Here is a 57,671-nt window from a genome sequence, read left to right on the forward strand (position 1 = left end):
GCCGCCATCATCACGATCACCGCAAGCCCCAGGCCCGACAGGCCGAACACCCAGTGAGCCACCACCAGCACCAGCGCGGGCAGCAGCACCAGCTTGATGGCGATCAGGCCCAACATCTCCCGCCATTCCTTCGGCCAGCCGTAATAGGACAGCGACATGCCGATCAGCACCAGGCATAGCGGCACCACCGCGCTCCCCAGCATCTGCAGCACTTCGTCCAACACCCGGGGCAGTTCGATGCCGGTGAGGTTCCACGCAAAACCGGCCAGCACGGGCAGCACCACCGGATGGATGATGGTGTTGCGCACGGTGATGAACAGGGTGGATGCGAGGCTGGCGCCGGTGGCGTGATGGCGGGCCAGATCGGACTCGACCAGCACGGTGGCCAGGGTCAGCAGTGTCAGCGAATGCAGGCTGACGATGGTGATGTGTACGGCCAACCCATCTTCTCCAAACACCCCCGCCACCAGCGGCACCCCTACCTGCAGCGTGTTGCCGAAGCAGGCGGTGATGCTGCGCACCGCAGGCACGGCCGGGTTGGCGGGACGGCGCCAGCGCTGCCAGGCATACACCCCCAGCAACGCCACCACCACCGGCGCAAAAAAGGCGGCAATGGTCAGCCAGGGCAGGGTGTTGAAGTCCACCCGCGCGGTGGTGCGGAACATCAGCGCGGGGACAAACAGATAAAAGGCCAGGTTGGACAGCACACGGGCGGGATCGGTGTCGCCGCCAGCCTTGCCCAGCCAGCGCATGTGTCCGACAAACCAGCCCATCGCCGAGGCGATGAAGATCGCCAGCAGCTTGGAAAACAAGATGGCCGTCATTCGCGAAAGTATGCCGGGTTGCCTGCTGCCCTGGTGCGGGCGCCGCACAGCCCGTCCGGCGGCGTGCGCCCAAGGCCGCGCCGGGGGATCAGGACGCCAGCGGCAATTCCAGCGCGAAACTGAACCGGCTGCCGCGGCTCGGCACGGTTTCCACATCGATCATGCCGCCCATCAGCTTCACCAACTGCTGGCTGATGGCCAGGCCCAGGCCGGTGCCGCCGGCCCGCCGGTTCTGGTCCGCCACCTGCTCGAAGGGCTGGAACAACCGGCGCATCTGCTGCGGCTCCATGCCGATGCCGGTGTCGGTGACGGTGAAACGCAGCACGATGCTGCTGGGGCCGCGCGCCACCAGGTCCACCGTCAGGCCCACACGGCCGTTGTCGGTGAACTTCACCGCATTGGAGAGCAGGTTGAGCAGCACCTGACGCAGCCGCTGGCCATCGGCCCGCACCCGGGCAGGCAGCTCGGGGTCCAGCTCGACATCAAACGCCAGGCCCTTCTCCGCCGCGCGCGGACGCATCGATTCACTGCACATCTCCAGCAGTGCCCGCAGGTCCAGCGGGTTGAGCTGCAGGGTCAGCTTGCCGGCCTCGATGCTGGCCACATCCAGCAGGTCGGTGATGAGCACCAGCAGGTGTTCGCCCGATTCGCGCATCAGCCGGATCTTGGACTGCTGGCTGTTGGTGAGCGATTTGTCCATCTGCAGCAGCTGCGCAAAACCAAGGATGGCATTGAGCGGTGTGCGGAACTCGTGGCTCATGGTGGCCAGGAAGCGGCTCTTGGCCTGATTGGCGGTTTCCGCCCGCTGCTTGGCCTGGGAGAGTTCCACCGTGCGGTCGGTCACCAGTTCTTCCAGGTGATCCCGGTGCTGAGTCAGTTCCTGCTCCGCCAGGCGGCGCTGGGTGATGTCGCTCACCAGGCCTTCCACCCGAGGGGCGCCGCCGTCCTGCACCAGATGCAGGCTGAGTTCCATCCAGAGGTCCCGGCCGTCCCGCGTGGTGACCAGCAGCGGCACCTGCTGCAGCAGCCGGTGGCGCTCCAGGGCCCGCGCCAGACGGCGGTATTCCTCCGGTTCGATGCGGACCACGCGGCGCAGGGTCAGGCCCTGGGCCTGCTCCGGATGGGCCAGCCCCAGCATATGGGCCAGCGCCTTGTTGATGCGCAGCAGCCGACCATGGCCGTCCGCCTGAAAGATGCCTTCGGCGGCATTCTCGAACAGGCTGCGGTAGCGTTGCTCGCTGTTGCGCACGCCTTCGGCAAAGTCCTGCAGCTTGGTGCTCATGGCATTGAGCTGCTCGGTCAGGTCGCCAATTTCGTCGGCATGTTCGGGGGTGATCTGCGCGCCCAACTCACCACTCGCCACCCGCTGGGCCAGGCCCCGCAGGCGGGACACCGGCCGCTCCACCAGCCGACGCACCAGCACATAGCTGGTCAGGCCAATGGCCAACAGCACCGTGGCCAGCAGGCTGGCTACCAGCCGGCGCGTCTCCCCCACACGCTGGTCGATGTAGGCGCGGGTGTAGACGATGCTGGCGCGGCCCAGGGCCCCGGCGGCGCCGTTGTCGGCACCGGAGCGATGGCTCAGTTCAAATTCGATGGTTTGAGGGCGCACGGCCGTGTCGGGCCGTTCCCGGCGCAGGGGCTCCAGACCTGGGGCGGTCAGCGTGATGGCATGCACCTCGGGGTCGGCCATGACGGCATCGAGCAGTTCCGACAGTGCCGCACTGTCCAGGTTCCAGACGGGCTCCGCAAAACCGCGCGCCACCAGTTGGGCCATGCGGCGCTGGCGTTCCAGCAGCTCGGCATCCAGCTCGCGCTCATGGCGATTGACCCAGTACAGGCCGATCAGGCCCACCAGGATGGTCGCGCTCAGGCTCAGCGCAGCCACCAGCCGCGTCTGGATGCTCAGCGTCGATCGACCCATGCACTCTCCCTATGCCTGGGGGCGAGTGTCGCAAAAAATGCGGGGGTTCCGCAGATGCCGAAACCCTCAGGAGTGAGGACGTCTGATGGCACTCAGCGCGGCCGCGGTGGCGACACCAGAAGCGGGGGCCGGTGAACCCGGGGATTCGGAGGTCGGGCTCCGGGACGGCCACGCCCCGGACGCCGCCAGAAGGCCCAGGATGCGATTCAGAAAGCCACTCCAACTCTGCAGCCGCTGATCGAGCACCGCCAGCGAACGAGCCTCATAGGCCGATGAACACAGCTCGGGGAGGTGGCGGATGGCGTCCATGGGGGGCGGGTCGGACAGCTGCTCCAAAAACAGTTGCGTGGTGGCCAGCCGCTCGGAACGGTGCAGCAGCGTGGCCAGTTCGGGCGACCATCCATTGGACAGCAACGCGTCCAACGATCCGACCTGATGCGACTGCTCCATCAACGAAATGCCGAGGCGCCGGATATCGTCTGCGCTGCGCGGTCGGGTGTTGATGAGCGCGTCGATCTCGCTTTGGCGCTCATTCAGCGTCCTGAGACGCAGCGACACCAGCAAACGCTTGTCAGCCGGAAGCGCTTCTACGGTCTGACGCAGGTGGGAGAAAGCTTGCAGGGTCTGGGCGTAGTGTTCGGCCCATTCCGCATCGCTGACCCTCAGCAGATTGGCGACGGGTTGCACGGGTGCAGCCGGCGCCGGGGCCCCAGGTGTGGGCCGTGCAGGCCGGGGCGGTTCGGTGTCGTGCGGCGGGATGCCGGAGGTCACGTAGAACGTTGGGGCACCAGGGCCGTAGGCAAGGTTCATGTTGAAGGGTCGACTGTGAGGGGGAAGCCCTTAGTTGGGCCGCTGCCCAATCGGATTCCGCCCCTCGGCTTCTCCCCTTGGATTTGGCCCCAGTAGTTCCCGGTCCTTCGGGTGAATGGCTGCGCAGTTGCTGGGCAACGTTGGAATTCAGCCGTCGGACCTACAGTGGCCTCGGCACCGGATCAGGCGACCGCGCGAGGGGCTGGGTGGGCGTTGACTGCAGGGCGGCAAGGGGCGCTGTTGTTTTTGGCGCCGACGTGGAGGCCAACGGTGCGGTGGCGCCCATCGCCTGGGACTTGGGCTGTGATGGCCCAGCGGGAGGCTCGACGTGAACCCTTTTCCTTGCGGCCAGGTGCGGCTGCTGGACCGCAGGCCTGTCACTGCTGGCACCGGGTTTTGACGACAACAGGGCCGATGGCGTGGAAGGCGAGTTGTCTTGCTTCAGCGCCTTGGCGGCTCCGGCCACACATCCATAGAGCTCAGTCAACTCGGTGTGGCAGTCCTCCACAGTGTCTGCCTGATCAAACTGGCACAGCAGATCATTGAACTGTTCGTTATACCGCTGCGCGGTTTCGGACCGGTTGCTGCTGAACAGCTGATTGCCCTGCTGCAGAATTGTCAGCCATCGGTTCAAGACGTGACCAAGCGCCTTGGGATTGGACTCCCCGACCAAGCGATGCAGCGCCGTCGTGGCCAGGAGGTGCATCTCAAGCGATTGCCGCGCCGTTTCCCGGGATGTTGCATCGAACACCGGTTGTTCCAGCAGGCTTTCTATGGCGGCCTTCAGGCAATCGTTGCGTTCCAGTCGCTTGTTAAGCGGAAGCCCGAGGCTGGGCTGAAGACTGGCTGCTTCCGCGCCCACCTGCAGGTGGGCATCGTTGGCAAGTGTGAGCAGTTCCCGGCACCGTTGCAGGTTGGGCGCAGCTTTCAGTGGGGAGAGGGAAAAGAGGGCTTCGATGAGCTGATGCGTGCAAACTTTGCGAGAAGGCGTCGATGGGGGGTGCGCTTGCGAAGCGGCGGAGGACTGGAGCGGGTCCAGATCCGGCATGCGGACGGAAGCGGTGAGTTGGTAAAAGCTCATGGGACGATGTGACGATGACAACGCCCGTGAGTCCGCTCCGGACCCGGATTGGATCGCCCAGGACATGCGGGCCTGCTGACGATGACCTGTCAAGGCCACCCACACGTCCTGTGGAAGATCCCCGGCCGCCCCGAAAAGTCCGTCAGGACTTGGCGGCGGCCTTCTTGGCTGCGACCTTGCGGACGACGGTCTTCTTGGCCGGTGCCTTGACCGCTGCTTCGGGCGCCTCGTCCGCCCCCTTCGCGGGCTTCTCCGCCGCCGAGGCCTTGACCGCCGACGCGGTCTTCCTGGCTGGTGCCCCCTTGGCGGGCCGCGGCTCGAATTCAAAGACCACCTTGCCTTCCTTGCGGTCGTAGGTCAGGAAGGCCTTGAATTTGCGGCGCGTCTTGTTGGAGACGAAGTTCTCCAGCAGGTCGGTCTTGCCGTTCTCCAGCAGCTTGCTCATCTGGTTCGGTTCGATCGGCTGTTGCAGGATGATCTTGCCGCTCTTGAAGTCGCAGGTGATGGGGGTGCCGACGGCGTGCTCGCACACATAGTTGGAGCCGTGGTCGAACACGCGGCCATTGCACTTGGGGCAATGGCCCAGGGCGGTGTGGCCGCTGAAATCCACCGGCTCGCCGGATTCCTCCGCCTTGCGGGCGTCCTCACCGAAGTCGAATTCCAGCTTCCAGTTGTTGATTTCGTCGTCGTACACCAGTGCCAGTTCGGCGGTGAATGGCCAACCGGCCTTGGAGCGGAATCCCTCCAGCGGGCCCACCTTCTTGTCGCGCAGGAAGGCCTCGACTTCCGGCAGCTCAAAGCTGCGGCCGCCTGGGATCTTGGGCATGGAGAAGCCACATTCGTCGCCCTGGCCGGTCTTGCCGACGCAGGTGAAGCGGCGATAGTTCTCCTTCACCACGCCGCCGCATTTGGGGCAGGGTGTCTTGAGGGTGGCGTAATCGCCGGGGATGGTGTCGCGGTCGTATTCCTTGGCCTTTTGCACCACCCGCTGGGTCATGGCGGCAATCTCGGCCATGAAGGCTTCGCGCTTGAGGCGACCCTTCTCCATTTCCGAGAGCTGGAATTCCCAGTTGCCGGTGAGTTCGGGTTTGGTCAGTTCCTCCACGCCCAGGCCACGCAGCAGCGTCATCAGCTGGAAGGCCTTGGCGGTGGGAATCAGCTCGCGACCTTCGCGCAGCATGTACTTTTCCGCCAGCAGGCCTTCGATGATGGCCGCCCGCGTGGCGGGAGTGCCCAGGCCCTTTTCAGCCATGGCTTCGCGCAGTTCATCGTCGTCCACCAGCTTGCCGGCGCCTTCCATGGCGGACAGCAGCGTGGCTTCGGTATAGCGGGCCGGTGGCTTGGTCTGCAGCGCCTTCACGTCGGCGCTTTCGGTGCGCACTTGCTCGCCAGGCGCCACAGGCACCAGCATCGCGCCGCTGGTCCCGGGTTCGGCGTTTTCGTCGGTGGCTTCCTTCCCATACACGGCCTGCCAACCCGGCTTGACCAGCACCTTGCCGTTGGTCTGGAAATTGAACGACTTGCCGGCCGCCTTCACCGTGGAGATACGGGTCGTGACCTGGAATTCCGCTGGCGGGAAGAACACCGCCAGGAAGCGCTTGACCACCATGTCATAAAGCTTGGCTTCGGCTTCGGTGAGGCTGGATGGCGCCTGCAGCGTGGGGATGATGGCAAAGTGGTCCGACACCTTGCTGTTGTCAAAGACCTTCTTGGTGGGCTTGATGTAGCCGTTGGCCAGGGCTGTCTGCGCATGCGGCGCCAGCGCGCGCAGCGGGCCGGGCATGTCGGACGTGGCAATCATCTGGGCGGTCTGGCGGGCGACGTTGAGATAGTCCTCCGGCAGATAACGCGAGTCGGTCCGGGGATAGGTCAGGACCTTGTGCTTTTCATACAGCGCCTGGGCCAGCGACAGCGTGGTCTTGGCGGAGAAGCCGAAGCGCGAGTTGGCCTCCCGCTGCAGCGTGGTCAGGTCATACAGGCCGGGGCTGGCCTGGGTGCTGGGCTTGGACTCTTCCGTCACCGTCGCGGGCTGACCGCGCACGGCGGCGGCAATCGCATCGGCCTCGGCCTGGGTCCAGACGCGGTCGGCCCGCTGTTCAGGGTCCTGCTCGTTCTTTTTCCAGGCCGGGTCGAACCACTTGCCTTCGTACTGTCCAGCCACGGCATCGAAGGTGCCGCGGATTTCCCAATAGTCGCGATAGACGTGCTTGCGGATCTTTTCCTCGCGCTCCACCACGATGGACAGGGTCGGCGTCTGCACCCGGCCCACGGTGGTGAGAAAGAAGCCGCCGTCGCGTGAATTGAAGGCGGTCATGGCGCGGGTGCCATTGATGCCCACCAGCCAGTCGGCTTCGGACCGACAGCGGGCGGCGTCGGCCAGGGGCAGCATCTGCTGGTCCGAGCGCAGCGCGTCGAAGCCATCGCGGATGGCCTGGGGCGTCATCGACTGCAGCCACAGCCGCGACACCGGCTTCTGGATCGGCGTCTTGGCCGAGCCGGCATATTGCAGGATGAGGCGGAAGATCAGCTCCCCTTCACGGCCCGCGTCACAGGCATTGATCAGCGAAGTCACATCCTTGCGCTTGATCAACTTCACCAGCGCATTCAGCCGGCCCTTGCTCTTGTCGATCGGGTTGAGATCGAAGTGGGGCGGGATGACCGGCAGATGGGCAAAGCTCCACTTGCCGCGCTTGACGTCAAATTCCTCCGGTGCCTTGATCTCCACCAGATGGCCCACGGCCGAGCTGACGATGTACTGATCGTTCTCAAAGTACTCGTCATGTTTCTCGAACTTGCCCGATTGCGGGGTCAGGGCACGGACGATGTCCTGCGCCACCGAGGGCTTCTCCGCGATCACCAATGCCTTGCTCATTTGCTTTTGCTTCTTTCCTGTCGAAGGCTGCGTCCGAAGGGTCGAAACGCCTGCCTACAATCCGGCCTCGCGCGTACACGCGCGCGCACCCATGATTTCAATGTAACGGACTCGCTCCATGCCGCAACAAAGCCCCGATTCGCGTCCCCCTACCCCGAAGGCGGGCGAGATCTCCCGGAAGGGTAACCGGGCTTCGACCGCGCCGGCCCGCCAGGCCCGCATCCAGGTCCGCGCCTCGGGCGTGCATGGCCGAGGGGTGTATGCCGTGGCGGACATCAAGGCCGGGGCGCGCATCATCGAATACAAGGGCGAGCGGATCGACTGGGACGAAGCCTTGCGCCGCCATCCGCACGACCCCAGCCAGCCCGACCACACCTTCTATTTCCATCTCGACGCGGGCGGTGTGATTGATGCAGCGGTGGATGGCAACAGTGCCCGCTGGATCAATCATGCCTGCGCCCCCAATTGCGAGGCCCGGGAAGTCGAGGGGCGGGTTTTCATCCATGCCCTGACGGATATTTCACCGGGCGAAGAACTCTTTTACGACTATGGTCTGATCATTGACGAACGCTACACGGCCAAAGTGAAAAAGCGGTTCGAGTGCCGTTGCGGCAGCCCGAGCTGTCGTGGCACGATGCTGTCGCCCAAGCGTTGAGGGGCGGACACCCGCCCTGCGATCTTCCCTTTCAATTCCCCTTCAAGCACCGGTGTTTCGTTCAGCGTTTTGTTCAACCACGCGGACCTGAATTCAGGCGCTGTACCGCAACACCGGGACGACCAAGATTCTTTCTCGAGGCGATGCAAGAACATCAACAGTGGGGCGTTGAAGCCCTGTGGCAAGACCTGGAGCCGCTGCTGCCCGGCCTGAGCATTGAGGTGCTGGCCCGGGTGGAGTCGACCAATGCCATCCTGGTGGACCGCGTCCGTCGGGAGAATGCAGCGCCGACGCTTCAGCAGGGCGATGCTCGCACAGTCGAGGGGCGCGGGGAAGGCCGCTGGGAGGGGCGCGAAGGTCGAGGCGAGGGGCGCCCGGACAGCCGTGCGGGCGACCCCCGTCCCTATGGACGTCGCCAGCATGACCTGCACCCCTGCCTGCTGGTGGCTGAACACCAGACACACGGCCGAGGCCGTCAGGGCCGCAGCTGGCACAGCACGGCCGGCGCTTCGCTGACCTTCTCCATTTCGCTGCCGCTGGACGTGTCCGATTGGTCGGGTCTGTCACTGGTGGTGGGGACGGCCATTGCGGAAGCCCTGGACCCGCAAGGCCAGCGGCTCAAGCTGAAATGGCCCAACGACCTTTGGCTGGACCAGCGCAAGCTGGGCGGCATTCTGATCGAGACCGTGCCGGCGGGCAGTTCCCGCATGGCGGTGATCGGCGTGGGGCTGAACATCTCGGACCGCGCACGTGTGGCCGATTCCCAGCTGAGCACCGGTTTTGCCGCGCTGCAGGAGCTGCATGCGGACATCACGCCGCCCAAGGCCCTGGCGCTGCTGGCGCCCACCTTGCTGCGCGCACTGTCCGGTTTCCCCAGCCATGGCTTTGGCGCCTGGCGTGAACGCTTTGTGAGGCGCGACCTGCTGCTGGGTCAGCCGGTGACGGCGGGTCTGCTGGAAGGCACCGCCATGGGCGTGAGCGAGCGCGGGGAACTGCTGGTGCAGACCCCGCAGGGCACGCAGTCGGTCACGGGCGGCGAGGTCAGCGTGCGGCTGGGCGGCGTCTCCACATCGGGCGGCCCAGCGGCCCCCCAGGGATGAGGTGCTGATGCTGCGCGCCCTGGTTGTTGTCCTTCTTCTCGCCAATCTGCTGATCCTGGCCTGGCGCCAGGGCTGGATCAATACCGGCAACCCAGCGCCGTCGCGGCTGGAGCAGCAGGTCCGCCCGGAGCAGCTCAAGCTGCTGGGCCAGCAGGCCGCCAGCCAACTGAACCAGCTGGCCTGCGTGGAGCTGGGTCCGCTGGAAGGCGATGAGGCGTTGCGCCAGACCACCGCCGTGCTCAACCGCGTCGGGCTGACGGCAGGCTCCTGGCAGGCCCAATCCAGCGCGTCCGGCGGCCTCTGGGCGTTGGCCACCATCAAGATGCCCAACAAGGAGTTCCAGGCCCGCAAGGAAGACACCTATCGCAGCGCCCGGATTCCGTTCGAGCCGCTGCAGGGCTTCCCGGAAGAACAGCCGACGCTGGTCCTGAGCCGCCATGACAGCGAAGCCGCCGCCCAGGCCGCGCTGGAGGCCATGAGCAAGCGCAACTACAAGGGGATCCGTGTGCTGCGTCTGCAGGCTCCCAGCCAGCAGACGGTGGTGCGGGTGCCTCGCCTCGATGGCTTGCAGCTGTCCCGTCTGGACGCTGTGGCGAATCCGCCCTGGGGGGAGCACCGCAAGACCTGTGAGGTGACGGCGGCGGCCGTGGCCGCGCCGGCCTCGGCGGCGTCCGCTGCGGTCAGCGGCGCGGCTTCCGGCGCGGTAGGCCGGCCCGCCACCCCTGAAGACGGCTCCGCGCGCCAGCGCGTCGCGCAGCGGCCTCTCCCGCACGGCCAGCAGGGCTGCCGCCAGCCCCAGGGCCAGCAGCCATCCAGCGCTCATGGCTCCACCGCCACCATCGCCCCCCCCGGAATCGGTCGCGGGTGGCGTGGGGGGCGGTGTGCCGCTTGTCTTGGACGCCAACACGGCCCGTACCGCGCTGTTGGCGTCCAGCATGCCGGCACCGCAGGTGCTGATGGTGCAGTAGCACTCCAGTTGGGCGGTGGTGCCCAGGCTGGCCGGGTCCCGGCATTGCAGGGCGCCGACCGTCCGTGCACCCGTGGTGGGGAAGGGCCGGGCGGTGCTCATCAGCAGGCTCTTGACCTGGGCCGGCGTGAGGCTGCTGTCGGTCGCCAGCATCAGGGCTGCGGTCGCACTCACCAGCGGAGTGGAGAAGCTGGTGCCGGTGCCGGTGTAGTTGTAGGCGTTGTCCGCAGCCACCGGCGTGGTGGTGCCGCTGTTGGAGGTGGACAGGATCGGATAGAGGCAGCCCACCTCGTTGACGCAGTTGCCGCCGGGGGCGCTGAGGGTCACTTCGGGCCCGAGATTGGAGAAGCCCACCTTGGTGCCGGAATGCCGCACCGCGCTCACGGCGACCACATTGCGGCAGTTGGCGGGTGCGCCGACGGCGATGCCGCCGCTGTCGTTGCCATTGCCGGCGGCAGCCACCACCACGGCCCCCTGGGCCACCACCGCGTTGACGGCGGATTGGTAGCTGGCGGAGCAGTTGCCATCACTGCCCAGGCTGAGGTTGATCACCCGGGCCGGATTCGAATTGGTGGGCAGCCCCGGCACCAGAAGGCCAGCCGCCCAGCGCATGCCGGCTTCGATGTCCGATTGCCAGCCGCCGCATTTGCCCAGGGCACGGACGGGCAGCACCTTGGCGCCATAGGCCAGGCCGGCCATGCCCAGACCGTTGTGGGTGCTGGCCGCCACCAGGCCGCTGACCCGTGTGCCATGCCAGGAGCTGGCACCAATGTCGTCGCTGGTGCAGGAACTGCCCAATCGGCCGCTGGTGATGTCGGACTGATCCACCCAGTCACCGGGATCACTGGCGTCACTGTCAGCGCCGTCGCCGTCATTGGCGGTCGCGGTGGCCGTGGCGCCAGCGCTGGCGAAGCCAATCAGGTCGTAGCCAGGGAGGATCTGGCCGCTGAGGTCCGGATGGTCAAAACGAACGCCGGTGTCGATCACTGCCACCACCACGCCGGAGCCGGTGCTCACGTCCCAGGCTGCAGGTGCATGGACGGGGGAGATCAGGGTGCTGTCCGGGGCCTTGAGGTACCACTGCCCGGCGTCCACCCCGGCTGCGGCGGCGGAGGCATAGAGCGGGTCGTTGGGAACGGCATAAGGACGCCACCAGCGGTCCACTTCCACGGATTCCACTTCGCTGTCGCCGGCCAACTGGCGGGCCAGGGCGGCGGAACTGAGTCCGGAGGCGGTGAGCACATGGGTGTGGCGGTCCAGACTGCGCCGGGCGGTCAGGCGCTGGCCCAGGCGCAGGCCGAGGGCCGTGGCGCGTTCCTGGCTCACGTCCTGCGCTTCCAGGGCGGAGGAGCGGGCGGCCAGAGGCCGGGCACGGACGGAGCTTGCCTCCGATCGAAAGCGGACGATGACGCGGGCATAGTCGCTGCGCTGGTCCGGAGCCGCCTGGGCGCGGGCCGCCGTGTTGACGCCCATCGGGCGCGCCTGGGGCCCGCTGCCGATGGAAGAGTCGGAGGCGGGCGCGGAGACCACCACGGTGGTGGCGCAGAGCGCTGCGCCCGCCAGCATCATGGTCAACGCAGCGGAGCGGGCCCTTGGCGCGGGTGCGTCGGTCCGGTGAGATCTCCTGAGGGACATGTCGGCTCCATGGGAGGAAGGGGCTGAGCGCCACGACGTCCGCGACCCACCGATGGTTGGCCGCGCCGCGTGGAACTCACTCCGAACGCTTCTGGATTAAACCGCTGTAGTGGGGAAATTGGGAAGCGGGCCACACTTGCCAGAGGCGTTGGCGCAAAAAAAGAAAAACCCCGCACAAGGCGGGGTTCAGACTGAACAAGGCCAGGCAAGGCCTGGCACAGGTCTTTTTGGGTGGCGCTGATTGGGCAGCGCTTATTTGGCAGCAATGACGCGCACCATCTCCAGCACCTTGTTGCTGTAGCCCCATTCGTTGTCATACCAGGAGATCAGCTTGACGAAGGTGCCATCCAGCGCAATGCCGGCATCGGCGTCGAAGATCGAGGTGCGAGCGTCACCGCGGAAGTCGGTCGCCACCACCTTGTCTTCGGTGTAGCCCAGCACGCCCTTCAGCGCACCTTCGCTCTGGGCCTTCATTTCGGCGCAGATCTCAGCGTAGGTGGCGTTGTTGTTCAGCTCCACCGTCAGGTCCACCACCGAGACGTCGGAGGTGGGCACGCGGAACGACATGCCGGTCAGCTTCTTGTTCAACTCGGGAATCACCACGCCCACGGCCTTGGCTGCGCCCGTGCTGCTGGGGATGATGTTTTCCAGGATGCCACGGCCACCGCGCCAGTCCTTGTTGGACGGGCCGTCCACCGTCTTCTGGGTGGCGGTGGTGGCGTGCACCGTGGTCATGAGGCCGCGCTTGATGCCCCACTTGTCGTTCAGCACCTTGGCCAGCGGGGCCAGGCAGTTGGTGGTGCAGCTGGCGTTGGAGATGATGGCCTGGCCGTTGTAGGTCTTGTCGTTCACGCCGAACACGAACATGGGCGTGTCGTCCTTCGACGGGGCCGACAGGATCACCTTCTTGGCGCCAGCCGCCAGATGCTTCTCGGCGGTGTCCTTGGTCAGGAACAGGCCAGTCGATTCCACGACGATGTCTGCACCCACCTCACCCCACTTCAGCTCCGACGGGTCCTTCACGGCCGTCAGGCGGATGCGCTTGCCATTGACGATCAGTGTGTTGCCGTCGACGGAGATGTCGCCGTCGAACTTGCCATGCACGCTGTCGTACTTGAGCATGTAGGCGAGGTAGTCAGGCTCCAGCAGATCGTTGATGCCCACGATCTCGACGTCCTTGAAGTTCGCCACGGCGGCGCGGAACACCATGCGGCCGATGCGGCCAAAGCCGTTGATACCGATCTTGATCGTCATGAAAAGTCTCCGTGATGAAGTGAAAAATGCAGATGCCTGGCAGCGAGCCGGCCTGATGCCGATTTGAACAGATCAGCAGCACCCGCCATGCAGAAGGGGTGCCTGCGCACCCCTTCGTTGGACCTTACTTCAGACGCGCTTCGCCAATGGCCACCTTGACGGTGTCGGCGACGTTCTCGGCCGTGAAGCCGAAGTACTTGAACAGCACGTTGGCCGGGGCCGACTCGCCGTAGGTGTCCAGGCCCACCACCGCCGAGACGCCGTACTTCCACCAGAAGTCGGTGACACCGGCTTCCACCGCCACGCGGGGCAGGCCGTCCGGCAGCACGGACTTCTTGTACTTGACGTCCTGGCGGTCAAACACGTTGGTGCTGGGCATGGACACCACACGCACCGCAATGCCGGCCACCGCCAGTTGCTGCTGGGCCTGCAGGGCCAGCTGCACTTCAGAGCCGGTGGCGATGATGACGGCCTGCGCCTTCTTCTTCAGGCCGACGGCGGACGGCTCGGACAGCACATAACCGCCCTTGGTGATGTCGTCCACTGCCTGGCCGGTCTTGGCGGCGTACGGCAGGTTCTGGCGGCTCAGGGCCAGCACGCTGGGGCGGTTGTGGTGGGCAATGGCCATGGTCCAGGCCACGGCGGTTTCGGCCGTGTCGGCCGGACGCCAGACATCCAGGCCAGGGATCAGACGAAGGCTGGAGACATGCTCGACCGACTGGTGGGTCGGGCCGTCTTCACCCAGGCCGATGGAGTCGTGGGTGAACACGTGGATGACCCGTTGCTTCATCAGCGCGGCCATGCGGATGGCGTTGCGGCTGTAGTCGCTGAAGGTGAGGAAGGTGCCGCCGTAGGGGATGAAACCGCCGTGCAGCGCCAGGCCATTCATGATGGCTGCCATGCCGAACTCACGCACACCATAGTTGATGTGGCGGCCACCATTGCTGCTGCCGTCTTCTTCCAGGCGGAAGGCGGGCGTGCTCTTGGTGTTGGTGAGGTTGGAACCGGTCAGGTCGGCCGAGCCGCCGATCAGTTCAGGCAGCGCCGCAGTGAAGGCTTCCAGAGCGATCTGGCTGGCCTTGCGGGTGGCGACGGTTTCCGCCTTGTCGTGCGCACTGATGGCGGCCTGGGCCGCCACATCGGCGAAGTTGGCCGGCAGTACGCCCGCGATGCGGCGGGAGAACTCGGCGGCCAGTTCGGGGAAGGCGGTGGCGTAGGCGTCGAAGCGCTCGTCCCAGGCTTTTTCGGCGGCCTCGCCGGCAGCCTTGGCGTCCCAGGCTGCATAGACTTCGGCCGGCAGGACGAAGGGTTCGTGGGTCCAGCCCAGCGCTTCACGTGTCAGCTTGATTTCTTCGGCCCCGAGCGGCTCGCCGTGGGCCTTGGCGGTGTTGGCGCGGTTGGGGCTGCCCTTGCCGATGTGGGTCTTGGTGATGATCAGGGTGGGCTTGTCGGTGCTGGTCTTGGCCAGGCCGATGGCGGCGTCCACGGCCTCCACGTCATGGCCGTCCACCGGGCCCACCACGCGCCAGCCATAGGCTTCGAAGCGGCGGGCGGTGTCGTCAGCAAACCAGGGCGCGACCTGGCCGTCGATCGAGATGCCGTTGTCGTCGTAGAGGGCCACGAGCTTGTTGAGCTTCCAGGCGCCGGCCAGGGAGCAGGCTTCGTGGCTGATGCCTTCCATCAGGCAGCCATCGCCCAGGAACACATAGGTGTGATGGTCGACGATGCTGTGGCCGTCGCGGTTGAATTCCTTGGCCAGCAGCTTTTCAGCCAGGGCCAGGCCCACGGCATTGGTGATGCCCTGGCCGAGCGGGCCGGTGGTGGTTTCCACGCCCGGGGTGATGCCCACTTCCGGGTGGCCTGGCGTCTTGCTGTGCAGTTGGCGGAAGGCCTTGAGCTGCTCGATCGGCAGGTCGTAGCCGGTCAGGTGCAGCAGGGCATAGATCAGCATCGAGCCATGGCCGTTGGACAGCACGAAGCGGTCGCGGTCCGCCCACAGGGGGTTGGCCGGGTTGTGGCGCAGGTGGCGGTTCCACAGTGCCACGGCAATGTCCGCCATGCCCATGGGCGCGCCGGGGTGGCCGGAATTGGCCTGCTGGACAGCATCCATGGCCAGGGCGCGGATGGCATTGGCCATCAGGGTGGAGGTGGGGGTGACGGCGACAGCGCTGGAGGACTCAGCCATGGCAGGAAGGGGGGCAGTTGGCGAAAACCCCGAATTCTAAAGCCGGGTTGTCAATCGCGGTTTTGGGGAGCTTGGGGTGGGGTTCGCTGCCGGCTCAGGGCTGGTTGTTCAATGCGGCGATCTGCGCAGGCGTGCCGACATTCGCCCACGGCCCGGTATAGAGCTCGGCTGTCACCGCATGTGCCTGGATGGCGCGGTCCAGGCTGAAACGGATGCGCTGGTGCTGGCCAGGCGAGACGCCGTCAAAAAAGGCGCGGCGGTACAGGCCAATGTTGCTGTACACCTGCAGGTCGCCGTCCAGCGTGGCGTAACCGTCGCGGGCGATGCCGAAATCCCCGGTGGGATGGAGCGGCTGCTTCGGCACGAACCAGAGGTGGGCCAGCAACGGGCTGGCGGCAAAGGCAGCGGCGCGGGCGGCGTCGAAACGGAAATCGGGAATGAAGATGTCGGCGGACACGGCCCAGAAGGCCTCGTCGCCGTCGGCGCACAAGAGGTCCAGGGCCGTGGCAATGCCGCCGCCCGTCTCCAGCGCTCCACCAAACCGCTGCCCCTCATGGCTGTAGTGCAGATGGATGCCCCAACGGCTGCCATCACCCAGCACCGCTTCGAACTGCTCGTCCAGCCAGGCGGTGTTGATGACGATGTCCCGGATGCCCGCCGCCACAAACGCCGCAATGTGCCACTCAATCAGCGGCTTGCCACGCACCATCAACAGCGGCTTGGGCGTGTGGTCAGTCAACGGCCGCATGCGCTCGCCGCGCCCGGCCGCGAGAATCATGGCTCGCATCAGGTGAATCCAGGGTCAAAAATGAACTGCGACGGAGTGTAGAGGGCGGGCGCTTCGCCCGCTCAATCAATGCCCCGACTCAATGCCCCGACGCCCGCCCCGCCCAGCGCTCACACTGCTGCCTCACCAACTCATTGAGCAATTGCTCGCGCTCCACCACGCCCCGGGCCCAGGTGGCATCGTTGCCCTGCCAGCGCATTTCCTCGCGGATGAAGCGCAGCGCCGGCTCCGCGCGCAGGGCGGCGGCATGTGGCTCCAGCGCATGCAGCGTGACGTTGAGATCTTCCCGCAGGCTGCGGTGCTCACCCGTCTTGGGATCAACAAACGTGCCGTCCAGACCAAAACGACAGGCCTGGAAGCGGTTGAAGGTGTAGGGCAGATAGTCGTCTTCGGCCAGCGCAAAAGGCTGGTCGTGGCTGATCCAGCGTGCCAGGCATTGAATGAGCGCGGCCAGCGCCGATGCCTTTTCAATCGTCAGCGGGGTGTCCAACACCCGGACTTCAATCGTCCCATACTCCGGCTTGGGGCGAATGTCCCAATAAAAGTCCTTCATGCTCTTGACCACGCCGGTGCGGGTCATCTTTTCGAAGAACACCAGGAAGTCGTCCCAGGTGAGCACAAAGGGCGCACGACCGGACAGCGGAAACGCAAACACCGAATTCAGCCGCGCCGAATGGAAGCCGGTGTCATTGCCCTGCACATAAGGGGAAGACGCCGACAGCGCAATCAGATGCGGAATGAACCGCGAGAGCCCATGCAGCAGCCGCAGGGCCTGGTCCGGCCCTTCGCAGCCGATGTGCACATGCTGGCCAAACACGGTGAACTGCTTGCTCAGATAACCATACAGGCCGGAGATCTCCTGGAAGCGCGGCTTGTCGAAGATGCGCTGCTTGCTCCAGTGCTGATAGGGGTGGGTGCCCCCGCCCGAGAGGCCCAGGTTGAGCTTGTCGGCGGCGCGCACCAGTGCATCACGGGTGATGGTGAGCTGTTGCAGCACCTGCTCATAGCTGTCACACACGCCGGTGCACAGCTCGATCATGCTGTCGGTGATTTCCGGCGTCACATCTCCCGGGAGCGCCACGCCCTTCATCACCCGCAACAAGTCCTTGGACCCGGGCATCAGGTCGTAATCGTGACGATTGACGATCTGCAGTTCCAGCTCCACGCCCATCGTCAGCGGGCGCGAGGTGGCAAAGGCTTCCAGACTCATCGCTTGGGCTCCGAATGCGGGGTGTGCGGCTGATGTTCACCGGCCAGCCGCAGGGCCCATTGCACCGCGATGGGCCCCACCAGCTCCATCATCGCAATGGCGGAAAGAATGACTGGCGCCAGCACCGCAGCAATGTCTGGATGTCGGGCCTGGACCTCGCTGTAAAGCACCAGCGTGGTTCCAGAAAGCGGGCTCAAACACACCGCCAGCGCAATGCCCTGCCGCGCATCAATGCCGCTCAGCCGGGCCAGGCCCACCAGCGCCACCGCCTTGCCCAACAGGCGCAGCAGCAGCAAGGCCAGTGCCAGCACCGCCCCGGTGGCCAGCGCCTGCAGGTTCCAGGCCGATCCCACCACCACAAACAGCAGCAGCACCAGCACCCCACCGGCGGTGCCGAAGTGGCGCGGCCATACCCAGGGCCGCTCGGTGGTGTTGCGCAGCACCATGCCGGCGAGCAGCGGCACCAGCAGGGTGGAAAGGTTGAAGACGCGCGCCACGCTCAGCGCCACCAGCACCAGGCCCAGCAGCATCAGCACCGAGTTCTCATTGCGTAGATCCAGCCGCCGCATCAGCCAGGCCGTCAGCCGCGCCAGCACGATGGCCACAATGATGGAGCCGACAAAGGCATACAGCGGTTGCGCGATCGCCTCCAGCCAGTCGCCGCGTTGGTCCAGTTGCATCCAGCCCATCATCAGCTTGTGCGCAAGCACCGCATAGATGGTGTTGAGCGCGGCCAGGGCCACCATGCGTTCGCTGACCTGGCCGGCCGCCTGCAGTTCCGAGCCGACACGGCCAATCACGGCAGCGGAGGACGCCACCGTGAGCACCGCACAGCTCAGCGCCATCAGCGGCGCCACGCCCAGCAGGGTCAGCCCATAACCCACCACGATCAGTGTGGCGGCGGCTTCCGCCGCACTGGACCACAGCAGCGCCTTGTTGTTGCGCAGCCAGCGCAGATGGACGCGCGAGCCCATCTCGAACAGCAGCAGTGCCAGCGCCAGATCAACGACCAGCCGCAAGCGCGCCGACAGCTCGGGATTGGAGAAGAAGCCATGCCCCAGCGCGGCCAGCAACATGCCAACCACGCTGTAGCCCAGCACACGGGGCAGCCCCAGACGGCGGTTGACGAATTCGCCAAGCAGCCCGGCGGCCACCATGATCAGCGAGGCCCAGAACAGCCAGTCCAGGCGCGGAGGCCAGGTGCTGAACTGAAGAAAGTTCGCGAGGTCGTTCATCAAAACGGAGGTACTCCTCGGTTGGTGAGCGGCCGGCCATTCTAGGCTGCGATCCGCGCTGATTCCCCGTCAGGATTCAGCGGCGAAAGTGCGGTGGCGCACGTTGACCATGCTCACGCCGCCAGAGGCCGGGTGATGTCGTCGATGCGTTGGATCAGTTCGGTTGTGAGCTTCGGTGTGACGGTCAAGGCGCCGAGGTTGTCCTGCAATTGGGACAGCCGGCTGGCCCCAAGGATGACGGTCGATACCCGTGGGTTGCGGTTGATCCAGGCGATGGCCAGTTGCGCCAGCGTGCAACCCAGCGCCTTCGCAATGACTTCCAACTGGGTCACTGCTTCATTCTTGGCCTTGTCCTGCAACTGCTCGCGCATCCAGCTCATGTTGTCCAGCGACGCCCGGCTGCCGTCCGGAATACCGCTGCGATATTTGCCGGTGAGCAGACCCGACGCCAACGGGCTCCAGGTGGTCAGGCCCAGGCCGATGTCTTCATACAGGCGGGCATATTCCTGCTCCACCCGCTGGCGGTGGAAAAGGTTGTATTGAGGTTGCTCCATCACCGGCTTGTGCAGGTGATGGCGCTCCGCAATTTCATAGGCCGCGCGGATGTCCGCAGCGCTCCATTCGCTGGTTCCCCAATACAAGGCCTTGCCCTGCGTGATCATGTCACTCATGGCCCGCACCGTTTCTTCGATGGGCGTGTTCGGGTCCGGGCGGTGGCAATACACGAGGTCGATGAAATCCAGCTGCATCCGCTTGAGCGAGCCATCAATGGCCTGCATCAGGTATTTGCGGTTGAGTGTGTTCTGGAAGTTGACGGTGACGCCTTCGCGCTCCAGGCCCCAGTAGAACTTGGTGGACACCACATAGGTGTGGCGAGCCCAGCCCAACTGGCGGAACACCTGGCCCATGATTTCTTCGCTCTTGCCCAGGGCATAGACCTCGGCGTTGTCGAAGAAGTTCACCCCGGCGTCGCGGGCAGCGGCCATCATTTCCACGGCGGCGCTGATGTCCACCTGGTTGTGATACGTCACCCATGACCCCAACGACAACTCGGAAACTTGCAGGCCACTGCGGCCCAAACGGCGGTATTGCATGGTGGTGTCCTCTCTCGTGAAGAATCGCTGCGGCTCCTCCGCCCAGGTGGGACGGTGGCCGCAGACAGCGAGCAAGCGTAGCGGACTTGCATCAACCTTGCGCCAACGCAGCATCGGTGTTGGGCGGAGGGCGAAAGCCGCGCCGTTGGAGGGGCAGGTCACGGGGGCGGCGCTATAGTGACCGCACCGTGCCGCCGCCGTCGGGCGGCACCTGCCGTACGGGGCCACCGCCATGTCAGAGTCCACTGCCCGCCACGCCTTTGGTGCTTCTCGCTTTTCCAGTGCGTCCCGCGCTGAGGCCTCGTCGCAGGCCACTGCGGGTGCGTCCTCGTCCCTGAGGCTGGCCGTGGTGGGGGCCGGGCCGGCCGGTCTGGCCCTGGCGCTGCTGGCGGCACGTTATCTGCCGCTGGCGCAGATCAGCCTGTTTGATGCACGCCCGCTGGAGCGGGATGTGTCCAAAGACCCGCGCACCTTGGCCCTGTCCCTGGGCAGCATCCAATTGCTGCAACGATTGAAGGTGTGGCCGGCGGCGCATGCGCAGCCCATTCGTGAAGTCCACGTCAGCCAGGCCCCGCCCACGCTGCGGAGCCCATGGTTCGGTGCTTCGGGAGAGCCCGAGGTGCGGATCTCGGCCTCGGAGCAGGGCGTCGATCAATTGGGCGCCGTGCTGAGTTATGGGCAACTCGTGGCCCCGCTCCAGGCCGCCTGGCAAGCCGCAGCGGCCTTGGAGCCGGCGCGCTTGTTCACCCGCTTTGGTCAGCCGGTGACCGGCATGAAGCAGGACACGGCGGGTGAGGTGGAGATCGACGCGGGCATTGTTGAACGTTTTGATCTGGCCATCGTGGCCGAAGGCGGGGTGTTTGCCGAGCAGGCGCGCAAGGCGCTCAGCCACGACTATCGGCAAAACGCATGGGTGGGCACGGTGACCTTGTCTCCGGGCACACCGGCGGGTGTCGCCTATGAGCGCTTCACACGTCGGGGGCCACTGGCGCTGTTGCCGCTCCCTGATCAGGACGGACGCCGTCGCGCTGCGCTGGTGTGGTGCCAGCCGCAGGACGAGGATGAGGTCGCGTCGCTCAGCGATGCCCAGCGCCTGATGGTCATCCAGCACCAATTGCCCGATGCCGTGGGGCCACTGCTGGACATCAGCGCCCTGAAGTGTTTCCCGCTGGGCCTCAATGCGGAACGGACCCTGGTGGAGGGCCGCTGCGTGCGCATCGGCAATGCGGCGCAGACCCTGCATCCGGTGGCCGGGCAGGGGCTGAATCTGGGTCTGCGGGATGCGTTCTCGCTGGTGGAGGCCTTGCGGCGGCAAGCGTCGGTGGACGCGGCGCTGCGCCGGGTGGAGTTCCAACGTGCGCCGGACCGTTGGGCCACCATCGTCACCACCGATGCCCTGGCCCGCAGCTTTGTCTGGCGGTGGCCCGGTCTGCCGGCTGCGCGAGGCATGGGTCTGGCCGCGCTGCAAGCCCTGCCCCCCGTCAAGCGGATGCTTGCACAACAGATGATGTTTGGCCGCCGGTGACCGCTGCTTCCAGTGACTGGGCCCAGCCCGGCACCCCGGCTTATCGCCGTATCACAGTCGCCCTGTTCCTCGCGGGTTTCACCACGTTCTCGCTGCTCTACAGCGTGCAGCCGCTGCTGCCGCTGTTTGCGCAGGAGTTTCAGGTGGGGGCCGCAGCGAGCGCCTTGTCGCTCTCGCTGGCCACCGGCTGCCTGGCCTTTGCCATCCTGTGCGCGGGCGCGCTCTCGGAGAGCATGGACCGGCGTCGGCTGATGTTTGCCTCGATGACGCTGGCTGCGCTGCTCAACCTGCTGGCGTCGCTGCTGCCCAGCTGGCATGGTTTGCTGCTGGCCCGCGCGGTGGAAGGCTTGGTGCTGGGCGGTGTGCCTGCCGTGGCCATGGCGTATCTGGCGGAGGAAATTCATCCCGGCGGCCTGGGGCGCGCCATGGGGCAGTATGTGGGGGGCACGGCCTTTGGCGGCATGATGGGCCGTGTGGGTGTGAGCGTCTTGAGTGATGCGTTTGGCTGGAGGCCCGCACTGTTGATCGTCAGCGGGGTGGGGCTGTTGGCGGCGGCGGGTTTCTGGTGGCTGCTGCCGCCCTCCAAGCACTTTGTGCGTCGGCAGGGTGTGAAGCTGTCGGACCATGTGTCGGCCTGGCGTGCGCACCTGACGCATCCGGCCTTGCCTTTTCTGTTTGCCATGGGCTTCCTGATGATGGGAACGTTTGTGGCGTTCTACAACTACGCGGGCTTCCGTCTGATGCGGGCGCCGTTTTCGCTTAGCCAGAGCGCCATCGGGCTGATCTTCTGCGCCTATCTGTTTGGCATCGTGGCTTCGACCACGGCAGGTGGGCTGTCAGACCGGGTGGGGCGTGCGCCTGCCTTGCTGACGGGCATCGGTCTGGCGATGGCGGGGGTGTTGCTGGGCCTGTCGAGCTGGCTGCCGGTGGTGATTGTTGGCATCGTATTGCTGACCATCGGTTTTTTCGTTGCGCATTCGGTCAGCAGCGCCTGGGTGGGTGCGCTGGGTGGCCGCAGCAAGGGCCATGCGGCGTCGCTGTATCTGTTGGCCTACTACGTGGGGTCCAGCACGCTGGGCGCGTTTGGCGGCTGGTTCTGGGACCACCAGGGGTGGCCGGCACTGGTGGTGTATGTGGTGACGCTGCTGGTCACGGCGTTTGGGGCTGCGCTGGTGCTTCGGGGCAGAACTTCGCGCCCCGCTCAGTGACGCACCTGGCGGGCAGCGCCACTCGCTGATTGGATCAAGTGCGTCGATGGCGACGATGAACTTGGCGCAAGGCCGCCAGCACACTCAACTGCAGCAGGCAGATCAGCAAGGCCATCAGTACAACCGACGACCATCCGTTTGTGTCGGTGAAGTAGATCAGCGCGATGATGCCCAGACACTGAAAGACAAAGAACGACCAGAACTTGGCAGGGCTTCCCACCACGCTGTCGATCCAATCGTCAGGAGGATTGAGGAGGGTTCGCATGTCCGCAACGATCGGCTTTCCGAAGACATCCGTCCATCAACCTTTTTGAGGACACCCCGCAGCCTGGAACCCGTAGCCCCGTCTCCCTGACACCACGCTGAATCCCACGCTTGGGGTTTCCCAGTACGTATTCATGTGTGTGCATTTGGCCGGGATTGATGCACCATCTTCCAAGATGGCCGGCATCCTCACGCCGCGCGCGTTCGTTCGGTGTGCAACGGCGCGACAGTCGGCCCTCGGTGCCCTCATGTTCACGAGATCAAAGACGGAGACAAAACATGAAGTTCAGCGCGCGTTGGATGGGTGTTCCCCTGTTGGCTATTCCCCTGGCCATTCCCTTGGCCCTGACCAGTTTTGGTGCACAGGCAGCCGATCCCATCAAGATCGGGGTGTCCGGGCCCTTCACCGGTGGCTCTTCCTCCATGGGGGTGAGCATGCGGGACGGCGTTCGGCTGGCCGCTCAGGAAATCAACGCCGCTGGCGGGGTCTTGGGCCGGCAGATTCAGCTGGTGGAGCGGGATGACGAAGCCAAGAACGAGCGCGGCGTCCAGATCGCCCAGGAGCTGATCAACCGCGAAAAGGTTGCCGCCACCGTCGGCTTCATCAATACCGGCGTCGCCCTGGCGGCCCAGCGCTTCTACCAGGAAGCCAAGATCCCGGTGATGAACAACGTGGCCACCGGCTCGGTGATCACCCAGCAATTCGCCAATCAGCCCGACAACTACATCTTCCGCAATGCCGCGCATGACAGCATCCAGGCGCCGATGATCGTGGAAGAAGCATTGGCCCGCCGCGGTTTCAAGAAGGTGGCCATCCTCGCCGATTCCACCAACTACGGTCAGCTCGGCCGGCAGGATCTGGAGAAGGCGCTGGACCTCAAGGGCATCAAACCGGTGGCGGTGGAAAAGTTCAACATCAAGGATGTGGACATGACCCCGCAACTGCTCAAGGCCAAGGAAGCCGGTGCGGAGGCCATCCTCACCTACGGCATCGGCCCTGAGCTGGCCCAGATCGCCAACGGCATGACCAAGCTGGGCTGGAAGGTGCCGATGATCGGCAGCTGGACCCTATCGATGGCCAATTACATCGACAACGCCGGCCCCGGCGGTGAAGGCGCCCGCATGCCGCAGACCTTCATCCAGGAGCCCACCACGCCCAAGCGGCAGTCCTTCATCGTTGCCTACCTGAAGACGTTCAACCCGAAGAACAGCCGCATCGACTCCCCCGTGTCGGCGGCCCAGGGCTACGACTCCATCTACCTGCTCGCCGCCGCCATCAAGCAGGCCGGCAGCACCGACGGCTCCAAGATCAGGGCCGCGCTGGAAGACCTGAAAACCCCGGTGGAAGGTGTGGTCACCACCTACAACAAGCCGTTCTCCAAGGCCGACCACGAAGCCATCACCGCCAACATCCCGGTGTTTGGCGAGGTGAAGGGCCAGCGTGTGGTCTACGCCTATGAGGCCGACTTCAAGAAGGCCTCCGAGGTGCGCGTCAAGGACGTCAACGCCAAGGGCGCCCTCAGCCAGAAGAAGTGACTCCCCGTACGGCCGCCTCCAGCGGCCGTTTTGTTGTTCACCCGTGACGGCCGCGCCTTCGTCCTGGAGGTCGCTGCCGTTGCGTCAGCAGTCCCGGACCCGGTATGCAGATCCTGACTCAACTGGTGTTCAGCGGCATCGCGCTCGGCATGATCTATGCGGTCATCGCCTTCGGCTACCAGCTGACCTTCTCCACTTCCGACACCCTCAACTTCGGCCAGGGCGAATCGCTGATGCTCGGCGCCCTGGTGGGCCTGACCCTGGTCACGCAACTCGGCCTCAACTATTGGCTGATGCTGCCGCTGGTGTGCCTGTTCGGCGCGCTGCAAGGGGCCTTGGTTGAGCGCATCGGCGTGCGCCCCGCCATCAAGATCAAAAGCGAGTTCGGTTGGATCATGTCCACCATCGCGCTGGGCATCATCTTCAAGAACGTGGCCGAGAACGTCTGGGGCCGGGATGACCTGCGCTTCCCCTCGCCGCTGCCCGAAGCCCCGCTGAAGATGCTGGGCGCCAATGTGCTGCCGATGGAAATCCTGGTGGTGGTCGGCGCGGTCTTGATGATGTTGGCGGTGGAGGTCTTCAACCGCCGCTCCATCTACGGCCGCGCCGTGGTGGCCACCTTCAACGACCGGGATGCCGCCAAGCTGATGGGCATCAATACCGGGCTGGTCATCACCTTCTCCTACGCGATGTCGTCCGCCACGGCCGCCTTTGCGGGCGTGTTGATCGCGCCGCTCACCCTGACTGGCGCCACCATGGGCGCAGTGCTGGGCTTAAAAGCCTTTGCGGTGGCCATCATCGGCGGCCTGACTTCCGGCATGGGCATCATCGTCGGCGGCATCATTCTCGGCATCGCCGAGACCACCACCGGCTTCTACCTCTCCACCGGCTACAAGGACGTGCCCGGCCTGGTGCTGCTGCTCATCGTGCTGGCCCTCAAGCCAGCGGGCCTCTTCGGCAAGACTGCGATCAAGAAAGTATGAACGCCAAGAAACTTGTCGCCGGCCTGGTGGCCGTGATCGTGCTGTTCGGTTTTCCCCTCGCCTCGGGCAACCCGTATTACATCCACCTGGTCGAGACCATCATGATCTACGCGATCGTGCTGTTCGGCCTGGACATCGTGGTGGGCTATACCGGACAGGTCTCCCTGGGTCATGCGGGTCTGTTTGGCATCGGCGCTTATACCGCCGGTGTGCTGATCATGAAGCTGGATGCACCGGTGCTGCTGACGCTGCCCGCGGCCATCGCCGTCACCGCCGCGTTTGGCGCGGTGCTGGCGCTGCCAGCGCTCCGCGTGACCGGGCCCTATCTCGCGATGGTCACGCTGGCCTTTGGCACCATCGTCCAGATCCTGATCAACGAAATGGATTTCCTGACCAACGGGCCCATGGGCATCACGCTCACCAAGCCGTCCTTGTTCGGCCATCCGTTGGACGAGACGGAGTATTACTGGATGGTGGCCGTGCTGCTGATCGCGGCGCTGGTGTTTGTGCACCGTGTGCTGCGCTCGCATCTGGGCCGGGCCTTCGAGGCGTTGCGGGGCAGCCCGGTGGCGTCCGACTGCATGGGCGTGTCGGTCTATCGCTACAAGGTCTATGCCTTTGTGATCAGCGCCGGCCTCGCCGGCCTGGCCGGCGCGCTGTATGCCTATTCCGAGCAATACATCTCGCCCAACACCTACAACTTCGAACTGACGGTGCTCTTCCTGCTGGCCATCATCATGGGCGGCCGCAAGACCCGCACCGGGGCGCTGCTGGGCGCCGCCATCATCGTGCTGCTGCCCAAGCTGCTGGATGACCTGTCCCTGTTCCGCTGGGTGTCGGTGATGTTTGCGGTGGTGGTGGCTGTCGCCACCGTCGTGGCCCTCAAGCGAGAGAAGGTGACCGTCGGGCAGGCGGCGATTCCGGTGGTGGGCAGCATCGCGCTGGCCGGGCTGTCGTTTGTGCTGCAGACCATGACTGACTGGCGCTTGTCCGTCTTTGGTCTCATCACGCTGTTTGTCGTGTATTACCTGCAGGACGGCATCGTGGGCTTTGTGCGGCAGGCGCTGAAGATCAAGGCCAAGCCGCTGGGCGATTCGGTGCCCGTGGCCACCAGCTCGGCCGACGCCATTGCCAACGCCGCCAGCGGCCATGGCGAGGTGCTGCTGGACGCCAAGGGCGTGCTGATGCAGTTCGGGGGCCTCAAGGCGCTGAACCAGGTGGACCTGCAGGTGCGGCGTGGCACCATCCACGGCTTGATTGGCCCCAACGGTTCGGGCAAGAGCACCATGATGAATGTGCTCACCGGCATCTATGTGCCCACCGCCGGCAGCCTGCAGTTTGGCGGCCGTTCGCTGGTGGGGCGGACGTCGGCCGACATCGCCTTGTCCGGCGTGGCCCGCACCTTCCAGAATGTGCAGCTGTTCGGCGAGATGAGCGCGCTGCACAACGTGATGGTGGGCCTGCACCACAGCTTCCGCAGCCATTTGCTGAATGTGGCGCTGCACACGCCGCGCTACTTGAAAGAGGACCAGGGTGCGCAGGCCCGGGCGCAGAGCCTGCTGGACTTCGTCGGGCTGGGAGCCCTGGCCACCGAGGAAGCGCGCAACCTGCCCTATGGCAAGCAGCGCTTGCTGGAGATTGCCCGTGCGCTGGCGCTGGACCCTCAACTGCTGCTGCTGGACGAACCCGCAGCCGGCCTCACCGCCCCAGACATCAAGGAGCTGATGCGCATCATCGCGAAGATCCGTGACCACGGCATCACCGTCATCCTGATCGAACACCACATGGACGTGGTGATGGGCATCTGCGACACGGTCTCGGTGCTGGACTTCGGCCAGAAGATTGCCGAGGGGCGGCCTGCGGACGTGCAGGCGGACCCCAAGGTGATCGAGGCTTACCTCGGCGGCCAGGCGGCCTGACAGCGAGGGGACTCACAACCATGTTGAAAATCGATCAACTGCATGCGGGCTACGGCAAGGTGGAAGTGCTGCACGGCATTTCCATCGAGGTGCCCAAGGGGCGGGTGGTGACGCTCATCGGCAGCAATGGCGCCGGCAAGACCACCACCATGCGTGCCGTGTCCGGCATGATCGCGCCCAGCGCCGGCCAGATCTCCCTGAACGGCAAGCGCATTGACGGCCTGGAGTCATATCACATCGCCCGGCTGGGCCTGGCCCATTCACCGGAAGGGCGGCGGGTGTTTGCCACCATGACCGTCACCGACAACCTGCGCTTGGGCGCATTCCCGCGCTACACCGGCGCCCGCCCCAAGGGGGATGTGGACGCCGACCTGCAACGGGCGATGGAGTTGTTCCCGCGCCTCAAGGAGCGGCGTCAGCAACTGGCGGGCACCTTGTCCGGCGGTGAGCAGCAGATGCTGGCGATGGCGCGAGCGACCATGCTCAATCCGGAAGTGGTGCTGCTGGATGAGCCGTCGATGGGCCTGGCCCCGATCCTGGTGGAAGAGGTCTTCCGCATCATCGAACGGCTCAAGTCCCAGGGCGTCACCATGCTGCTGGTGGAGCAGTTTGCGGCGGCGGCCCTGGCGGTGGCGGATTACGGCTATGTGCTGGAAAACGGCCGCATCTCGCTGCATGGCCCTGCCGAGAAGCTGCGCACCGACCCGGCGGTCAAGGCGGCCTACCTGGGCGGCGGGCACTGACCATCAAAAAAGGGGGGGACGTCGCAACGTTCCTCCCCTGCGTCTGCTCACGGTGCCGCGCGGACGCAGCCCGTTGCGCACGCTCCGGTGCAGATCAATCGGCCGTGCCGGGCGCGGCCTCCAGCCGCTGTTGGCGCTCGGCCCGGTTCCACCATTGCGTGGTCACGATGGCGACGGCGGCGAGTGCGGCCGGTACCGCCAGCATGCTCAGAATGCCGCCGAAGCCCCAGCCCATGCCCAGCAGCGCACCCCCAAAGGCCGAGCCAAGAATGCTGCCGAAGCGGCCCATGCCCAGCATCCAGCTCACGCCGGTGGCGCGGGCGACGGTGGGATAGCAGCTGGGTGCAAAGGCATTGAGGCCGGTCTGGGCGCCGCTCATGAAGAAGCCGGCCGAGAACACCAGCAGGGCCAGCATCGGTGACACCGCGCCGGCTTCGCCCACGGCCAGCACACACACGCCGCCCAGCAGATAGGCCGCGCCGATCACGCCGGCCGGCCGGGTCCGGTCCATGATCCAGCCCACCGCAATGGCGCCGATGGTGCCGCCGATCTGGAACATGGCGGTCACGTTCGCGGCTGTGGAGATGGGCAGGCCCGCATCCTTCATCAGCGTGGGCAGCCAGCCGGTCAGCAGATAGATCACCATCAGGCCCATGAAGTAGGTGACCCACAGGGCCAGCGTGACCTTGGCAAAGCCTTGCGAGAACAACATGCCGATGGGGGTGCGGGAGGCCATCGGCGGCTCGTTGGAGACGAAGTTCTCCTGGCCGGTGAACCGGGCGCCGCACACCCGGTTCAGCAGCGCGGCAATGCGTGGCCTGGACTTGCCTTGCACCGTCAGCAACCGGGCCGATTCCGGCAGCAGCCACACCAGCACCGGCACCAGCACCAGCGGAAACGCGCCGCCCAGCAGCAGTACCGTGCGCCAGCCATGGGTGGGGATCAGCGCCGCAGCCGCAAAACCGACCAGCGCCGAGCCGAGGTTGAAGCCGGTGAACATCACGGTGATCAGCAGCGAGCGCTTGCGAGTGGGGGCGTATTCGGAGAGCAGCGTCGTGGTGTTGGGCATGGCCGCACCCAGACCGATGCCCGACAGCAGCCGCAGCAAGGCCATCGAGGCCGGGCTGGTGGTGTAGGCCGTGAGGATGGTGAAGATGCCGAACAGGAAGACCGAGGCGATCAGCACCTTCCTGCGGCCAAAGCGGTCGGCGGACGGGCCGGCGACCAGCGCGCCGATCACCAGCCCGATAGGCGCTGCGCTCATCACCAGGCCAAAGGCCGGGCGCGAAATGCCCCACTCTTGAATGATGGCCGGCGCCAGGAAGCCCATGATGGCCACGTCCACGCCGTCAGCGGTGACCACCAGGAAGCACAAGGCCACCAGCAGCCACTGGAATGTGGAAATCGGCCGTTCATCAATGAAGGCCTTCACGTCGATATCTCGGTTGCTCTGCACCGTTGTCTCCTGCTCTTTATGCGCTGGAGTCTAGAAATCGACAGGGCTCACCGTCAGATGCTGGGGAGCGCCGCGTGATAACTGTTTGTTATCGGGATGATGCGGAGAGACAGGGGGCTGTGCGGCGCAATCGATGGGAACCGTCAAGCCAAGATGAAAAAGCGGCTCATGCCGGCTTCGTTGCGGGTCTGTTTCTGACATCGCGCAAGAAGAGCATGGCCGCTGATCCCGGGGCAGGTGCCTGGGGTGATAGCCGCAGGTTTACACAAACATCCCGCCGCTGGCTTCAATGCGCTGCGCGGTGATCCAGTGGCTGTCCTCCGATAGCAGCGAGGCCACCACCGGCCCGATGTCGTCCGGCAGGCCGGCACGCCCCAGCGCGGTCACGCTGGCCACAAAGCGGTTGAGTTCCGCATTGCTGCGCAAGGCGCCGCCGTTGAAGTCGGTCTCGATGGCGCCCGGGGCCAGCGTATTGACGCGGATGCCCCGGCTGCCCAGTTCCTTCGCCAGATAACGGGACAGCACCTCCAGGCCGCCCTTCATCGTGGCGTAGGCGCCGTATCCCGGCACGGCGAAGCGGGTCAGGCCGGACGAGATGTTGAGGATGCTGCCGCCGTCCTGAATCATCGGCGCCAGGGCCTGGGTCAGGAAGAACGGACCCTTGAGGTGGACGTTCAGCAACGCGTCGAACTGGGCTTCGGTGGTCTGCGCCAGTGGCAGGTGAAGGCCGGTACCGCCGTTGTTGACCAGGTGGTCGATGCGCGCCCGCTGCCAGTGCCGGGCCAGCAGCGCCTGCAGTGACGCGACAAAGGCCGGGAAGGTGGCGGTCTGGCTCACGTCCAGCTGCAGGGCTGCGGCACGGCCGCCCTGGGCTTCGATCTGCTGCACAACGGCCAGGGCCTCGTCCTGGCTGCTGCGATAGGTGAGGATGACATCCATCTGTTTTTGCACCAGATGCAGGGCGGCATTGCGGCCCAGGCCACGGCTGCCGCCGGTGATCAGGGCGATGGGAGCGGAAGAAGGCGCGGGGGTCATGGTGGTCTCCTGAGAAGTCCTGCGGACAGGCGGTAAAGGAATGCCATGAACTGTATTGATCCGCTTCAGTCGGATAAACGTGTTAAAAATGATTTGACTGTTCATCCATAATGAACAAATGAATGCCATCCCTTCCCTGGACACCCTGCAGGTTTTCGTCAAGGTGGCGGAGCTGTCCAGCTTCACCCAGGCGGCGCTCAGCCTGGGGGTGCCCAAGGCCAGCGTGTCCACCGCCGTGCAGCGGCTGGAAGCGGCGCTGGGCACCCGGCTGTTCCACCGGACCACGCGCCGGGTTCAGCTGACGCAGGACGGCCAGGCCTGCCTGGAGCGCTGCCTGGATCTGCTCTCCGAGCTGACCGACATGCAGACCATGTTCCAACCCTCGGCCAGCGGCTTGAACGGCCGGCTGCGGGTGGATATTCCTCTGCGCCTGGCCCGAGACCTGGTCACGCCCGCCCTGCCGGCCTTCTTTCAGGCGCACCCCGGGTTGGAACTGGAGCTGAGCAGCACCGACCGGCGGGTGGATGTGGTGCGGGAGGGCTTCGACTGCGTGTTGCGGGTGGGGCCGTTGAACGATTCCAGCCTGGTGGCCCGGCCGCTGGGCGCGCTGGAGATGGTGAATCTGGCCAGCGTGGGCTACCTCCAGCAGCACGGGGAGCCGAGGACGCTGGATGATCTTGCCCGCCATCAGCTCATCCACTACACCCCGCTGCTGGGGCAGCGCTCGTCCGGGTTTGAATGGCAGGACGGGCAGGGCGTGCAGCACTTCGTGCCGATGGCTGGCGGCTTGACCGTCAACAATTCGGAGGCCTACATGGGCGCCTGCCTGGCCGGCCTGGGCATTGTGCAGGTGCCACGCCGGGGCAATGATGGCGAGGTCCACGGCGGCCGCCTGCGCGAGGTGCTGCCGGATTACCGGGCGGCGCCGATGCCGGTGCATCTGCTCTATCCGCACCGCCGCCAACTGCCGCGCCGTGTGCAGGTCTTCATGCAATGGCTGGCCGACTTGATGGCACCGCGTCTGATCCCGTTATCCTCCAGGGACGCGGTGGCGAACTGAAACCACCGCGCGCCCCACGTCATTGCGCTCTAGCCTCTTGGACCTGCTCACTTCTTCCCAGTTCGCTCAGGCCGCCCTGCAGGCCGGCGATGCCCTGGCCGCCCAGGCGCCCGGCGATGAATGGCTGCTGCTGGCCATGGAAGCGGGCGACCCGGCCCAACAGGCCCAGGCGCTGCTGCACCTGGCCCGCTGCGACCGCGCGCTGCACCGCCCGCGAGAGGCGCGCCCGCGCAGCGAGCTGGCCGCCCGGTTGTTCCGCCAACTGGGGGAGGCGGCCGGTGAAGCCAGCGCCTTGTCGGTGCTGGCGCATACCGCTTCGCTGGCCGGCCATCACGAAGAAGCCATCGAGGCCGCGCTGCTGGGCCTGCGGCTGGCCCAATCCAATACCGATGGCGTGGCGCAGGTGATTGCGCTGCAGGACCTGGGGGCCTGTTATGTCTGGGCCCGCAGTTTCGAGCGTGCCCAGCAGGTGCTGCGTCAGGCGGCCGATGCCGCCAATGCCTGCAAGCCCCGCCAGACGCCACTGGCCGCCTGTCTGTGGCTGGCCACAGCGGAGTTGTTGCGGCTGGCCGGGGAACGCGAGCAACGCGGCCAGTTGCCCACGCTCGGCGCACTGGAGGCCCATCTGATCAATGCCCGGCATCTGCTGGGAGAAGTCCTGGAAGGCGCCGTGGGCGGCGTCACCGGCGAACTGGCCGGTGAGGCGCAGTGCTGGTGGACGCTGATGCAGACCCTGGCCCAGATCTGGAAGGGTGCCTCCGGCCTGGCCCAACCCGAGTTTCAGCAAGCGCTGGCGCTGCTGCCGGGCGGCGATCGCCACTGGCTGGCGGCCCTGGCCGCCTGGGTGCAGGCGGAACTGGCCTGGTCGCGGCGCCTGTGGCCGCAGGCCCGGCGGGCGGCATCGCAACTGGTGATGCAGGCCGATGCGGTCCAGCATGAACCGCTGGCCCAACTGGGGGAGTTGATCGCCAGCCAGATCGAGGAACAACAGGGCCAGCCCCAGCGGGCGCTGCAGCGCATGCGCGCGCTGCGGGAACGCGAAGCGCGGGTGCGCATTGCCAGTCTGGACAGCCGGACCGACGCGGTGCAATGGCAACTGGATGCGCGCCGCAGCGAACGCGACCGGGCGCAGTTGGCCGATCAGGCCCAGCGGCTGGAAAAGCTGTCGATGGAAGATCCCCTCACCGGGCTGGCCAACCGCCGCAGCTTCGAGGCCCAGGCCGATGTGCTGTTGCGCACGGGGGGCGTTGTCAGTGTGGCGCTCATCGACGTGGACCACTTCAAGAAGGTCAATGACCAGCACTCCCATCTGGTCGGCGACCAGGTGCTCAGCCAGATCGCCCGGCTGATGCGGCTGCATGTGCGTGAGCAGGACATGGCGGCCCGTCTGGCGGGCGACGAATTCGTGCTGCTGCTGCGCGGTGCCACCGAAGAGATTGCCCAGCAGGCCTGCCTCCGCCTGTCCTCGGCCGTCCGGGAGCATGACTGGGGGGCGATTACCGAAGGGCTGGAGGTGAGCATCAGCATTGGGGCGGCCCAGCGCCAGGACGGAGACACCCTGCAGACCTGGCTGGCCCGTAGCGATGCCGCCATGTATGCCGCCAAGCGGGTGCGTCATGCCCAGGGGCTGGCGGACGGTGAAGGCGACACGCCGGACTGACACCGGGCGGGTTGCCGCACGTTGCAGCACGTCGCCGCGTGTCACGCACTCACTTGAAGAACCAGTACCCCACGAGGATGGTGCCCACCAGCCCCACCCCATCGGCAATCAGTCCGCAGGTCAGCGCATAACGGGTCTTGCGGATGTTGACGCTGCCAAAGTACACCGCCAGCACATAGAAGGTGGTTTCGGTGGAGCCCTGGATGATGGCAGCGAGCTTGCCCTGGAAGCTGTCCACGCCATAGGTCTTCATCACGTCCACCATCAGCCCGCGCGCACCGCTGCCCGACAAGGTCTTCATCAACCCGACCGGCAGGGCCGGGACGAAGTCGGTCGGCAGGCCCATGGCTGCCACTGCTGCGGCAATGCCGCGTACCACATAGTCCATGCAGCCGGTGGTGCGGAAGACCGAAATCGCCACGAGGATGGCGATCAGGTAGGGAATGATCTGCACGGCCACGCCAAACCCTTCCTTGGCGCCTTCCACGAAGCTCTCGTAGACGTTGATACGCCGCCAGGCGCCCACGGCGATGAACAGCACGATGATGCTCATGACGACGAGGCTGCCCAGCAGCCCCATCATGCGCGACATCTCCTCGGGCGGGTATTGATGCAGCCAGCCGAAGACACCCGCCATCAGGCCGATGAAACCCGCCACCAGCGCCAGCACCGGTGCAGTGAACAGATTGATGCGCTGATAAACCGCCACCGCCACCAGCCCGGCCATGAAGGAAATGAAGGTGCCCACCAGCGTCGGCAGGAAGATGTCGGCGGCGTTGAAGTTGACCAGATGCTGGTCCAGCGCGATGGCCTGACGGATCGCGATGACCGAGGTCGGGATGAGGGTGATGCCCGCCGTGTTGAGCACCAGGAACATGATCATCGCGTTGCTGGCGGTGTCCTTCTGCGGGTTGAGGTCCTGCAGCTCGCGCATCGCCTTCAGGCCCAGCGGCGTGGCGGCGTTGTCCAGCCCCAGCATGTTGGCCGAGAAGTTCATCACCATCGACCCGCCCGCCGGGTGGCCACGCGGCACATCCGGGAAGATGCGGGCGAAGAAGGGGCCCATCCAGCGCGCAAACAGCTGGATGACACCCGCCTGTTCCCCGATCTTCATGATGCCCAGCCACAGGCTCATCACACCCACCAGGCCCAGTGAGATGTCAAAGCCGGTCTTGGCGGTGTCGAAGATGCCGTTCAGCATCTGGCTGAAGAGCGTCAGGTCCCCCTGAAACAAGCGCCACAGGGCGACTGCAAAGCCGATCAGGAAAAAGCCGATCCAGATGAAATTGAGCACCATGGGGGCGGATTATTCCCGTGCCGCCGCCCCCCGCATGCGCCGCCTCGGGTTGACGAGCATGACAGGCACAACAGGGGCCATAACCGGGCACTGGATTCGGCACCCAAGTTGGCGCTCAAGTCGTCACCCCAGTCGGCACCCAACGGGGCGCCGACTTGGCAGCGATTTGGCAGCGACCTGGCGCTGACGCTGGCCCAGAAGCTAACCCTGCAGCTGCCCCTGAAGCTGCTGCCGCTCTTGGTGCAGACCCTGATGCCGACCGTGGCGCTGACTTCCAGTCACCGATCGACGTTTACGGCATAGTCCCGCCACCTCCAATTTCAAAGGGATTGACCGCTGGCAGGGTCATCCCCTCAGAACTGATCAAGGCCCTTCATGACACGTTCCCGTCCTTTCCTCCGCAGGTCTCACCTGGCCACGGCGGCTTTCCTTTGTGGTGGCGCCCTGGGTGCGGTGGCTGCCACCGGCGCGGTGCCGGCATCGCCGCCCGCGCGCAAGGCATCGGCGCCGACCGCTGAAGAAGCCGAGCGCTTTGTGAAGACGGCCGAATCCCGTCTCGAAGCGCTGCTGATCAAGTCGCAACGCGCCGAATGGGTGGCAGAAAACTTCATCACCGACGACACGCAGCAGATCACCGCCGAGGCCAATGAGGAACTGCTCAAGGCCAATGGCGAGCTGGCGCTGGCCGCCCGCCGCTACAACGGCCTGAAGCTGCCGGCCGACACCGCCCGCAAGCTCAAGCTGATGCAGCTGACGCTGATGATCCCGGACGATCAGGAACGGGCCCGATTCACCCGGCTGGCCACCAGCATGACCAGCGCCTACGGCATGGCCAGGTACTGCCCGCAGAAGGCGGACGGGTCCAAGGACACCTGCTTGCCGTTGGATGAACTGGAGAAGATCATGGCCGAGAGCCGCGATCCGGCCCAACTGAAAGACGCCTGGGTGGGCTGGCATGCGCAGTCCAAGAGCTACAAGCAGGATTACGTTCGCTACGTCGCCTTGTCCAACAAGGGCTCGCGCGCGATGGGTTTTGCCGATACCGGCGCGTTGTGGCGTTCCGGCTATGACATGAGCCCGGCAGCGTTCTCGGCCGACATCGAGCGCTCCTGGCGCCAGGTGCAGCCGCTGTATGAATCGCTGCACACCTACGTGCGTTTCAAGCTGCGCCAGACCTATGGCCCGGACGTGGTGCCAGCGACCGGCCCGATTCCCGCCCACCTGCTGGGCAACATGTGGAGCCAGAGCTGGGAAAACATCTATCCGCTGGTCAAACCGGCCGCCCGCCCGGGGGATTACGACCTCAGCCAGGTGCTGGCCCAGCGCGGCACCTCCGCCAAGGAGATGGTGAAGTATGCCGAGGGCTTCTACACGTCCCTGGGCATGGAGGCCCTGCCGGAGACCTTCTGGGAGCGTTCGCTGCTGACCAAGCCGCAGGACCGTGAAGTGGTCTGCCACGCCTCCGCCTGGGACATCGACCAGCAGCAGGATGTGCGGGTGAAGATGTGCATCCGCCCGACGGAAGAAGACTTCATCACCATTCACCACGAACTGGGCCACATCTATTACGACCTGGCCTACCGCCGTCAGCCCACGCTGTTCCGCAATGGCGCCAATGATGGATTCCATGAAGCCATTGGCGACACGGTGGCCCTGTCCATCACGCCGGACTATCTCAAGCGCCTGGGCCTGATGAAGGCGGACGACCGTCCCGGCGACGACATCGACAACCTGCTGATGCAGGCCCTGCGCAAGGTGGCCTTCCTGCCGTTTGCCTACAAGGTGGATGCGTGGCGCTGGCAGGTGTATGCCGGCCAGGTGAAGCCGCAGGAGTACGACAAGGCGTGGTGGTCCCTGAGTGAAACCTACCAGGGCATCTCACGCCCGGCGCCGATGCAGGCGGACGGCTTTGACGCGGGCGCGAAGTTCCATGTGGCGGCCGATGTGGCCTATGCGCGCTACTTCGTGGCCCACTTGCTGCAGTTCCAGTTCCAGCGCGCCCTGTGCCGCGAAGCCGGCTACACCGGCCCGCTGCACAGCTGCTCGATCTTTGGCAACAGGAAGGCCGGCGAGAAATACCAGGCCATGCTCAGCCTGGGCGCCAGCAAGCCCTGGCCGGAAGCACTCAAGGCGATGACGGGTGAGGAGCAGCTCGACGGCAGCGCGCTGATCGAATACTTCGCACCGTTGAAGGCCTGGCTGGATCAGCAGAATGCGCTGCTGGCCCAAAGCGATGCGGCGCTGAAGCGCTGAGCCGGGCTTCCCGAGGGCGGTCAGTCGATGTCCTGAGCGCCGGGGCCGCCGGGTCCCGCCGCTGCCCTCTTGGGCTGCGCCCTGCGGATCAGAAGGCCGGAACCACCGCGCCCTTGTATTGCGTCTGGATGAAGCGGCGCACCTGCTCGCTTTGCAGGGCTGCGGCCAGCTTCTTCACCGCCGGGGCCTGCTGGTTGTCGGCGCGGGTGACCAGCCAGTTGGCATAGGGCGAATCACCGCCTTCCAGGGCCAGCGCATCCTTGGTCGGATTGAGCTTGGCTTCCAGTGCGTAGTTGGTGTTGATCAGGGCCAGATCGACCTGCGGCAGGATGCGCGGCAGTGTGGCGGCTTCGATCTCGCGGAACTTCAGACCCTTGGGGTTGTCCGCAATGTCCTTCACGGTGGAGAGGATGTTGGTCTTGTCCTTCAGACGGATCACGCCTGCCTTGTCCAGAAGGATGAGCGCACGGCCGCCGTTGGTCGGGTCATTCGGCAGGGCCACGGTGCCGCCCTTGGGCAGGTCGCCCAGGGCCTTGTGTTTGGTGGAGTAGGCGCCGAAGGGTTCCACATGCACGGCCACCACCGGCACGAGGTTGGTGCCCTTGCCCTTGTTGAATTCATTCAGATAGGGCTTGTGCTGGAAGAAGTTGGCATCCAAGCGCTTCTCGCTCACCTGGATGTTGGGCTGCACATAGTCGGTGAACACCTTCACCTCCAGCTCCACGCCCTGTTTGGCCAGCTCCGGCTTGATGAGATTCAGGATCTCGGCATGCGGTACCGCCGTGGCGGCCACGGTGAGTTTTTCGGCCAGCGCCGTCCCGGCGGCCAGGGTGGACAGGGTCGCCAGTGCGGCAACAAGCATCTTCTTCATGTTCAAACTCCTCATCTCACAAAAGCAGCTCAGAAAAGCAACTCGGAACACCTCAGCGGTGTGACACCCGCTTGACCAGCCAGTCCCCCAGCATCTGCAGCAGCTGGACCAGCACCAACAACAACACGACCGTGACCACCATCACTTCCGTCTGGAAGCGCTGATAGCCGAAACGGATCGCCAGGTCACCCAGCCCACCCCCGCCGATCACGCCGGACATGGCGGTGTAGGACACCAGGGTGATGGCCGTGACCGTGAGGGCCGAGACCAGACCCGGCAGGGCCTCGGGCAGCAACCCCTGCCAGACGATCTGGCGGGTGGTGGCGCCCATGGAGAGACCGGCTTCCACAATGCCCCGGTCCACGCCACGCAACGCGGTTTCCACCAGCCTGGCCAGGAAGGGCGTGGCGCCCACCACCAGCGGCGGAATGGCGCCGGCCACCCCCAGCGAGGTGCCGGTGATCAGCAGCGTGAACGGGATGAGCACGATCAGCAGAATCACGAAAGGCAGCGAGCGCAGCACGTTGATCAGCAGCGACAGCAGGCCATACAGGCGCGGCGACGAGAGCAACTGTCCGCGGTCGAACAGGAACAGCAGGATGCCCAGGGGCAACCCCAGCACCGTGGTGAACAGCAGCGAGCCGCCCAGCATCAGTAGCGTGTCGCCACCGGCCAGCGCGATCTCCGACCAGTCGATGCTGCTCAAGGCTTGGAGGACACCGGTGCTCATGCGCGCAGCTCCTCCACCTGGACACCCCGGGCCAACAACAGCTGCCGCGCCGCCGCCAGGTCGCCGCCGGTGACCGCAATGGTGAGCTGGCCGTAGGGGACACGCTTGATGCGGTCGATGCGGCCGGAGAGGATGCCGAAGTCCAGTTGCGCATGGCGGGCCACTTCACCCAACAGCGGCTCATAGGTGCGCTCACCCAGGAAGGTCAGGCGCCACAGATGGCCCAGCACATGGGCATGGTCGTCCTGCTGCTCGCCTTCATCCACCTGCTCGGCGGCCAGTACAAAGCGCCGCGCGGTGGGTGACTGCGGGTGCAGGAAGACCTGCGCCACCGGCCCTTCCTCCACGATGCGTCCGCCCTCCAGCACCGCCACCCGGTCGCAGATGCGGCGCACCACATCCATTTCATGGGTGATCAGCACGATGCTGAGCTTCAGCTCCTGATTGATTTCCGCCAGCAGGTCCAGGATGGCGCGGGTGGTCTCGGGGTCCAGCGCGCTGGTGGCTTCATCACACAGCAGCACCTGGGGCTCCAGCGCCAGCGCCCGGGCGATGCCCACCCGCTGCTTCTGTCCGCCGGAGAGTTGTGCCGGATATTTGTCGGTGTGCTCGCTCAGGCCGACCCGGGCCAGCAGCGCCTGCACCCGGGCGTTGATGCGGGCGGCATCCCAGCCGGCGACGCGCATTGGCCAGGCGACGTTCTGCGCCACGGTGCGCGAGCTCAACAGATTGAAATGCTGGAAGATCATCGCGATGCGCTGGCGCGCCGCGCGCAGGCCGGCGGCGTCCAGCGACTGCAGGTCCTGGCCGGCCACCACCACGCGGCCGCTGTCCGGCCGTTCCAGCAGATTGATGACACGTAGCAGCGTGCTCTTGCCGGCGCCGGAAGCGCCGATGACACCGAACACCTCACCGGGCTGGACCTGCAGGTCCACGCCCTTCAAGGCGGCCACCTGCCGACCGTCGACCGTATAAGACTTGTGGAGTTGTTGAAGCTGGATCACGAACGGGCCGATACCGGCGCGTGCCGGACCTGGGCGAAAACCCGTGATCGTTAGGGATTACCCGAAATTTGGCAACAACTAATTGTGCATATGCATATGAATGGTGGGGAAATCCCCTCAGTTCTTGCATAAAGAAGCCGCAATTCCTGAGGGGGCGTGCGACGAGTGTGCGGCGGCTCTGCGGCGGCGGCGGCGCGTCGTGGGCCCCGAGCCAGCCTCAAAGTCGCGCACCGCGATGGCCGTTCAGGCGGGCAGCGGCAGGGAGGCCAGTTCCCTCAGAAGCTCGGCGATGTTGGCGCGCAAAGCGCCTTCGGTCGCGATGCGCAGCTGCTCATTCGGGCTGAGGCTGTCGTCCAGCCCCGCCTTCTGGGTGGTGCGCAAGGTCCGCTGATACACCGGCTTCTGGGCGGTTCGTTCGGTCAGTGTGTAGCGCACGGCCACTGCCACTTCCGGCGATACCGGCACATTCGGCTGGGCCACGGCCAGCACTTCCACCTTCAGCTGATAGCGGCCGGTGTCCGGCACGTCCGGCATCAGCCCTACCCGGCGCAGCGACTCCTGATAGGCCTGGTTCAGGCTCATGTCGCTGATGCGGGTGCCCCACAGGCGATTGGTCTCCTGGCCACCCAGCACCGGCTCCAGGTCGACATTGCGGCGCAGTTGGGGGCTGAGCCAGGACCGCAGCTGCAGCGAGTCCATGTCGGTGATGGCCAGCTCCAATGGGCGCGCAGGGGCGCCGCAGCCGACCAGCGACAGGGGAGGCAGCATCAACAGCGGCATGCACAGCGTCAGCGACAACAGGCGACGACGCGCGCCAGCACGTGCAGGTCGCCGTCCTGCCAGGCCGGTGGACAAGAGGCGCGGCGCCTGGAGGCGCTGCGACGGGGCCGTGCGATGGTCGATCATGCCGGCATCTTGCCTGCAAGCGCTGGGGCTGATCGGTGGAATTGAACGGGGATCGGCGCGGATTCCTGGATCAAGGCTGGATCTGCGGTAACGCAGCCGATCACAGCCCGGTCACAACCCGATCACAGCGAACCGTTCACAGCCGCCGGTGATTCAGCGCCGGCAACTGTGTCCGCACTTGCTTGAGCCGCAGCGGATCGATGTCCGCGATCGCCAGGCCTTCCCCTTCCGGCACGCGCGCCAGCACTTCGCCCCAAGGGTCGATGATCATGCTGTGGCCCCAGGTCCGGCGGCCGTTTTCGTGCTGTCCGCCCTGGGCGGCGGCAATCACAAACGCCTGGTTTTCCACCGCGCGGGCGCGCAGCAGCAGTTCCCAATGGGCCTGGCCGGTGGTGTAGGTGAACGCGGCCGGCACGCTGATCAGATCCAGCGGCGGCTGGCCGGGCTGGAAGCTCATGGCCCGGTACAGCTCCGGGAAGCGCAGGTCATAACAGACCGACAGGCCGATGCGCAGATCCGCATCGCCCCGGCCCATGTGGACGGTGACCGTGGACGGGGTGTCGCCGGCTTCCAGCACACGCCCCTCGTCGTAATGCTCCCGGCCGTTGTCGTAGCGGAACAGGTGCAGCTTGTCGTAGCGGGCGGCCAGGGTCCCGTCCGGCGCAAACACGCAGGTGGTGTTGCGCACCCGTTCGGCCGGGGCCGCCTGGCCTTCCAGCGCCATCGGCAGCGTGCCGCCCAGCACCCAGGTGCCGGTGTCTCGCGCTGCGCGGCTGAGCATGCCCTGGATGGGGGCCTCCAGATCACCCGCACGCTCGGCAAAGGCCAGCTTGTCGCCGTCGTGATGCCCCATCAGGCAGAAATATTCAGGCAGGGAGACCAGGCGCGCACCCTGGGCGGCGGCCTGTTCGATCCAGTGCCGGGCACGGTCCAGGTTGGCCTGGAGCTGGGTGCCGGACACCATCTGGATGGCTGCAATCTTCATGGTGCGCTGTCTCCTTCATTCCGCGCGGCGCTGTTGCCGCTGGGGCCGCCGCTGATGGCGCCGCTGGACGAGCCCTGCGGCAGGGTGCGACGCGGCATCTGCTCGATTTTGGGGTCGGTCCAGCTGCCCGTCACCCGGAACTCTTCAGTGCTGGCCGCGACAATGGGCTTGCGCAACAACCACTGGGCCAGGAAGGTGCCCAGGCCGATGGCCGGGTTGATGGCGGCATAGGCCAGCGCGGCGCCGCCAGCGTTGATCTCGGGGACCACCAGCACATGCAGGTCCTGCGTCTCGGCGGCCAGGTCTGCCGAACCTTCCATCAGCACGGCGGCCTGCAAGCCCTTCATGCGCAGGTTGTCGCTGCGGGCCACGCCCTTGGCGATCTGGATGTCCCCGCCGACATTGTCGAAAGCGAAGCCCTCCGAGAAGATGTCCCGGAAGTCCAGGGTCAGCCGACGCGGAATCGACTGCAGGCTCAGCACGCCGAGCAGGCGGCCCACGCCGGGTTCGGCCTTGAGGAACTGGCCGGCATCCAGCGCAATGTTCATCTTGCCGGTCATGGACGGATAGTCCGGCGACATCGGTGAGCCCAGCCACGCCAGTTGCCCGGTGAGCTGGCCCTTGCCATGGCGCAGCACCTGGCCCTGGCCCATGCGCTCGGCCAGCTTGCCGGCGTCTTCCACGTCCAGGGTCCAGTTCAGGTCGGTGCGCCGCGCGTTGCGGCCGGGTTCTGGCGCCCACTGGCCGGTGGCCGTCAGCGTGGCGTCTTCATTCTTGAGCAGCAGCTTGTTGAGCTTCCAGTCGCGAGCGTCGCTCTGTTGCTGGGCCTCGATCTCCAGCCGGCCGAGGCGCTTGCCCTTGAGTTCGAAGTTGTCCACCACGATGTCCAGCGTGGGGATGGAGCGCGGTTGGTTGTCCAGGAACTGCTCCACCGAGTCGGCATCGCTTTTCGGGACGGAGAGCCGCGCCAGACGGGCAAACACGCGGCCCGGTTGATTGGGGCGCGCCAGACGCACCTGGATGAAGCCGCTGAGCTGCTCGGCGTCAATCGAGGCGCTCCAGCTGTTGGCCGCCGCATCATGGGTGAGGCCCGCCACCACACGATTGAGCGTACGGCCGCTGAGCTGCAAGGTCTGCACTTTGAGGGCCAGTTGCGTGGGGACGTAGGGGCTGTCGATGCCGCCCTCCGCCGTCGGGTCCGGTGGGCTGGCCGTGCCGGTGGTGGTGGGGCCGATGAGCGTGGTCACCGCCGACTGCCAGGCATCCACGCTGAACTGGCTCAAGCCCACGCGGGCAATCACGCCCTGGGTCGGCAGGTCCGGCAGGCGATCGCCCAGGGACACCGCCCCGCGCAGCACCTTGGCGGACTCTCCGGTCACATCACGCTGATACAGCGCGGCCACCGGGCCGGCCTCCACCCGCAGTTCGTCCCGCTGGGTGCCGGCCGGTGCGTTCAGTGCGCGCAGACTCACCCGCATCGGCCAGGACTCGTCCGCAGCCTTGTGCAGCGGTGCGGGCAGGTCGATGCCAATGCCCTGCAGCGTGCTGGAGAGGGCGATTTCCGTCTGGCCCTTGACGATGCCCAGTTCAAGACGCACCGGGGTCTGGCCGGTCATCACCGTGGCCAGGCGCGAGCCGGCGACCAGCTCCGGCGCATTACGCAGCGCCTCGGCAGTGACCGTGCCGTTGGCCACGAAGCGCATGTTGCCGTCCGCCAGGGAGCCGCCTTCAAAGCTGGCGTCGCCGCCCAGCACCCGGGCCTGGCCGCCACGGATCTGCAGGCCCTTCTGGTCGAAATCGATGCGCGCGCGGGCCTGGCCGAAGAAGGGCACATCTGGCCGCAGCCGCAGGTCATTGCCGGGGAGTGTCACCTGGCCCTTGACGGTGGTGTCGTCGATATGCGCCAGCGGCAGTCGCAGCGCCAGCTTCAACGCCATCGTCCCGCTGCCCACGGACGACTCCAGCACATGGCTGGTCAGTTCATTGACCGGGGAGTGGCGGACATAACGCAGGGCATCGGCCAGCGCGCCCCGGCCGTCACCGGAGATGTCCAGCACCGGGCTGTGGTGATACAGGTCCTGGATCAGCCCCTGCACATTGCTCAGCTCCACGCCGGACAGCTTGGCCTGACCGTTGCGGATGCTCATGCTGGCGCGGTCAAAGATCAGCTCAGCGCTGAGTTGCTCCATGACGGGCCAGGGGGAGTTGAACGCCGGCTGGCCGTTCTCGGCGGGATGGCTGGGCACGTAGGCCAGCGTCAGGTCACGGACCTGGCTGCTGATCTTGAAGATGCCTTTGCTGCGCGGCGCATCGAAGGGGAAATCCGCCAGATCGCCCTGCAGGCGGACGGCCACCTTCTGGACGGTGCCGTCCCGGATGGCGTCCCGCACATACTGGCGGGCGTCGGCGCCCATGCTGGTGGGCAGGTACCGCAACACACGATTGGCACGGACTTCCTCGATGTGCGCGGTGAGGTCCAAGCGGCCGGTGTCGTGGGCATGGCGGGCGGCGCCGCTGCTTTGCCAGCTGCCGTCGATGTCGGCCTGCAGATCGTCAGTGATCAGGCGGACCTTGCTGAACTGGACGGTCCAGACCGGGGCCGCCGCGACTGGTGCGGACGCGGAGGACGAGGCTCTTTGGGCCGCCGCCAGCACCGCCAGGCCGCCCACCGGCGCACTGGCAGCGCCCGGACGTTGGGCTCGCCAACTGAGCGAGGCCTGCGCATGGCGCAGCGGCAGGGTGGGCTCGGCGAACACCCCGGGCAGGGTGATGTCGCCGTCCTTGATGACCAGAGAGGCCGTGCCGCCCTGGTCGGTGGCGTCAAAGCTGAGGTCGGCATTGCTGACACCCGGGCGGCCGGTGGGGGGCGACGAGGCCGGGTCGGCGGGCGTTGCCACTTCCGCAGCCGCCAGACGCAGCCCCTGAAGCTGGCCCTTGGCCCGGTAGCTGCGCGGGCGCTCCAGCGGGCCATCCCAATGCACCTGCAGCGCATTGAGCAGCCCTGCGGGTTTCATGTCCGCCACCAGCGTCCTTGGAGCGTCCCCGACCGGGAGCCGCGAGAGGATCTGGGCGCCCAGCGTCAGGTCCAGTTGCTGGGCCTGGAAATCGCCGCCGGTCACCTGGCCGGTCTGGGCGTCGCGCTGCAGATCCACCGACCAGTCGGAGCGCGGCCATTCCAGGCCATCCCCGGCGCTGAATCCCAATTGGCGGGCCTGCAGCAGGAATTGGCTGGCGGACTGCTTCATCACCAGCCGGCCCTCGATGCGAGCCAGGTCCAGCTCCGGCAGGCTGGGGGCCACCCGCAGCTTGACCGCGCGCAGGCCCATGTCCAGCGTCAGGCTGCTGGCCTGGCCCTTCTCCATGTCGAGCCAGGCGCGCAGCGCGCCGTCGCCTTCATTCAGCTCAAAAGGCAGGTCCAGATAACGGCGCAGCTCCCGCACGTCGGTGCGCGGCAGGTCGGCAAACAGCTGGCCGCTCCAATGCTGCAACGCCCCCGGGCGCTCCAGCAGCGATTGGGTGAACTGGCCTCGCAGGCTGAAGCGCTGGCCCCAGCCTGCCGGAGGGGTGGCGTCCAACCGGAGCTGGTGACGGCGCAGACCGTTGCGCAGCACCAGGTTCAGGTCGAAAAGCTCCAGCGGGGGCGCCTGGCGCAGTTCATCCACCCAGCGGATGCGGCCATGCAGGATGACGAACTCATGCTGCTGGAAAAACCAGTCCGCGGCATCGTCAGAAGCAGACGCGTTCTGGGAGTTCTCGTCCACGCTCAGGCCGGCCACATACACCCGGCCCTGGGCGTCCCGGCGCAGCAGCAGCTCGGGGCTGTCCAGCAACAATTGTGAAAAACGCAGTTCCAGGGCCAGCAGGGAGCGGGCCGAGAGGGAAGCGCTGACGCGCGGCAGTCGCAGGGATTCCCGCCCGGAAGGGTCGGTCATGCGAACATCGCGCAGGTCCAGGGTGGGCACCCAGCCGGTGGAATTGGCGCTGATGCTGCCGATGCGAACCTGTATCCCCAATGCCTGGGTGGCTTGCTTTTCCAGGTTGGGGCGCCAGTCGTCGATGTGGGGCAGAATCGCCCACTGCAACGCCAGCCAGGCCACGAGGAGCAGGGCCAGCAAGCCCACAAGCGGCCCGACGATCCATAGCGCGCAAAGGGTCCACCAGCGTCGCGTCGCGACCGGGGACCCGGAGGCAGTGCTGGAATCGGCGGGAGAAGACATGTAAGAGGGAACGGCGGACGCCGAATCTAGCACAGCCATTCCGGGCCATGAGCCAACGAGAGTTTTCTTTACCGATGGATTCAGTTGCTTCAGCGGTTACCGCAGACCACAGCCGATTTGTACAAAGAATCCGGCGGCGTTACGGTGCCGAATTGTCTCTGCTGCCGCCCGGCCTGCCGGATGACATTGTCATGCGGGAGTTGGTGGCTCGCCTGGAGCAAGGCGGGCGCCCGCTGGCCGCAGCCCTGCGGGTGATGCGCCAGTTGGTGCTGGAACGTCTGGCGGTGCTGGATGTGGAGCAGGCCGTCCCGATGACGGACGTGACCCAGGCCATGACCCACCTGGCCGAGGTGAGCCTGGACATCGGCCTGGCCCACTGCCGGGCTGAACTGGATGCGATGCACGGCAAACCCCGCAACGACCAGGGCCAGGAGATCGACTTCTGGGTGGTCGGCATGGGCAAGCTGGGCGGGCGGGAGCTGAATGTCTCGTCCGACATCGACCTGATCTATGTGTATGAGGATGACGGCCAGACCGACGGTGCCCAGCGCATCACGGCCCACGAGTATTTCGCGCATTTGTCTCGCCGGCTGTCCACGCTGATCGGGGACGTGACCGAAGACGGCCAGGTGTTCCGGGTGGACCTGGCCCTGCGGCCCAATGGCAATTCCGGCCCGCCAGCGGTCAGCATGGCGATGCTGGAAGAGTATTTTTTGGTGCAGGGCCGTGAATGGGAGCGGTTTGCCTGGCTCAAGAGCCGTGTGATTGCTCCCCGCGCCAGCGTGGCCAACGGCCGGGCGCTGCAACTGCGGCATCTCGTGCAGCCCTTTGTCTACCGCCGTTATCTGGATTACGGCGTGTTTGAAGGCCTGCGGCAACTGCACCGCAAGATCCGCGATGAAGCCCAGCGACGGGCCGCCGGTCGTCCCGAGCGGGCCAATGATGTGAAGTTGTCCCGCGGCGGCATCCGGGAAATCGAATTCATCGTGCAGTTGCTGCAGGTGGTGCGGGGCGGGCAGTTCCCGGAAATCCGCACGCGCTCCACGCTGAAGGCGCTGAACCGGCTGGCCGCCCGTGGACTGATGAAGCCGGACACCGCCTCCGCCCTGGCCAAGGGCTACGACTTCTTGCGCCGGGTGGAGCACCGCATCCAATATCTGGACGACCAGCAGACCCATTGCCTGCCCGGCGGCGACGAAGACCTGAGCTGGATTGCCCGAAGCCTGGGCTTGATCTGCCGCAACGACACCTGCCAGTTGCTGGACCGACTGCTGGAAGTGCGTGAACTGGTGGCCACCGAATTCGACGCTCTGCTGCATGACGGCGTGGCCCCCACCTCCGGCGGCTGCCGCAACGGCATGTGCGGCGGCCCGCCGATGCCCATCGACAGCGAGGACTTTCTGGACAAGCTGCAGCCCGAGTTGGCCGCCAATGTGCGCCGCTGGGCCCAGCAGCCTCGGGTGCAGAACCTGCGGGAAGAATCTCGCTTGCGGCTGGCCAAGCTGGTGGGGCGTGCATCCCTGGCGGTGAAGCAGGGGGAATGCACCCTGGAAGCGGCGCAGCGTTTTGTGGATTGGGTGGAGCCGCTGCTGCGGCGTGAGAGTTATCTGGCGCTGCTGGTGGAGCGGCCTGCGGTGCAGGGCCGCTTGCTGCGGCTGCTCGGCCTGGCCCGCTGGCCGATGCGTTATTTGATGCAGCATCCCGGCGTGATCGATGAGCTGGCGGACACCCGGCTGCTGCATGAGCGTTTTGAAGGCCCCGCGTTCATCCAGGATCTGCAGGCCCGGCACGACGCCTGGGCCGAACACGGCGAGGCCAATGAAGACGCGTTGCTGGACAGCCTGCGCCGGGCTCACCATGCTGAAGTGTTCCGCACGCTGGTGCGGGATGTGGAAGGCCAGATCAGCGTGGAGCAGGTGGCGGACGAGTTGTCGCTGCTGGCCGATGCCACGCTGCAATGCGTGATCGACTGGGCCTGGGACCGACTCAAGCAGAAGCATCGCCCCTCCCCGCGCCTGGCCGTGGTGGCCTACGGCAAGTTGGGCGGCAAGGAACTGGGCTACGGCAGCGATCTGGACCTGGTCTTCCTGTTTGATGACGAGGACGAAAACGCGCCCGAGATCTACGGTGCGTTTGTCCGCAAGCTGATCACCTGGCTGACCCTGCGCACCGCTGCGGGGGAGCTGTTTGACATTGACACGGCCCTGCGGCCCAACGGCAACTCCGGGCTGCTGGTGACCTCGCTGGCGTCCTTTGACCGCTACCAGACCGGCCGGGGCAGCAATACTGCCTGGACCTGGGAGCATCAGGCGATCACCCGGGCCCGCTTCTGTGCGGGCGATGCGTCGCTGGCGGAGCGTTTCGAGGCCACGCGCCGGGCGGTGATCACCTCGCCGCGCGACCCGCAGGCCTTGCGCCAGGAAGTGGTGGCGATGCGCGACAAGCTGCGCGCGGCCCGGCCGGTGCGGGACGGCTTCTTTGATGTGAAGCACAGCCCGGGCGGCATGGTGGATGCGGAGTTTGCGCTGCAGTATCTGATCCTGGCGCATGCCGGTGCCCATGAAGAATTGCTGGCCAACGCTGGCAACATCGCCTTGCTGCAACGGGCGGAAGCGGTGGGCCTGCTGCCGGCCGGTGTGGGCCGAGCGGCTGCTGATGCCTACCGTGAGCTGCGCCGGGTGCAGCACCGGGCGCGCCTGAATGAGCAGTCCACCGCGCTGGATGCCGAGGCCGCCCAGGCGCTGGACAGCCAGCGCGAGGCGGTGCTTGCGCTGTGGCGCGCGGTGTTTGGCGGCTGAGCCGTTCAGGCGGCGGAGCAGCGGATGCCGGGGCGAACTTGGGTGCTGATGGCGCTGGGATTGGCCGCGTGCTCGCTGCTGGTGTGGGGGGAACCGGAGGCCTGGCAAAACGCCTTGGTCTGGCGCCCTGAGGTGGCCTGGGCCCAACCCTGGCGAGCGTTCACGTCAGCCTGGATCCACTGGAGCCCACAGCACCTGGTGGCGAATCTGGCCGGCTGTGCGGTGGTTGGCCTGCTGGGTGTCACTGCCCGATTGGGCCACGCCGAGGCACTGGCCTGGGCCCTGGCCTGGCCGCTGACGCAGTTCGGACTGCTCTGGGAGCCGCAACTGGCCCGTTTTGGTGGGCTCTCCGGCGTGCTGCATGCGGGTGTGGCGGTGGCGGCGGTGTCGCTGCTGCGGGCCCCTCGCGCGCATGGCCGGGCCCGTGTCATCGGGTTGTTGATCACCATCGGCTTGATCGTGAAGGTGATCGGCGAGCAACCACTGGCCGAGCCGCCCCTGCGGCATTGGGACGGCTGGAACATCGCCATCGCGCCGCTGGCGCATCTCACCGGAGCGCTCAGCGGGGCGCTGATGGCCGTGATGTGCCTGGGGGGCGCGGCATGGCGCGCACGCCGGGCCGCCCCGACATGAAGCCCTCTGCTGGCGCGGCGAAATCCACGCTGTCCTCGATCGAGGCGGTGGTGGTGTCGGCGCTTTGCTTCGGGCTGTTCAGCCTGTGGTCGATCCAGGCTGTGCTGGCGGGTTTTCCGGCCGCGCGGTATTCCAATGACGCCGTGATCCAGATGATCTTGCTGGAGCTGGTGCTGGCCGGTGTGGCCCTGCTGTTCCTGCGGCTGCGTGGTTTTGATGTGAAGTCCCTGCTGCCCCGGCCCACCTGGTGGGACACCTTGCTGGGCGCACTGACCTATTTGGCGGCGTGGCTGCTGGAGACGGTGTGCCAGTCGGTGTACCAGGCGGTGGTGCCGCCGTCCCCGACACCGCCGGTCATCGAGTTCTCGTTCACGGGCCTGACGGTGGCCACGCTGGTCGGCTTCGCGGTCGTGAACGGCTTGTTCGAAGAGGTGTTTCTGCTGGGCGTGCTAACCCGTGGCCTGCGTGGGCTCGGGCTGGGCCTGGCGATCGGCCTGCCGATGCTGCTGCGCCTGCTGTATCACACCTACCAGGGGCCTCTGGGGGCGCTGGGCGTTGTGGCCTTTGGCCTGACCGTGACGCTGGTGTATGTGAGGACCGGACGCCTGTGGCCGTCGGTGTACGCCCACATCCTGGCCGATGTCATTCCGATGGCGGTGTGGGGTGTGAGCCAGTAGGCAGCGAGGGGCGCCGCGGTGCCGGATTCGTCCGGACCGTGAAGGATTGGTTACATGCAGGTGAAGCTCCTTGCGGACAATCAAGGGGCCCTTGCCAGCGGATTGCAGTCGCAGCACGTCCCGAGGGTCGTACTGGATTTGCAAGAGCTGTTGTATGCACCCGAATGAAGTCAGGAACCGGCGCTGGCCGTGGATGATCCGTGTTGCCGCCGTGTGTGCGGTGAGCGCGTTGACCGCTTGTGGGGGCGGCTCCGGCGGGAGTGACGCGTCGACGCCGGTGGGGGCCGACCCGTCTTCGCCGGTGGCGAGTTCGCCGAGCACGGGGACGGGGAGCGGGACTGGAACGGGCACAGGGACTGGCACCGGGACTGGATCGGGCACCGGCACTGGCTCTAGCGATGGCACCACCACTCAGCAGCGCACGCTGAGCTTCACTGCCACCGATGCCGAGATCCCGAATCCGGAGCGCGGCTTTTACCGCTGGGCCTGGACCAATCTGGAGGCCCTGAGCGCAGCGGATGCACAGGACGCCTACACCAACGGCTACCGCCTCGTATATGCCCCCCTGAACCTGGCCACCTGGCGCACCACCGATCTGCCGGCCAGCCTGCTGACCCAGCTCACCACGGCTTTTGCCAATGCGCGCGCGTCAGGCATCAAGCTGGTGATCCGTGCGGTCTACAACTACCCGCAATCCGAGACGGAATATCAGAATGCCCAGGACGCGACGTTGGCGCGTGTGCAGGGCCATATCAATCAGCTCAAGCCGGTGCTGCAGGCCAATGCCGATGTGATTGCCTATGTACAGGCCGGATTCATTGGCGCCTGGGGTGAATGGCACACCTCCTCCAACCAGTTGACGACGGTGACCAACCGGACGGCGGTGCGAGACGCGCTGCTGGCGGCCGTGCCCGCCACGCGCTTCATCCAGCTCCGCTATCCGCCGTATGTGATGGAGTGGACACCCACGCTGCCCAGCCTCTCGTCCGTGCTGAGCGCCAACAGCTATCGGGTGGGCGTCCACAACGACTGCTTCCTGGCCAGCACCACGGACGTCGGCACCTACGACGACGATGCCAGCGTGCGGGCCTCGCAGCGTGACTACGTGTCCCGCCTGGGAGACCTGGCGCCGTTTGGTGGCGAGACCTGCAACCCGGCGGACGAGGCGAATGCGGTGCCGCGCACCACCTGCGCCGACATCCTGGCGGAGGGTGCCACCTACCGGCTGACGTATCTGAATGACGAGTATTACCGCGACCTGTTCCATGCCAAGTGGATCCAGAACGGCTGCATGGCGGAAGTAAAGCGCAAGATGGGTTACCGGTTGCAACTGGTGTCGGCGACGCATGCCACGGCGGCGACGCGTGGTCAGCCCCTGGCGCTAACGCTCACCGTGCGCAACACGGGCTGGGCGCGGCTGTTCAATCCGCGCGGGGTGCAGGTGCTGTTGCGGGATGCCTCGGGCGCCGTGCGCCGACTCACCGCCACGGGGGCGGACCCGCGCAGCTGGGTGCCAGGAGCGGACCAGACGGCCAGCCTGTCGGTCACGATTCCGTCGGACCTGGCCGTGGGCAGCTATGCGCTGTGGCTGGCCTTGCCGGACGGGGAAAGCGCCTTGGCGGCGGACGCACGGTATGCGGTGCGCGTGGCCAATGCGGATGACACGGCTACGGGCCAGAAATGGGATGCGACCTTGGGCGCGTTTGCATTGGGGTCGTCGATTGACGTGAAGTGATGGGGCTGGGGGCGCAGCCCCCGATCCAGGCGGGCCTCACGAGTTCATGCGAAATCACCGCCATCCCCAGATTCCATGGGGGAGAGGCCCTGGTCGGGCATGCCGCTTGACGGGGCCCGATGTCAGAATCCCGTCACAAATTCGTGTGGCGGGCGGGGCCCTGCCCATCGCCATGGCGATGGTGGATGCAGGGGATCCCGGGCATTTCCAGACAACCAGGCCGCCACGAACTACAGCAGTCGTTGGGGTTTGGGATGAGTTCTTTGCGGAATGCTTCGCAGCGGAGCAGTCGTCGCCACACCTGTGGCGGGACGGCTGGGCGTCGCCATGCGCGCGAAGGGGCTCCGCAGGCCTTGTGGCTGGTCACCTTGTGCCTTGCCGCCGGGGCGGTTCAGGCCGGGCCGGCCGGGGCCCGTGTCACCGCCGGAAATGCCACCATTTCACAGACCACCACCACCACCACCACCACCATCACCCAGACCAGCGCTCGGGTCTCCCTGAACTGGCAGAGCTTCAATACCAGCAGCCAGGAGGTGGTCCACTTCGTGCAGCCTTCGGCGAATGCCATCGCCGTGAACCGCATTGCCGATGTCAACGGCACCCGGTTCTTCGGTCGCCTCCAGGCCAATGGGCAGGTGTTCCTGATCAATCCCAATGGGGTACTGTTTGGGGCGACCGCGCAGGTGAATGTTGGTGGCCTCGTGGCCAGCACGCTCCACCTCAGCGACGACAGTCTGGCCGGCAGCCAGCGCACATTCGCCGGCAGTGGGGCCGGCCGGGTGATCAACCAGGGCAAGATCCAGACGGCGGATGGCGGCTATGTCGCCCTGTTGGCTGCAGAGGTCAGCAACGAGGGGCAAATCAATGCGCCGCGCGGCACTGTTGCCTTGGGCGCGGGCAAGCGCATCACGCTCGGGTTCCAGGACCATCAGCTGCTACGCCTGCAGGTGGATGACCAGGCCGTGGCGGCCAGCGCCGCCAATGGTGGCTGGTTGCAGGCGGACGGCGGGCAGGTCCTGATCAGCGCGGGAGCCCGGGACAGCCTGCTGCCCAGTGTGGTGAACAATACTGGCGTTGTGCAGGCTCGCACCCTTGAAAACCGCAACGGCACCATCGTCCTGCTGGGCGGCATGGCGGCGGGGCGCACGGAGGTCGGCGGCACGCTGGATGCGTCTGCGCCAGCGGGAGGCGACGGGGGGTTCGTGGAGACCAGCGCCCATCGGGTCCACGTGGCTGATGGGGCCCGCATCCACACCAGCGCGGCGGCCGGTGCGCACGGCACCTGGCTGATCGACCCTGTGGACTTCACCGTGGCCGCCACCGGCGGGGACATCACGGGCACCACGCTTTCGACGAATCTCGCCAGTGGCAACGTCACTCTCCAAAGCACCTCCGGCACCACGGGCGGCACGGCGGGAGACATCAACATCAATCAAGCCGTGAGCTGGAGCGCCAACACGACGCTCACGCTCAACGCGCAGAACAACATCCACTTCAATGCGGACGTGACGGCCAGCGGCGCCACAGGAAAACTCGCGCTGCAATATGGGCAGTCGAGCACAGCCGGCACGGGCAGTGACTATGTGATTGCCAAAGGCGTGAAGATCAATCTTCAGGCCGGAAGCAATTTCTCCACCAAGCTGGGCAGCAGTGGAACGACCAAGGTCTATACCGTCATCACGACGCTGGGTGTGGCGGGGGACGTCAGCAAGACAACGCTGCAGGGCATCAACGGCGACCTCTACAACACCAATGCCAACTATGTGCTGGGCGCCGATATCGATGCCACATCGACGGCCAGCTGGAATGCGGGGGCCGGGTTCGCGGCCATCGGCCACGACACCTTCAGCAAAGACAAGTTCATTGGCACCTTCAGCGGCCTGGGGCACACGATCACCAATCTGACGGTCAAGGAGACCCATGCGGCAGGGCTGTTTGGCAAGACACAGGGCGGGGAGATCCGGGATGTGGGCTTGGTTGGTGGCTCCGTGTCCACCAGCGGCGGCAGTTATGCCGGCGGCTTGATCGGCATCAGCGAAGGTACGCTGATCAGCAATGTTTATACCGAGGGCATGACCAGTTCCGGCTCCGCTGGGCTGGTGGGGCTGGCGCAGTTGGGGACGACGCTGCGCAACAGCTATTCCACCAATACGGTGACTGCTTCGAGCGGCGGCGGCCTGGTGGGGGTGCTGCAGACGGCTTCGACCATTGCCAATAGCTATTCGGCGGGTAGCGTGTCCGGCGGTGCCAGTGGTCTGGTGGGGATCGTCAACGACACGTCCAGCATCAGCAACAGTTATGCCGCAGGTTCGGTCGCGGGAGGTGGGAGCGGACTGGTGACCAGTCTGAACGGCACCGCGTCGATCACGAACAGCTATGCGGCTGCGGCGGTCAGCGGCGCTGGTGCCGGCTTGATCGGAACGCGAGGGGCCAGCACGACGGTCACCGCCACGTATTGGGACAAGACGGCATCCGGCAAGAGCGCTGCGGTGGTCTCCGGTAGCGCGACCGGGATGACGGGGCTGACGTCAACGCAGATGAAAGACTCGGCCAACTTCTCGGGTTGGAGTCTGGCGACGGCGGGCGGAAGTTCGTCGGTCTGGCGAATCTACAGTGGTCAGACGGCGCCCTTGCTGAGAAGCTTTTTGTCGCCGCTGACCGTCACAGCGGACAGTGGGGCACGGGTGTATGACGCCACCACCAGCACGGGCAGTCTGGGCGTGAGCTATTCAACTTCCACCAATGCCAATCTGCTGGGTTCGGCGCTACTCACCTTGAGCAGCAAGGATGTGGGCAGCCGCATAGTGACGGCCAGTGGGCTGTATTCGAACCAGAAGGGCTATGACATCGCTTATGTGTCGGGGGTCATGACCATTACACCGGCGGCCATCGCGCTCAGCGGCTTGCAGGCCGTCGATAAGGTCTACGACGCCTCCAGCGCAGCGACCTTGAGCGGTACGGCAACTGTGGCCGCGCTGGGCAGCGATGTGGTGAACGTGAGCGGTACGGCGAGCGCGAGCTTTGCCAACAAGAATGTGGGGACGAGCAAGCCCGTGACGGTGAGCGGTTTGACGCTGGCTGGTGCCGATGCAGGCAATTACACGCTGGTGCTGCCTTCCAGCCTCAGCGCGAGCATCACGCCTGCTTCGCTGGCAGTGACTGGGCTTGGCGCGGTGGGCAAGGTTTACGACGCGAGCACGATCGCCAGCCTGAGTGGCACCGCCAGTGTCACGGCTCTGGCTGGCGACACGGTCACCTTGAGCGGCACTGCCAGCGGCAGTTTTGCAGACAAGAACGTTGGTACGAGTAAACCCGTGACGGTGGGCGGTTTGAAGCTGGCCGGTGCCGATGCGGGCAACTACACGCTGGTGCTGCCTTCCAGCCTTAGCGCCAGCATCACGCCTGCTTCGCTGGCAGTGACTGGGCTTGGCGCGGTGGGCAAGGTTTACGACGCGAGCACGATCGCCAGCCTGAGTGGCACCGCCAGTGTCACGGCTCTGGCTGGTGACGCGGTCAGCTTGAGCGGAACTGCGAGTGCCAGCTTTGCGGACAAGAACGTCGGCACCAGCAAGCCGGTGACGGTGAGCGGTTTGACGCTGGCTGGTGCCGATGCAGGCAACTACACGCTGGTGATGCCTTCCAGCCTCAGCGCGAGCATCACGCCTGCTTCGCTGGCAGTGACTGGAATTGGCGCGGTGGGCAGGGTTTACGACGCGAGCATGATCGCCAGCCTGAGTGGCACTGCCAGTGTCACGGCTCAGACTGGTGACGCAGTCACCTTGAGCGGAACCGCAAGCGCCAGCTTTGCAGACAAGAACGTCGGCACCAGCAAGCCCGTGACGGTCAGCGGCCTGACACTGACTGGCGCCGACGCCGCGAACTACACCCTCATCCTGCCCCCCACACTTGCCGCCAACATCACGCCTGCACCGCTTACCATTACTGGTGTGCAGGCTTCCGACAAGATCTACGACGGCAGTCGGGTCGCGACCCTGGTGGGTGTGGCGACCGTGTCCCCTTTTGCACAAGATGTCGTGAGCCTCACCGGCCCTGCCACCGCGACTTTCAGTGACAAAGACCCAGGCATCGGCAAGCCCGTCACCGTGACCGGATACCGTCTGACCGGGCCGGACGCTGGCAATTACGAACTGAGTGGCCCCTCGGGGCTGTCCGCCAGCATTCGCGTAGCTGCCCAGTCCTCCTCGGCGATCCCGCTGGCCTCGGGCATGACGACCGCTCCTCAGGTGGCCGATGACGTCTCTTCCGCGCCCACCTTGATCGTGCTGCAAGAATCGCAGTCCCAGGACCTTGCTCTGCTGGAGCACCCGCCCGAACCGGCGCCGCGGCGCTCTGTCCGGGCCAATGCGCTGCTTCAGATCATCGACGGGGGCGTCCGTTACGGTGCCGATGGTGCCAAAAAGGCCGTTCAATCACGTCCGCAACGTGCGGACGGCTCGGGCTCATGAGGCTGCGGCATCGACGTTCCTCGCGGATCGTCGGGCTGTTGTCGTCGGCGTCTCTTTCACTGCTGTGGGGCTCGGCCCAGGGGGCCATCGATTCGCCCCCCTGGCAACCACCCGCCGCACCTTCTCCCTCAGCGTCCCGCTCGCCCGACATCAAGGTTCTGGAGCCTGCAGCATCGCGCGCATTGCCTGGCGCGAGTGCCGAGCCGCAACTGTCGGTGATCCAATTCCGCATCGAAGGCAACACCCTGTTGGACAACGCCACGCTGCAGGCGTTGATTGCAGACGCGCAGGGGCGCTCGCTCAGCCTGGATCAGCTCCATGCCATTGCCGAGCGCATCACTGCTTTCTACCGCCAACAGGGCCATGTCTACACCCGTGCAATCGTGCCGGCGCAGGTGATCAACAACGGCATCGTGACAATCCTCGTCATCGAAGCGCGTTATGGCCGTGTCCAGATCGACAACCGCAGCGCCGTACCCGATCAATTGCTGCGGGACCTGAGCGCAGAACTGCAGCCGGAACGCCCCGTGCTGCAGCGCCGGATGGACCGGGCACTGTTGCTGATGTCCGACCTGCCCGGCGTCGTTGTGCGCGGCACCTTGAGCCCCGGTGAGAAGGTCGGCAGGGCGACACTCGCCATCCAGACGGACGCAGGGCCTCGCTGGGGTGCCAATGTCACGGCGGACAATTTCGGTAGCCCGTTGACCGGGCGATATCGCGTAGGCGGAGACCTGGTCTGGAACAACCCCCTGGGAAGCGGAGACCAGGCGCAGTTCGGCGCGTTGAGTGCCGGCAGCGGGCTCAATCACGCACGCCTTGCCTACGAACGGCCGTTGGGTGGGTGGGGCACGCGGGTCAATCTTGGCCAGACCGTGCTGCGCTACGGCCTGGATGGGTTGCTCACCCATCTCGGCGCCAGTGGAACCATCAGCACCACGGGGTTGTCGTTGAATCAGCCGGTGGTACGTGGCGTTGAGTCCAACCTGCAATTGCGGGTGTTGGTGGAATCCACGCAGCTGCGAGAGCGCATTGTTGCAGCTGATCTCAACAATGATCGCGCGGTGCAAGCGGCCACATTGAGCCTCAGTGGTGACCTGCGCAGCAGCACCGACGCGCTGCGCATGGGGACCTGGCAGGTGGCTTGGGCCCATGGTCACTTGCGCCTGAAGGATTCGCTGTCACAGAGTTCGGATGCGACGACCGCACAGACCCAGGGCAGCTTCGACAAGTGGAGCGTTGTGCTCACTCAGCAATGGAGACTCGGACAGGCGGGGAGCGTGTATGGAGCGGCTTCCGGCCAGTGGGCCAGCAAGAATCTGGACACCTCGCAGAAGCTCAGCTTCGGTGGTCCGAATTCGATTCGCGCATTTGATGCCGGGGTGGCCAGCGGTGATAGCGGTGTGCAATTCACGCTGGAATATCGACACCGTTGGCTGTTGAAACCGGACCTTCCGGTGCAGGGGGTTCTGTTCTGGGACGCAGGACGGGTCATCCAGAACAGATCCCCGTGGTCGGACACCGCCAATCGCTTCACTCTGCAGGGCGGTGGCGTGGGAGTGGTGTGGGCGAACGGTCAGGGGAGCCAGTTGCGCACGATGCTCGCAACGCCCATGGGAAAGGTCCCGAGCCAGGTCGGCGCAAGGTCCTCGACCAAGTTTTGGGTGGATGTTGTGCAGAGCTTTTGAGTGCCGCGCTTGCTGCGTCGAGTACTTCGTCTGCTCGATCTGTTGATGGCGCAATGCCAGCAGGAGCGCTGAGTTTGAAGTGACCGCCCAATCAAGATGAAACTCCGAATAACAAGTATTACGGCTTCTGAATTCGGCGAGTTGATCAATGGCGTAACGACCGCATTAGAAGATCGACTGCGTCCCCGCATTGAGCCGTGTGACTACGGCGGTGGCATCCAGCAGTTTGCGGTGTTCTTCGTGTCGGTTGACTCTGATCCTTTGGAAAACAAGCGGTACTGTCTCGCTAACAATCGAGCCAGCAGATACAAGGATCTATTGACCCATCAGGTGGTCAAGTTCGTTGGGATCGCCATCCCGGTCGATCCTGCGACGGTCCTGCGCTTGCCCCA

Annotated in this window: 40 protein-coding genes (2 of these 40 running past the window's edge); 18 read left to right on the forward strand and 22 right to left on the reverse strand. The window is 65.8% G+C overall.

Annotated features, from left to right (window positions below; all coding sequences use genetic code 11):
* The 5 genes from OU995_RS06960 to OU995_RS06980 all read right to left on the reverse strand — a co-directional run.
* Positions 1–824: the 5' portion of an AEC family transporter gene (locus OU995_RS06960; RefSeq protein WP_267834812.1), read on the reverse strand. The gene continues 148 nt to the left of window position 1, outside the view; the window shows 824 of its 972 coding nt (coding positions 1–824); the start codon lies at positions 822–824; its stop codon lies off the left edge, out of view.
* 88 nt (positions 825–912) lie between these two features.
* Positions 913–2,748: an ATP-binding protein gene (locus tag OU995_RS06965; RefSeq protein ID WP_267834813.1), complete on the reverse strand. Its 1,836-nt coding sequence runs from the start codon at positions 2,746–2,748 to the stop codon at positions 913–915.
* 66 nt (positions 2,749–2,814) lie between these two features.
* Positions 2,815–3,558, reverse strand: a complete 744-nt coding sequence (locus OU995_RS06970) for a hypothetical protein (RefSeq protein WP_267834814.1) — start codon at positions 3,556–3,558, stop codon at positions 2,815–2,817.
* A gap of 160 nt (positions 3,559–3,718) precedes the next feature.
* Complete coding sequence (locus OU995_RS06975; RefSeq protein WP_267834815.1) at positions 3,719–4,705, reverse strand: hypothetical protein; 987 nt, start codon at positions 4,703–4,705, stop codon at positions 3,719–3,721.
* Positions 4,706–4,781: 76 nt separating this feature from the next.
* Positions 4,782–7,511, reverse strand: a complete 2,730-nt coding sequence (locus OU995_RS06980; RefSeq protein WP_267834816.1) for a DNA topoisomerase III — start codon at positions 7,509–7,511, stop codon at positions 4,782–4,784.
* 118 nt (positions 7,512–7,629) lie between these two features.
* On the opposite strand from OU995_RS06980, the gene OU995_RS06985 reads away from it, so the two are divergent.
* Together OU995_RS06985 and OU995_RS06990 are read left to right on the forward strand one after the other, a co-directional pair.
* On the forward strand, positions 7,630–8,166 hold the full coding sequence (locus OU995_RS06985) for an SET domain-containing protein (protein ID WP_267834817.1): 537 nt from the start codon (positions 7,630–7,632) through the stop codon (positions 8,164–8,166).
* 143 nt (positions 8,167–8,309) lie between these two features.
* On the forward strand, positions 8,310–9,266 hold the full coding sequence (locus tag OU995_RS06990) for a biotin--[acetyl-CoA-carboxylase] ligase (protein WP_267834818.1): 957 nt from the start codon (positions 8,310–8,312) through the stop codon (positions 9,264–9,266).
* Here the strand turns inward: OU995_RS06990 and OU995_RS06995 are convergent.
* The 7 genes from OU995_RS06995 to OU995_RS07025 all read right to left on the reverse strand — a co-directional run bounded on the left by OU995_RS06995 (position 9,208) and on the right by OU995_RS07025 (position 19,633).
* Positions 9,208–11,868 carry a S8 family peptidase gene (locus OU995_RS06995; RefSeq protein WP_267834819.1) on the reverse strand — a complete coding sequence of 887 codons (2,661 nt, stop codon included), beginning with the start codon at positions 11,866–11,868 and terminating at the stop codon, positions 9,208–9,210. The genes OU995_RS06990 and OU995_RS06995 overlap by 59 nt on opposite strands.
* A 252-nt stretch (positions 11,869–12,120) precedes the next feature.
* Positions 12,121–13,122 carry a type I glyceraldehyde-3-phosphate dehydrogenase gene (gap, locus tag OU995_RS07000; protein WP_267834820.1) on the reverse strand — a complete coding sequence of 334 codons (1,002 nt, stop codon included), beginning with the start codon at positions 13,120–13,122 and terminating at the stop codon, positions 12,121–12,123.
* Between the two features lie 124 nt (positions 13,123–13,246).
* Positions 13,247–15,307 carry a transketolase gene (gene tkt, locus OU995_RS07005; RefSeq protein WP_267834821.1) on the reverse strand — a complete coding sequence of 687 codons (2,061 nt, stop codon included), beginning with the start codon at positions 15,305–15,307 and terminating at the stop codon, positions 13,247–13,249.
* 94 nt (positions 15,308–15,401) lie between these two features.
* Entirely contained in the window at positions 15,402–16,094 is a 693-nt protein-coding gene (locus OU995_RS07010; protein WP_267834822.1) for a nucleotidyltransferase family protein, read from the reverse strand.
* Between the two features lie 79 nt (positions 16,095–16,173).
* On the reverse strand, positions 16,174–17,304 hold the full coding sequence (locus OU995_RS07015) for a YbdK family carboxylate-amine ligase (protein WP_267834823.1): 1,131 nt from the start codon (positions 17,302–17,304) through the stop codon (positions 16,174–16,176).
* Positions 17,301–18,539, reverse strand: a complete 1,239-nt coding sequence (locus tag OU995_RS07020) for a cation:proton antiporter (RefSeq protein WP_267834824.1) — start codon at positions 18,537–18,539, stop codon at positions 17,301–17,303. The genes OU995_RS07015 and OU995_RS07020 overlap by 4 nt, the downstream gene beginning before the upstream one ends.
* 113 nt (positions 18,540–18,652) lie before the next feature.
* Positions 18,653–19,633 carry a potassium channel beta subunit family protein gene (locus OU995_RS07025; RefSeq protein WP_267834825.1) on the reverse strand — a complete coding sequence of 327 codons (981 nt, stop codon included), beginning with the start codon at positions 19,631–19,633 and terminating at the stop codon, positions 18,653–18,655.
* Positions 19,634–19,865: 232 nt separating this feature from the next.
* On the opposite strand from OU995_RS07025, the gene OU995_RS07030 reads away from it, so the two are divergent.
* Positions 19,866–21,158 (forward strand): FAD-dependent monooxygenase, encoded by a 1,293-nt coding sequence (locus OU995_RS07030; RefSeq protein ID WP_267834826.1) that lies wholly within the window; start codon positions 19,866–19,868, stop codon positions 21,156–21,158.
* The gene (locus tag OU995_RS07035) at positions 21,155–22,366 is read left to right on the forward strand and encodes an MFS transporter (protein ID WP_267834827.1); all 1,212 of its coding nucleotides are present in this window, start codon (positions 21,155–21,157) and stop codon (positions 22,364–22,366) included. Before OU995_RS07030 ends, OU995_RS07035 begins: the two co-directional genes overlap by 4 nt.
* Before the next feature lie 34 nt (positions 22,367–22,400).
* Here OU995_RS07035 and OU995_RS07040 read toward each other — a convergent pair whose 3' ends face one another.
* Entirely contained in the window at positions 22,401–22,631 is a 231-nt protein-coding gene (locus OU995_RS07040) for a hypothetical protein (RefSeq protein ID WP_267834828.1), read from the reverse strand.
* A 299-nt stretch (positions 22,632–22,930) separates the two neighbouring features.
* Between OU995_RS07040 and OU995_RS07045 the strand changes: the two genes are divergently transcribed.
* The 4 genes from OU995_RS07045 (at position 22,931) to OU995_RS07060 (ending at position 27,811) form a co-directional block, all read left to right on the forward strand.
* The gene (locus OU995_RS07045; RefSeq protein WP_267836197.1) at positions 22,931–24,166 is read left to right on the forward strand and encodes an ABC transporter substrate-binding protein; all 1,236 of its coding nucleotides are present in this window, start codon (positions 22,931–22,933) and stop codon (positions 24,164–24,166) included.
* A 104-nt stretch (positions 24,167–24,270) separates the two neighbouring features.
* Positions 24,271–25,149, forward strand: coding sequence for a branched-chain amino acid ABC transporter permease (locus tag OU995_RS07050; protein ID WP_267834829.1), 879 nt, complete (start codon positions 24,271–24,273; stop codon positions 25,147–25,149).
* Positions 25,146–27,068 (forward strand): ABC transporter permease subunit, encoded by a 1,923-nt coding sequence (locus tag OU995_RS07055; RefSeq protein WP_267834830.1) that lies wholly within the window; start codon positions 25,146–25,148, stop codon positions 27,066–27,068. The genes OU995_RS07050 and OU995_RS07055 overlap by 4 nt, the downstream gene beginning before the upstream one ends.
* Positions 27,069–27,088: 20 nt before the next feature.
* Positions 27,089–27,811 (forward strand): ABC transporter ATP-binding protein, encoded by a 723-nt coding sequence (locus tag OU995_RS07060; protein WP_267834831.1) that lies wholly within the window; start codon positions 27,089–27,091, stop codon positions 27,809–27,811.
* A gap of 94 nt (positions 27,812–27,905) precedes the next feature.
* Here OU995_RS07060 and OU995_RS07065 read toward each other — a convergent pair whose 3' ends face one another.
* Both OU995_RS07065 and OU995_RS07070 read right to left on the reverse strand, forming a co-directional pair.
* Positions 27,906–29,267, reverse strand: coding sequence for an MFS transporter (locus tag OU995_RS07065; protein WP_267834832.1), 1,362 nt, complete (start codon positions 29,265–29,267; stop codon positions 27,906–27,908).
* A 261-nt stretch (positions 29,268–29,528) separates the two neighbouring features.
* The gene (locus OU995_RS07070; protein ID WP_267834833.1) at positions 29,529–30,302 is read right to left on the reverse strand and encodes an SDR family NAD(P)-dependent oxidoreductase; all 774 of its coding nucleotides are present in this window, start codon (positions 30,300–30,302) and stop codon (positions 29,529–29,531) included.
* A 118-nt stretch (positions 30,303–30,420) separates the two neighbouring features.
* Here OU995_RS07070 and OU995_RS07075 point away from each other — a divergent pair, with 118 nt between their 5' ends.
* Positions 30,421–31,362, forward strand: coding sequence for a LysR family transcriptional regulator (locus OU995_RS07075; protein WP_267834834.1), 942 nt, complete (start codon positions 30,421–30,423; stop codon positions 31,360–31,362).
* Between the two features lie 37 nt (positions 31,363–31,399).
* Complete coding sequence (locus OU995_RS07080) at positions 31,400–33,022, forward strand: tetratricopeptide repeat-containing diguanylate cyclase (protein ID WP_267834835.1); 1,623 nt, start codon at positions 31,400–31,402, stop codon at positions 33,020–33,022.
* Positions 33,023–33,071: 49 nt separating this feature from the next.
* On the opposite strand, the gene OU995_RS07085 is transcribed toward OU995_RS07080, so the two are convergent.
* Positions 33,072–34,319, reverse strand: coding sequence for a nucleoside recognition domain-containing protein (locus tag OU995_RS07085; protein WP_267834836.1), 1,248 nt, complete (start codon positions 34,317–34,319; stop codon positions 33,072–33,074).
* 375 nt (positions 34,320–34,694) lie between these two features.
* Here OU995_RS07085 and OU995_RS07090 point away from each other — a divergent pair, with 375 nt between their 5' ends.
* Positions 34,695–36,572: a M2 family metallopeptidase gene (locus OU995_RS07090; RefSeq protein WP_267834837.1), complete on the forward strand. Its 1,878-nt coding sequence runs from the start codon at positions 34,695–34,697 to the stop codon at positions 36,570–36,572.
* A gap of 88 nt (positions 36,573–36,660) precedes the next feature.
* Here OU995_RS07090 and OU995_RS07095 read toward each other — a convergent pair whose 3' ends face one another.
* The 6 genes from OU995_RS07095 to OU995_RS07120 all read right to left on the reverse strand — a co-directional run bounded on the left by OU995_RS07095 (position 36,661) and on the right by OU995_RS07120 (position 45,183).
* The gene (locus OU995_RS07095; protein ID WP_420714823.1) at positions 36,661–37,449 is read right to left on the reverse strand and encodes a MetQ/NlpA family ABC transporter substrate-binding protein; all 789 of its coding nucleotides are present in this window, start codon (positions 37,447–37,449) and stop codon (positions 36,661–36,663) included.
* A 46-nt stretch (positions 37,450–37,495) separates the two neighbouring features.
* Positions 37,496–38,173, reverse strand: coding sequence for a methionine ABC transporter permease (locus tag OU995_RS07100; protein ID WP_267834838.1), 678 nt, complete (start codon positions 38,171–38,173; stop codon positions 37,496–37,498).
* Positions 38,170–39,177 (reverse strand): methionine ABC transporter ATP-binding protein, encoded by a 1,008-nt coding sequence (locus OU995_RS07105; RefSeq protein ID WP_267834839.1) that lies wholly within the window; start codon positions 39,175–39,177, stop codon positions 38,170–38,172. The genes OU995_RS07100 and OU995_RS07105 overlap by 4 nt, the downstream gene beginning before the upstream one ends.
* 243 nt (positions 39,178–39,420) lie before the next feature.
* Positions 39,421–40,083 carry a hypothetical protein gene (locus tag OU995_RS07110; protein ID WP_267834840.1) on the reverse strand — a complete coding sequence of 221 codons (663 nt, stop codon included), beginning with the start codon at positions 40,081–40,083 and terminating at the stop codon, positions 39,421–39,423.
* Between the two features lie 136 nt (positions 40,084–40,219).
* Positions 40,220–41,068 carry a carbon-nitrogen hydrolase family protein gene (locus tag OU995_RS07115; RefSeq protein WP_267834841.1) on the reverse strand — a complete coding sequence of 283 codons (849 nt, stop codon included), beginning with the start codon at positions 41,066–41,068 and terminating at the stop codon, positions 40,220–40,222.
* Complete coding sequence (locus tag OU995_RS07120; RefSeq protein ID WP_267834842.1) at positions 41,065–45,183, reverse strand: YhdP family protein; 4,119 nt, start codon at positions 45,181–45,183, stop codon at positions 41,065–41,067. The genes OU995_RS07115 and OU995_RS07120 overlap by 4 nt, the downstream gene beginning before the upstream one ends.
* 176 nt (positions 45,184–45,359) lie before the next feature.
* Between OU995_RS07120 and glnE the strand changes: the two genes are divergently transcribed.
* From glnE to OU995_RS07155, 7 genes are all read left to right on the forward strand, one after another.
* A complete protein-coding gene (glnE, locus tag OU995_RS07125) occupies positions 45,360–48,083 on the forward strand; it encodes a bifunctional [glutamate--ammonia ligase]-adenylyl-L-tyrosine phosphorylase/[glutamate--ammonia-ligase] adenylyltransferase (protein ID WP_267834843.1) in 2,724 nt (907 codons plus the stop codon).
* Positions 48,084–48,107: 24 nt separating this feature from the next.
* A complete protein-coding gene (gene rrtA, locus OU995_RS07130) occupies positions 48,108–48,716 on the forward strand; it encodes a rhombosortase (RefSeq protein WP_267834844.1) in 609 nt (202 codons plus the stop codon).
* Positions 48,713–49,393 (forward strand): CPBP family intramembrane glutamic endopeptidase, encoded by a 681-nt coding sequence (locus tag OU995_RS07135; RefSeq protein ID WP_267834845.1) that lies wholly within the window; start codon positions 48,713–48,715, stop codon positions 49,391–49,393. The genes rrtA and OU995_RS07135 overlap by 4 nt, the downstream gene beginning before the upstream one ends.
* 154 nt (positions 49,394–49,547) lie before the next feature.
* Entirely contained in the window at positions 49,548–51,128 is a 1,581-nt protein-coding gene (locus OU995_RS07140) for a DUF4832 domain-containing protein (protein WP_267834846.1), read from the forward strand.
* Positions 51,129–51,382: 254 nt separating this feature from the next.
* A complete protein-coding gene (locus OU995_RS07145; RefSeq protein ID WP_267834847.1) occupies positions 51,383–55,594 on the forward strand; it encodes a YDG domain-containing protein in 4,212 nt (1,403 codons plus the stop codon).
* A complete protein-coding gene (locus tag OU995_RS07150) occupies positions 55,591–57,279 on the forward strand; it encodes a ShlB/FhaC/HecB family hemolysin secretion/activation protein (protein ID WP_267834848.1) in 1,689 nt (562 codons plus the stop codon). Before OU995_RS07145 ends, OU995_RS07150 begins: the two co-directional genes overlap by 4 nt.
* Before the next feature lie 96 nt (positions 57,280–57,375).
* A protein-coding gene (locus OU995_RS07155) for a hypothetical protein (protein ID WP_267834849.1) crosses the window boundary here: on the forward strand, positions 57,376–57,671 show its 5' portion. 124 nt of this gene lie beyond the right edge of the window; the window shows 296 of its 420 coding nt (coding positions 1–296); the start codon lies at positions 57,376–57,378; the stop codon falls past the right edge of the window.

This window comes from Roseateles sp. SL47 (genome assembly GCF_026625885.1).
GTDB lineage: Bacteria > Pseudomonadota > Gammaproteobacteria > Burkholderiales > Burkholderiaceae_C > Roseateles.

Excerpts from the sequence above, each read along its gene's own strand:
- OU995_RS07060 (WP_267834831.1), top strand. The coding sequence starts at position 27,089 with ATGTTGAAAATCGATCAACTGCATGCGGGCTACGGCAAGGTGGAAGTG.
- rrtA (WP_267834844.1), top strand. The coding sequence starts at position 48,108 with ATGCCGGGGCGAACTTGGGTGCTGATGGCGCTGGGATTGGCCGCGTGC.
- OU995_RS06995 (WP_267834819.1), bottom strand. The coding sequence starts at position 11,868 with ATGTCCCTCAGGAGATCTCACCGGACCGACGCACCCGCGCCAAGGGCC.
- OU995_RS07025 (WP_267834825.1), bottom strand. The coding sequence starts at position 19,633 with ATGCAATACCGCCGTTTGGGCCGCAGTGGCCTGCAAGTTTCCGAGTTG.
- OU995_RS07100 (WP_267834838.1), bottom strand. The coding sequence starts at position 38,173 with ATGAGCACCGGTGTCCTCCAAGCCTTGAGCAGCATCGACTGGTCGGAG.
- OU995_RS07140 (WP_267834846.1), top strand. The coding sequence starts at position 49,548 with ATGCACCCGAATGAAGTCAGGAACCGGCGCTGGCCGTGGATGATCCGT.
- OU995_RS07050 (WP_267834829.1), top strand. The coding sequence starts at position 24,271 with ATGCAGATCCTGACTCAACTGGTGTTCAGCGGCATCGCGCTCGGCATG.
- OU995_RS06990 (WP_267834818.1), top strand. The coding sequence starts at position 8,310 with ATGCAAGAACATCAACAGTGGGGCGTTGAAGCCCTGTGGCAAGACCTG.
- OU995_RS07085 (WP_267834836.1), bottom strand. The coding sequence starts at position 34,319 with ATGGTGCTCAATTTCATCTGGATCGGCTTTTTCCTGATCGGCTTTGCA.
- OU995_RS07040 (WP_267834828.1), bottom strand. The coding sequence starts at position 22,631 with ATGCGAACCCTCCTCAATCCTCCTGACGATTGGATCGACAGCGTGGTG.
- OU995_RS06980 (WP_267834816.1), bottom strand. The coding sequence starts at position 7,511 with ATGAGCAAGGCATTGGTGATCGCGGAGAAGCCCTCGGTGGCGCAGGAC.
- OU995_RS07115 (WP_267834841.1), bottom strand. The coding sequence starts at position 41,068 with ATGAAGATTGCAGCCATCCAGATGGTGTCCGGCACCCAGCTCCAGGCC.
- OU995_RS07070 (WP_267834833.1), bottom strand. The coding sequence starts at position 30,302 with ATGACCCCCGCGCCTTCTTCCGCTCCCATCGCCCTGATCACCGGCGGC.
- OU995_RS07045 (WP_267836197.1), top strand. The coding sequence starts at position 22,931 with ATGGGTGTTCCCCTGTTGGCTATTCCCCTGGCCATTCCCTTGGCCCTG.
- OU995_RS06975 (WP_267834815.1), bottom strand. The coding sequence starts at position 4,705 with ATGTCCTGGGCGATCCAATCCGGGTCCGGAGCGGACTCACGGGCGTTG.
- OU995_RS06965 (WP_267834813.1), bottom strand. The coding sequence starts at position 2,748 with ATGGGTCGATCGACGCTGAGCATCCAGACGCGGCTGGTGGCTGCGCTG.
- OU995_RS07135 (WP_267834845.1), top strand. The coding sequence starts at position 48,713 with ATGAAGCCCTCTGCTGGCGCGGCGAAATCCACGCTGTCCTCGATCGAG.
- OU995_RS06985 (WP_267834817.1), top strand. The coding sequence starts at position 7,630 with ATGCCGCAACAAAGCCCCGATTCGCGTCCCCCTACCCCGAAGGCGGGC.
- OU995_RS07110 (WP_267834840.1), bottom strand. The coding sequence starts at position 40,083 with ATGATCGACCATCGCACGGCCCCGTCGCAGCGCCTCCAGGCGCCGCGC.
- OU995_RS07020 (WP_267834824.1), bottom strand. The coding sequence starts at position 18,539 with ATGAACGACCTCGCGAACTTTCTTCAGTTCAGCACCTGGCCTCCGCGC.
- OU995_RS07015 (WP_267834823.1), bottom strand. The coding sequence starts at position 17,304 with ATGAGTCTGGAAGCCTTTGCCACCTCGCGCCCGCTGACGATGGGCGTG.
- OU995_RS07030 (WP_267834826.1), top strand. The coding sequence starts at position 19,866 with ATGTCAGAGTCCACTGCCCGCCACGCCTTTGGTGCTTCTCGCTTTTCC.
- gap (WP_267834820.1), bottom strand. The coding sequence starts at position 13,122 with ATGACGATCAAGATCGGTATCAACGGCTTTGGCCGCATCGGCCGCATG.
- OU995_RS06970 (WP_267834814.1), bottom strand. The coding sequence starts at position 3,558 with ATGAACCTTGCCTACGGCCCTGGTGCCCCAACGTTCTACGTGACCTCC.
- OU995_RS07055 (WP_267834830.1), top strand. The coding sequence starts at position 25,146 with ATGAACGCCAAGAAACTTGTCGCCGGCCTGGTGGCCGTGATCGTGCTG.
- tkt (WP_267834821.1), bottom strand. The coding sequence starts at position 15,307 with ATGGCTGAGTCCTCCAGCGCTGTCGCCGTCACCCCCACCTCCACCCTG.
- OU995_RS07150 (WP_267834848.1), top strand. The coding sequence starts at position 55,591 with ATGAGGCTGCGGCATCGACGTTCCTCGCGGATCGTCGGGCTGTTGTCG.
- glnE (WP_267834843.1), top strand. The coding sequence starts at position 45,360 with ATGGATTCAGTTGCTTCAGCGGTTACCGCAGACCACAGCCGATTTGTA.
- OU995_RS07010 (WP_267834822.1), bottom strand. The coding sequence starts at position 16,094 with ATGCGAGCCATGATTCTCGCGGCCGGGCGCGGCGAGCGCATGCGGCCG.
- OU995_RS07075 (WP_267834834.1), top strand. The coding sequence starts at position 30,421 with ATGAATGCCATCCCTTCCCTGGACACCCTGCAGGTTTTCGTCAAGGTG.
- OU995_RS07090 (WP_267834837.1), top strand. The coding sequence starts at position 34,695 with ATGACACGTTCCCGTCCTTTCCTCCGCAGGTCTCACCTGGCCACGGCG.
- OU995_RS07145 (WP_267834847.1), top strand. The coding sequence starts at position 51,383 with ATGAGTTCTTTGCGGAATGCTTCGCAGCGGAGCAGTCGTCGCCACACC.